The following is a 57,671-nucleotide window of genomic DNA, read 5'->3' as shown; positions in this document are numbered from 1 at the left end:
TTTCTCTAACATTTCTTTTCTCTTTTTTAGTTGTTGTCTATCTTTTGTTCCTCTTTCATTTTCAACTACTAAAAGTTCAATAACCTTTTTATTATCAGTTTGAATAAAAGCAATTGTAATATCTGTTTTAGTATTGATATTTTTTAAGCTTTTTGTAATCTGTTCTTTTGCTTTTGATAGATACTGATAATTACTTTGAAAAATAACATTTAACTTATCTAATGTTAAGGGTGGTATTTTCCCTCCTCTAAAACCTACATATTGCTTACAGTATTCATAAAGTTTGATTTGTTTAATACCTTGTAAAATAGCAGTATATTTTGAAGGAATTAAAGTGTAATTACCTCCTGAATTTTCATTTAAAAATTTAATCATTTTCTTACTAACTTCTATATTATAAATAACTTCCCCATTTGATAGTCGTTCTTTATCAAACCCTGATATTAAAGACATAACTACATAATCAAAACTTCTACCTTGTTTATCTGTATAATATTCTAATTCAATAGTTCCATCTTTTAATTCTTCCATTGATTTCTTAATGATTTTTTCATAACTATCAGTTGTTATCTTTAATTCTTTCTTCATTGATGATAATGGAATAGTTATCTCATTATCATCTAAAACATTATTGTTTTTCTTCATTCTTATATTCATCTCTCTATAAAGAAAATTACCTAAATTGTGAGTGTGTTTAGATATTTTAATATTAGTTTTCCCTTTAATAATTCTATTACTTTTATGAAAAGTTTTTTCTTCTATTGGAATATCATTATAAACAACTGGAACAGTATAGTTTTCATTTATTTTTGATAATGATTTAGTTTGTTTCTTATCTGTTTTAATAATATCTTTTATTATTGATTGTATTTTACTCATTGAATTTCCCTTCTTTTTTATAAAATATTTGATATAATTTATAAGTTATAATTATTATAGTATTTTATTTCTCCTTTTTATAAAAAAAAGAAGTTTTCTAAAAATTCTTTTAAGGATGTCTATTTATAGGAGTTTGTTAAAGATACTAAAAAAGAGAATTTTACATATAATCAATTATGTGAAAGAAAATTAGACGACTACAAAAAGAAGATAGACGACTACAAAAAAAAGATAGACGACTACAAAAAGAAGATAGACGACTACAAAAAGAAGATAGTTTATCTTTGAACCACCCATAAAACCTTATAAAAACAGAACCCCCCAATATATAGTAAGATATATAATATAGATTAAGATAGTAAAGTTTTTGATATTAGATTAGAAAAGAATGATAATTCTTTAAAATCATTTTCACTTTATAGGTGTTGTATAACATTTCAATTTTTTCAAAATTGAGGACAGAAAGAAGAAAAGAGAAAAGAATACAAGAATCTATTAAATAATTAATCAATTAGTGATAACTTCAACAGTTCCGCAAAATTTCAATAAATAATATAAATCATTGAACTGGTTAATAAAATCGTTTTTAAGTGTGTTTTTGATTGAATTAAGAATATATATAAAAGTGAAAAATTAAACGAAAGTAGTATATAAAGTAGTATATATGTAGTATATTTCTTAAATTGAAGTTTCTGAATGTCTTTAAATGTCGGTATTTAGGGGGTTTGTGAATGGTGGATCCTCAGAGATTCGAACTCTGGGAGGTATAACCCTCGCCGGTTTTCAAGACCGGTGCAATCGACCAACTCTGCCAAAGATCCACATTTATATTTGAAAAGATTTTTTAAGTCAATAACTGGAGGTGCCACCCAGATTTGAACTGGGGATAGCAGCTTTGCAGGCTGCGGCCTTACCACTTGGCGATGGCACCAGTCAAAACATCTAAAAATCAATGGTGCCCGAGGCCGGACTTGAACCGGCACAGTATTGCTACCGGGGGATTTTAAGTCCCCTGCGTCTACCGATTTCGCCACCCGGGCATTGTTGGGTGTCTTTTTTAACAGTTAATAATTTAAAAATGGAGCGGGAAACGAGGTTCGAACTCGCGACCCCAACCTTGGCAAGGTTGTGCTCTACCACTGAGCTATTCCCGCAGTTTTTACACTTATTTTTTTTAAGTGAGCGGAATTATAGCCATTTTATTTTTGTTTGTAAAGAGTTTTTGTAAAAAAATTTAAAAAAAATGGTATAATCATACTTATAATAAAAGATAACAATAATAGATTGAAGGATTTTTAATGAGAAGTGACACCATAAAAAAGGGGTTTGATAAGGCTCCTCACCGCTCACTGCTTCGAGCAACAGGATTAAAAGATGAAGATTTTGATAAGCCGTTTATTGGAATAGCAAACAGTTATATAGACATTATTCCTGGACATTTTTTCTTACACGAATACGGTGAAATTGTAAAAGAAGCTATTCGAGAAGCTGGCGGGGTGCCGTTTGTGTTTAATACTATAGGTGTTGACGACGGAATAGCAATGGGTCATGATGGAATGCTTTACTCTCTCCCTTCTCGTGAAATAATTGCAGACTCTATTGAAACTGTTATGAATGCTCATAAACTTGATGCAATGATATGTATACCAAACTGTGACAAAATTGTTCCTGGTATGATTATGGGAGCACTTAGAGTAAATGTTCCTACAGTTTTTGTTTCAGGCGGTCCGATGCCGGCGGGTCATAAGAAGGATGGAACTCCGATAGATCTCTCTACCGCATTTGAAGCTGTTGGACAATACAATGAAGGAAAAATGAGTGATGAAGAGCTTTATGATATAGAATGCAATGCATGTCCAAGTGGAGGAAGCTGTTCTGGAATGTTTACGGCAAACTCTATGAATACTTTGTGTGAAACAATGGGAATTGCGCTCCCGGGCAACGGCACTATTTTAGCAATGACACCTGCAAGAATTGAGCTGGTTAAAAAAGCGGCTAAGAGAATTGTAGAGATGGCAAAGGCTGATGATAGTAAATATAATTTAAAAAATGTGCTCAATGAAAAAGCTATTCATAATGCATTTGTTGTAGATATGGCTATGGGCGGAAGTTCAAATACTGTTTTGCACATGCTGGCAATCGCAAAAGAGGCTGGAGTAGATTTTGATATCACTCAAATCAATGAAATTGCTGATAAAGTAGCACACATAGCTAAAATATCTCCATCATTAACAACTGTTCATATGGATGATATTAACCGTGCAGGCGGAGTAAATGCTGTAATGAAAGAGGTAAGTCGTAGAGGAGGGCTACTCTATTTAGACAATCCTACTGTAACAGGAGAGACACTTGGAGAACGCATAAAAGATGCTAAGATTTTAGATGAAAATATTATTCATACAAATGAAAATGCATTTTCTCCAGTAGGAGGACTTTCAATTCTTTTTGGAAATCTTGCTGAAGAAGGAGCTGTTGTAAAAACTGCCGGAATTGAAGCAAATATGAGACAGTTCAAAGGTAAAGCAATCTGTTTTAACTCTCAAAATGAAGCAATTGCAGGAATAATGAGCCATAAAGTAAAGCCTGGCAGTGTTGTGGTTATTCGTTATGAGGGTCCAAAAGGAGGTCCTGGTATGCAGGAGATGCTTGCTCCAACGGCACTTATTCAAGGCATGGGTCTTGGAAGCAGTGTAGCACTTATTACTGATGGAAGATTTTCCGGAGCAACTAAAGGTGCTAGTATTGGTCATGTTTCACCTGAAGCCGCAGAAGGTGGTTTGATAGCACTTATAGAAGACGGTGATGAGATAGAGCTTGATGTTGATAAACATCTACTTGAACTTAATGTTAATTATGAAGTTCTTGAACAGCGCCGTCTTCACTGGAAGCCTATAAAAAAAGAGATTGCGTCAAAATGGCTTAAGCGATATTCACTTTTAGTTTCAAACGCTTCAAACGGCGCAGTTTTAAAAACTGAATTGTAAAAAAAGGAATATATTTTGAATGTAATCGCAATAAAACATAACGGTGAAATAATTGATTTGCAAACTGCTAAAGAGCTTGGTTTTGAGGGTGAGCAGATTCACTTGGACAACTCATCGGACTCTTTAGAAGTTCTTCGTCACTCAACGGCTCACCTTATGGCGCAAGCTATCAAATCACTCTATCCTGATGCAAAATTCTATGTCGGGCCTACTGTAAAAGAGGGGTTTTACTATGACTTCAAAACCAATGAAGAGATAGGCGAGGGTGATCTTAAAAAGATAGAAAAAGAGATGTTATCGCTTGCTAAAAAGAAGTACGAGATAGAGAAGTATGAGATCTCTATGAGCGAGGCAAAAGAGAAGTTTAAAGGTGACCATCTAAAGCTTGCAGTTATGGAGCGCATCCCTAGTGATACGGTCTTTATCTACAAGCAGGGTGACTTTGAAGATCTTTGCCGCGGGCCGCACCTTCCAAATATCGGACTTATCAGACACTTTAAACTTACAAAAATTGCCGGTGCATATCTTGGGGGAGATTCTAAAAATGAGATGCTGACTCGTATATACGGTATAGCATTTGCAGATAAAGAGGCATTAAAAGCGTATCTTGATATGATGGCAGAGGCTGAAAAAAGAGACCATCGTAAACTTGGTGCCGAGATGAAGATGTTTACATTTCGTGAAGAGGTAGGGGCTGGTTTTCCTATCTGGCTTCCTGCAGGCGGGAGGCTTCGTGCAAGATTAGAGTCTTTGCTTTTTAAAGCGCACCGCAAGCGTGGTTATGAGCCTGTTCGCGGACCTGAAATGCTTCGTTCAGATTTATGGAAAACATCAGGGCACTATCAAAATTACGGCGAAAACATGTACTTTACAAACATAGATGAGATAGAGTTTGGTGTAAAACCTATGAACTGTGTCGGTCATATTAAAGTATATGAAGAGGATCTGCACTCATATAGAGATCTGCCTCTAAAATATTTTGAGTATGGTGTAGTACATCGTCACGAGATGACTGGGGCGCTTCATGGGCTTTTTCGTGTTCGTGAGTTTACTCAGGATGATGCGCATATTTTTTGTAGAGCAGACCAGATCGAAGAGCAGATTATAGAAGTTGTTGATTTTGTAGATAAAATTATGTCCACATTTGAGTTTGACTATAAGATGATGATATCAACCAAGCCTGAAAAAGCAGTCGGAAGCGATGAAGTGTGGGAAGTTTCTACACAGGCTTTAAAAAATGCAATGGATAAAAATGGTCTTGTTTATGAGATTGATGAGGGTGGCGGAGCTTTTTACGGTCCAAAGATTGATATCAAAATAACAGATGCAATCGGCAGAGAGTGGCAGTGCGGAACGATTCAGCTGGATTTTAATCTGCCTGAGAGATTTGAGCTTGAATATAATGGAGAGAACAATGACAAAATTCAGCCTGTAATGATTCATAGAGCAATTTTAGGTTCGTTTGAGCGTTTTATTGGTATATTAACAGAGCATTATGCTGGAGAATTTCCAATGTTTATCGCTCCTACTCAAGTAGCAATTGTTCCAATTGCTTCTACGCACAACGAATACGCGAAGGAGCTGGCAGACAAATTGATAGATTTGGGAGCAGATAGTGAAATTTACTCTAAAAATGATTCTTTAAATAAAAGAATTAGAACGGCAGAAAAGACAAGAGTACCTATGTTGGCAATTATAGGTGACGAAGAGGTTGCATCTCGAACTGTTGCTATACGCGATAGAAGAACAAGAGAGCAGTATAATTTAAGTGAAAGCGAATTTCTTTCACTTATCCAAACTAAAATAAATGGGGTAAATTTTTGAGTAAAAAAACAGACCGTGTCATAATGAATGACGATATCCGTGTACCAGAGGTGCGTTGTAATGTAGATGGAGCAGAATCTTTAGGGATAGTCTCAATTGATGAAGCCATGGAAAAAGCAAATGAGTTGGGTTTAGATTTGGTTTTAATCGCTCCGGATGCAAAGCCTCCTGTCGCAAAGATTATGGATTACGGTAAGTATAAATATCAAGAAGAGAAAAAACAAAAAGAGCAGAGAAAAAATCAGGTCAAGATTGATGTTAAAGAGATAAAGCTCTCCGTGAAAATTGCAGAAAATGATATTGCATATAAAGTTAAACATGCAAGGGAGTTTCTTGAACAAGGCAAGCATGTAAAATTTCGTGTATTTTTAAAAGGGCGCGAAATGGCAAATCCGGAAGCTGCTAAAGATGTTCTTTTGAGAATTTGGCCTATGGTAGAAGATATTGCTGTTATGGAAAAACCGCCAAAATTTGAAGGTCGCTACTACAATATGTATGTAATTCCGCAAAAATAGAAATAATAGGTAAGATTTTCTCTTGCCTATTATGTTTTATTTAGATATTGCCGCTTTAAGAGTTTCTTCTTCTATTGCATCTTTTGTATATTTTACAATAACAAGTTTTTCCGTATCATTTATATACCACTCTGCAATATGCTTATGCTCAAAGTTTGTCAGTTTATCCATATCTACACTTGTTTGTGGAAGATAAATATGAGAGTATTTAGTAGGATTTTGAAGTTTCAATGTCCATAAAAGCCATAAAGCCGCAATAGCTGCAACTGATACACCAATAGTTTCTCTGTCACTAAATCCCAAAAAGAGTCCTGCCGATGTACCGCCTATAAATGTAGAAAAATAGGCAACAGAATTTGAAATACCAAGAGCGGCTCCTTTTTGATGCACCTTAGCAAACTTTGTTATCATAGACTGAACTAATGGCTCCATCATATTGAAAGCTATAAAAAACAGCACAACTCCAACTATAAAAAATATACTTGAAGTTGTTAATCCCATAATTAAAAATGAAACGATAAAAAGAACAATAGAGAATAAAAATATCTCTTTTGGTTTGTTATGTTTTTCACCAAATATTACGGCAGGACCCATCGCGGCTAAGCCAAAAACCATAGCAGGAAGATAAGCCATATAGAGATCTGATTTTTGCCAAGAAAATGTATCGCTTGTTAAAATAATAGGTATAAGAACAAAGGCGATAGTCATTAAGCCTTTTTGCATCGCATTGACAATAATCATATTTAAAAGATTTGGATCTTTTAGGATATCAGAAGTTTTTGCTGTTGCATGATATATATGTTTGATTTTTGGTGGTGTCGGTACTTTTGTAAAAAGAAGAATAATAGCCAAAACAGCAAAAACAGCAGTCAATATAAAGAGCGATGCAATACCAAATTTAGCACCGAGTACAGGACCAAGGCCCATAGCAAGAGCAAAGCTCAAAGCTATAGATGCTCCCATAATTGCCATTGCTTTTCCCCTTATCTCCTCTTCAACCAAATCAGAAATCATTGCTGTGATAACAGAGCCAATTGCTCCTGCACCTTGTAAGAAACGACCTAACATAAGCGTATATATATCACTGGAGTAAGCACAAATAATAGAACCGGCTAAGAAGATAAGCAAACCAACCAGCAAAGTCGGTTTTCTGCCTATTTTATCGCTCATTGTTCCAAAAGGAACTTGAAAAAGAGCTTGAGTCAATGCGTAACCGCCGACAACTATACCAACAAGAAGAGGAGTGGATCCTTCAAGTTCAAGCGCAAAAATTGAAATAACCGGCAATACTAAAAAGAGGCCTAAAAATCTGAGAGAAAGAATTGCTGAGAGAGGAAATACTTTTTTAAACATTATCTGCCTTAAATATTATATAATTTTGCAATTATATTAAAAAGATTGTTTACAGAAACTTTGTGGATGAAAAAAACATATATTTAAAGTAAATTATAAGGATAAGATGTGAAATTGATATTGGCTACATCAAATAAAGGGAAAGTGAGAGAGATAAAAGCTCTTTGCGAAGAGTTTGAGGTGATTCCATATAGTGAGCTTTTAGAAGAGTTTGAAATAATTGAAGACGGAGATGATTTTAAAGAGAATGCGCTTATAAAAGCAAGAGCTGTTTATAAAGCTTTAAATGAAAAATTGGGATATGAAGATATTATAGTATTAGCTGATGACAGCGGGATTAGTGTTGATCTTCTTAATGGCAAACCCGGGATATATAGTGCAAGATATGCAAGAAAAAGCGCAACTGATAAAGATAACTTATATAAACTTATTCAAGATATAAAAGATAAAAATGTAAAAAAATCACCTGCTCATTATACAGCAGCAATAGCAATAGTTACAAATAAGGGTGAATATTCAGTACATGGCTGGATGTATGGAGAGGTAGTTGCAGAAGCTGTTGGAGATGGCGGATTTGGATATGATCCTATGTTTATCCCCTTAGGCTACGACAAAACATTAGGTCAATTAGATGATGAAATAAAAAAACAGTTGTCACATCGTGCAAAAGCACTTGAATTGGCGAAGATTATTTTGCAAACTCTATAGAACTAATGAAAAATAGTCAATAAAATAACTCCAAAAAGTATGCGATAAATTCCAAAAGAGACAAAGGTAAATTTATCTAGAAATTTTAGAAATAGTTTTATTGTTAGATATGCAACGATAAAAGATGTGACAAAACCGACTGTTAGAACCATAATATTAGTATCGGTAAAGTCTTTATAATATTTTAGCAAATCGTAAGCGGCAACAGCGCTCATAACCGGAAATGCCAACAAAAAACTAAACTCTGCACTTGTTTTTCGATTGAGTCCTACAAGAAGAGCACCAATAATTGTGGAACCAGCCCTACTAGTTCCGGGAATGAGTGCGAATACTTGAGCGAAACCTATTATTAGAGATTGTTTCAGGGTGACATCCTCAACACTGTGGGTTGTATGAGCATCTTCATGTATAAAAAATTTCTCTACTATCAAAAAAAGTATTCCGCCGGCAATAAACATAACTGCCACAATAGTTACATTAAAGAGTTCTTTTATTTGTGAAGAGAAGATAAAGCCGATAATAGCCAAAGGAAGAAATGCAATAAAAACTTTCATCCACAAATCAATTTTTTTTATGCTAAATTTATCCTTATAGTTAAAGATAACAGCCAAAATCGCAGAGAATTGAATGATAACCTCATATGCCTTGTTTACACTATTTTGTTCTATATCTAAAAAATGGCTTGCAACTATAAGATGACCTGTAGAAGAGATAGGCAAAAACTCCGTAAAACCTTCAATTATGCCTAAAATCACTGAATCAAATAGTGTCATAAAAATCCTTGACCTGTAAAATTTTAAAATTTTCAATGCAATTCTAGCATAAAAATAAAGTGTCAATTTAAGTTATTTGGATATAATGCGTGGTTTTAATAATAATCTATTTTAGGAATTTTTAAATGCTACTTTTTACTCCTGGACCGACCCCGGTACCCCAAAATGTTCGTAATGCAATGAGTGATGAGACGATGCATCACCGCACACCCGAATTTGAAGCTATTTTTGAAAAAACTAGAAAATATCTTTTTGATTTGTTTAAAAGTGATGAGGTTGTTATGCTTGCATCCAGTGGAACGGGAGCGATGGAAGCTGCTGTTATAAACTTGTGTCATAATACTCTTTTAAATGTAAACTCCGGAAAATTTGGCGAGAGATTTGGAAAAATTGCTGTAGCTCATGGACTTGGAAATATTGAGATAAAAAATGAGTGGGATACTCCTGTAAGTGTTGAAGAAGTTGTTGCATTGATAAAAAGCGACTCTAATATCGATGCTATTGCGATTCAAGTTAGTGAATCAGCAGGTGGACTTCGTCATCCTGTTGAAGAGATTGCCAAAGCTGTAAAAGAGATAAATTCCAATATTATGATTATTGCTGATGGCATTACTGCTGTTGGTGTTGAAGAGATTGATGTAAGCAATATTGATTGTCTTATAGCGGGAAGCCAAAAAGCTCTTATGCTTCCTCCGGGACTTGCGATACTTGGCTTGAGCAATGCAGCGATAGAGAAGATCGGAAACGGAAGAGGTTACTACTTTAATCTTGCTACAGAGATAAAATCTCAAAGAAAAAATACTACTGCATGGACGGCTGCTACAACTTTGACTATCGGTCTTTTGGAGATTTTGGAAACTATCGAAAAAAACGGCGGACTGAATAAGCTTTATGAGGAGACCGCAGTTCGTGCCGATGCTGTTGTTTCAGCGTTAAAAGCGATAGGTTTGCATATATATCCAAAAACTCCTGCACTCTCTATGACGACAATTGATGATGTTGATGCTTCGCAAATTAGAAAAATTTTAAAAGATCAATTTGAAGTAAATGTAGCTGGCGGGCAGGATCATCTAAATGGTAAAATTTTTCGAATAAATCAAATGGGATTGATTCCTCCGTATGAGATGGCATGGGTTGTAAACTCTATTGAACTTGCTCTTGCAAAACTTGGTCGCAGATCTTATGATGGAACAGCAAATAGAATTTTTAATGAAAAATACTTTAAAGTTGGCAAATAAATGATACTAGAACATGAAATTCCCAGCGGTTCAAAACTCTACTTCGGCAATAGCGCTAAAATAAAAAGAGAGATAGAAAAAATCGCTAGCGATATTTTGTACTCTAAGGGGTTTGAGGAGATCGCCACTCCTATATTTTCATACCATCAGCATAAAAGTATTGCAGATGAGAGAGAACTTATAAAAGTAAATGATGAAAAAAACAACGCTATCTCATTAAGAGCGGATTCAACTATAGATGTTGTTAGAATTATTGAGAAAAGATTAGGAAGAAATACTGAACATAAAAAATGGTTTTATATCCAACCAGTTTTTCGATATCCTACAGATGAGCAGTATCAAATCGGTGCAGAATTTATGGGTGAGAGCAAAGTATCATCAATTTTAAATATAGCAACGGATATTTTTGATAAATTAGAAGTAGAACCCCTTGTTCAAATTTCAAATATGGTGATTCCCAAAATATTGGTTGAGATGTTTGATGAGTTGACTTTGGATGATTTTCGTTATGTAAATATAGAAAAATTATTAAATCTTAAAGTGAAATGGCTTGAAAAACTTGTATATCTCCAACATGTAGAACAAGTAGACGAGTTGCTTAAGATTGTTCCAGACGAAATAAAAGTTGAGCTGGAAAAGATGAAAAATTTATGCAATGCCATGGTTTGTAAAAAAAGTGTTCTAGCTCCGATATATTATGCAAAAATGCTCTATTATGATGAGCTGTTTTTTAGAGTCATAGATAAAAACGAAGTTTATGCAAGAGGCGGAAGATACAAAAATTCAGAGCTAACTTCTGTAGGTTTTGCAATTTACACAGATGTATTGATAGAAACAAAAGCGAATTAAAAGAGGATAATAATGAAAGCAGATTTAATAGTAGGTATACAGTGGGGCGATGAAGGAAAAGGCAAAATTGTAGATAGATTGGCCGGTAAATATGATATGGTTTGCAGAAGCCAGGGCGGACACAATGCAGGCCATACAATTTGGGTTGATGGCGTAAAATATGCACTTCACCTTATACCTTCTGGTGTATTAAATCCTAAAGCTGTTAATATTGTGGGCAATGGCGTTGTTCTCTCTCCAGAATCCATTATTAAGGAGATGACTCAGTTTGAAGGCTTAGAAGGAAGACTTTTTATCTCCGACAAAGCTCACTTAAACCTGCCTTACCACTCTCTAATCGATCAAGCCCGTGAAAAATTAAAAGGCGATAAAGCAATTGGTACAACAGGTAAAGGAATAGGACCTGCCTATTCTGATAAAATAAACAGAGTAGGCGTTAGAGTAGGGGAACTTTTAAATCCTGCGAGACTTTGCGATTCAATTATGGGCTATTTTGAACAAAATAGAGATATATTTGACATTTTGGATATAAAAACACCGAATAAAGCTGAACTTTTAGATGAGCTAGAGGGGTATAAAGCTAAACTTGCTCCATTTATTACTGATACGACTCAGATGCTTTGGAGAGCGTTAGATGAAGAGAATAAAAGAGTTCTTTTAGAGGGTGCTCAGGGAACAATGCTTGATATTGATCATGGAACATATCCTTATGTAACATCAAGCTCAACGGTTAGTGCAGGCGCCTGTACAGGTTTGGGAATAAATGCAAAAGATATCGGTAAAATTACCGGCATTGTTAAAGCATATTGTACGCGTGTTGGAAATGGACCTTTTCCAAGTGAAGATTTGGGTGAAGATGGAAAAAGACTCGGAAAACAGGGGCATGAGTTTGGCACAACAACAGGGCGCGCAAGAAGATGCGGATGGTTTGATGCGGTAGCGTGTAGATACGCAAGCCGTTTAAACGGCTGTGACGAGCTTGCACTTATGAAGCTCGATGTTCTCGATGGATTTAAAGAAGTTAAAATATGTGTTGCTTATGAGTTAAACGGTGAAAAGATAGACTATCTTCCGCAAAATTTAGATGATGTAAAACCGATTTATAAATCTTTTAAAGGTTGGGATAAATCTGTTGGAGCAAGAAAATTAGAAGATTTGCCAAAAGAGGCGCAAGAGTATATTAAAGTGATTGAAGAGATTACAAAAACGAAAGTGGGTATTATCTCAACATCTCCGGAGAGAGACGACACAATTATTTTATAAACAGCTTTTAAGTTATCAGCAATATTAAGTAAAGTAGTTTATTTTCTAATCATAAACTAACCTTACTTATTGTAAAATATCCAAATTTATTTTAAAACAAGTAGGGTCTATCGATGAAAATATCACTTAAAACTATACCTCATATAGCGAATAAGATTGCAGTTGATTTAAAGAAGAGTGGTGTTGTTACGATGACAAAGGGTCTTGAGCCAATTGCACAGGAATCTCAAAAAATATTAGCACATGATGTTAAGCAAGAGATTGCTTTGGAAGAGAAGGCGAGAGAGATTTGTGAAGCAAATGAAGAGCAGATAGAGTTTAATCTTGTTGATGAGAGACAGCTCTTTTTTATGATAAAGAAAAAGCTAGCTCCTGAATTTGGTGTTATCTTAAATTATGAAGAGCGTTATTCAGATATTTCGCATAAAATTTTAGATGAGCTTTATGAAGAGGATCTGATTCATTTTGATGTAACAGAAAATCGTATTAAAAATATTATTTTTAATGCGATTACATCTTTTATAACAGAAGCTTCTGAGCTGGATAATATAATAATGGACAAAATTAGAACATACAAAAAGAAGTATATTCCGGGAACTGACGAGTTTGATATTTTATATGAAAAGCTCTATAGAGAAGAGCTTACAAAAAGAGGCATGGAGTAGTGAATATGAAAGTTTTAACAAAAAAAGTTTGGCTATATTTTGAAAATGGAACTTTTTTAGAGGCTCATAGTTTTGGTGCAGAAGATACTGTAGTTGGCGAGATTGTGTTTAACACTTCTATGAGTGGGTATCAGGAAGTAATGTCAGATCCGTCTTATGCCGGTCAGTTTGTAACTTTTACAATGCCAGAAATTGGTAATGTCGGGGTTAATTCTCAAGATATGGAGAGTAAATCTGCACATGCAAAAGGAATGATAGTTAGAAAGTATCAGGATAGATACTCCAATTTTAGAGCAGAAGCATCACTGGCTAGTTTTTTAAAAGAACAAAATGTTATGGGTATTTGTGATATTGATACAAGATATATAACAAAAATGCTAAGAAAAGAGGGTGCTATGATGATGATAGCATCTACTGAAATAAGTGATAAAGAAGAGTTAAAAAATATTTTGGCTCAATCACCTAGAATAGAAGATATTAACTATATAGAGCAAGTAAGTACAAAAACAGCATATAAACATACTCAGTCAACTTATGATTATAGAGAGTTTGATTATAACTCTGCACCGACACCGGAGGCAAATATAGCAGTTTTAGATTTTGGTGTAAAAAGAAATATTTTAAATGAACTTGTAAACGCTAAAATGAGTGTTGAAGTAATACCAAATAATTTTAGTGCAGAAAATTTAATAGATAGATATAATAAAAAAGAGATAGACGGTGTTTTTCTCTCAAATGGTCCAGGTGATCCGCTGGTTTTAAAAAAAGAGCAAGAAGAGATAAAAAAATTAATAGCTGCAAAAGTTCCTATGTTTGGAATATGTCTTGGGCATCAGCTTCTTTCAATATCACACGGATATGATACATATAAATTGAAATTTGGTCATCATGGCGGTAATCATCCTGTAAAAAACATTAAAACAGGATTGGTTGAAATCACTGCACAAAATCACAATTATAATGTTCCTCAAAATATTGTTGAAGTAGCAGAGGTTACACATCTTAATCTATTTGACAATACAATAGAGGGATTAAAATACAATAATGCTCCAATATTTTCTGTTCAGCATCACCCAGAAGCCAGCCCTGGCCCAAAAGAGAGCAGATATATCTTCAATGAGTTTTTATCTTTAATAAAAAGATAAAAACTTCTTCCTCTTCCCTTTAAAAAATAATTTTTTACAAATTTATTACTTAAAAACAGGATAAAAACCATCAGTATGAAAAATATGTCAAAAAAATGTCATTGTTTAAGAAATCTTAAATATTTATACTGTTATCATGTGTATGTTAATTAGTTTAATAAATTCAATTAAACTTAATTGTTTTAAATCTTAAGGAGTCTATATATGGAAAATCGTCCATTAGAGTATGACTATACAATTGCCAAAATGTTTATGATGACAACAGTGGTTTTTGGTATCATTGGAATGCTGATTGGTGTAATTTTAGCTTTTCAGCTTGCTTTTCCAGAAGCTAATTTATTCTTAGGGGAGAGTTTGGCAGAATATACAAATTTCAGTCGTCTCCGTCCTTTGCATACAGATGCGGTAATATTTGGGTTTACAATAAGTGGTGTTTTTGCTACTTGGTATTATGTAGGTCAGCGTGTACTAAAAGTGTCAATGGGTGAATCAGCCTTTTTGATGTTTTTAGGCAAGTTACATTTTTGGTTATATGTATTGGGAGTTCTTGCAGTAGTTGTTTCGCTGTTTGCCGGAATAACAACTTCCAAAGAGTATGCCGAATTTGAGTGGCCTATTGATATCGTCATAGTAATAATTTGGGTTATATGGGGCATAGGCATGTTTGGTTTAATCGGTATTCGCCGTGAAAAATCTCTCTATATTTCAATATGGTACTATATAGCTACTTTCTTAGGTGTAGCGATGCTATATCTATTTAACAATATGGAAATACCGACAATATTAGCAACATCTGCTGCCGGTGAAAGCGGTATAGGCGCATGGTATCATTCGGTTTCTATGTATGCCGGTACAAATGATGCTCTTGTTCAGTGGTGGTATGGACATAATGCAGTTGCTTTTGTTTTTACTGTACCCATTATTGCAATGATTTACTACTTTTTACCCAAAGAGTCGGGTCAAGCCATATATTCGTATAAGCTCTCTTTACTCTCTTTTTGGGGATTAATGTTTGTTTATCTATGGGCAGGCGGGCACCATCTTTTATACTCAACTGTTCCGGACTGGATGCAGACAATGGGTTCGATTTTTTCAATAATATTGATTCTTCCGTCTTGGGGATCTGCTATCAATATGCTTCTTACAATGAAGGGAGAGTGGCAGCAAGTTGCAGCTTCTCCGTTGATTAAATTTATGGTTTTAGCTTCAACTTTTTATATGTTTTCAACATTAGAAGGTCCGATTCAAGCTATTAAGTCTGTTAATGCAATTGCTCACTTTACAGACTGGATTGTTGGACATGTTCATGATGGTGTTCTTGGATGGGTTGGTTTTATGATTATGGCTGCACTTTTTCATATGGCACCTCGCGTATTTAAAAGAGAGCTATACTCTAAGTCATTGATGGCAGCGCAGTTTTGGATTCAAACATTAGGTGTTGTTTTGTACTTTACTTCTATGTGGATTTCAGGTATTACGCAAGGTATGATGTGGCGTGCACATGATGAGTTTGGTAATTTAGCTTACTCATTTATCGATACGGTAACAGTTCTTCATCCGTATTATGTAATTCGTGGTGTTGGTGGTTTATTATATCTAATCGGTTTTTTAATGTTTGCATATAACATTTACAAAACTATGACTGCTCGTCGTGTTGAAGAGATAGAGCTACAAAATGCATCGCCTATGGGCGCTTAATAGAAAGGATAAAATATGTTTCATTGGTTAGAAAAGCATCCGTTCTTTTTTGCGGTAGGTGTTTTTATAGTTATTTCTTTTGCAGGTTTAGTAGAGATTCTTCCGAGTTTTGCGCAAGCATCTCGCCCTGTTATTGGTACTGCTCCATACTCGACACTGGAGCTAGCGGGTCGTCAAGTTTATATAAAAAATAGTTGTAATGCATGTCATTCACAACTGATTCGTCCATTTAAATCAGAAACTGATCGTTATGGACATTATTCACTAAGTGGTGAGTATGCGTATGACCGTCCATTCTTATGGGGTTCTAAAAGAACAGGTCCGGATTTAATGCGTGTTGGTAACTATAGAACAACTGACTGGCATGAAAATCATATGAAAGATCCGCAAAGCGTAGTGCCTGGTTCTATTATGCCGGCATATAGATGGATGTTTACAAATAAAGCTGATATCGAGACTGCTTTTGCGGAGCAGCTTACTGTTGCTGAGTATTTTTCAGTTCCTTATAATCAAGAGGTACCTATGAAAGATGGTTCAACAAAAGTTGTTAAAATGGGTAAAAGCGTTGCCGAAGCAAAAGAGTTGGCTCTCGAAGAGGCAAAGGCTGTAGTGGCAGATATGAAAGATCAAGATGTTAAAGATGCAGTGGCTAGAGGTGAAATTCCTGAAATAGTTGCATTAATTGCATATATGAACAGTCTTAAATAAAAAGGGTTTAAAGTGGATATTGCACAGTTACAGGCTTACGGATACTTTGCACTGACATTCTTTCTTGTTGTTGCTTTGTATGCATATATATATCATCTCTATAGTAAAAAAAAAGATGCTGATGGGATTGATTATGAGCAGTATAGCAATATGGCATTAAAAGATGATATAGATGATACTCCGGTATCTCCTAAATCAGATAGTGAGGCACCTTCTGAAGGTGAAAAGAAAAGAGGAGAGATATATGAATAAGCTTTATCTTTGGGGAATTATTATAACTGTTGCAATGATTGGTGCTACATATTTGTCAGTAGCAACATCCAAAGGCGGTTTAAATAATGATATTGTAAATATACTTGCGGTAACGGGAGCGGTTGCATTAGTAATCATTACTGTTTTTGTCGTAATCAAGTATGTTCGTCAGATGCAAGTTGACACTGCATCCGGTGAGCTTGCAGATGAAAATTGGGATGGTATAGGTGAGTATAAAAATGAACTGCCTACTGGCTGGGCAGTTATGTTCTTACTTACTATGATATGGGGTATGTGGTATTTTACAATCGGATATCCTTTAAATGCCTATTCGCAAATAGGTGAATATAATGAAGATGTTGCAGTTCATAATGCAAAATTTGAAGAAAAATATAAAGATATTACAGGCGAAAGATTAGTTGAGATGGGAGAGTCTGTTTATTTGGCAGAGTGTAAAGTTTGTCATGGATTAAGTGCTGACGGTATTGATGGAAAAGCGGCAAATTTAAATATAAGAATTGATGAACAATCAGTTAAGTATATAATAGAAAATGGATCAAATAACAAGCTTTTGGGCATGGAGATGCCGATGCCTGATCGAAACGGTCTTTTTAATGTAAATACTGGAGCTCTTATTACAGATGCAGAGATTGATATAGTTTCAAAGTATGTCGCAAATGGTATGAGTGGCGAAGGTGCTGATGTATTTGCAGGTGCATGTATGTCTTGTCATGGAGAAGATGGAAAAGGCATGGAGTTTGTGGCTCCAAGTATAGTAACATATACACCGGTTTTAGTTAGCAATGTTCTTGCACATGGTAAAAAAGGTATTATCGGCACTATGCCTAAGTTTGACAGACTTAATGATAAGCAAAAAGAAGCAGTTGGTGCTTATATTACCAGCTTAAGCAAATAAGGAGTTGGTTATGAATGAAAATAGAAGTATATTCTCTCTTGATGGCATAACAGGGATGTTAATAGCAACGATTTTGCTGCTTGCAATTTTAGTTTTTTTATCAATTTGGGCTGTAAATGTGCAACAAAAAAGTTCTTCAAATTTTTACGATTTAAAAGATGAAACATCAATTAAAATGATTGGTTCAAAAGAATCTGATCATATTATTGATGTAAAGTAAAGGAGTATAGTAATGGATAAAATAATTTCATGGGGGCTTGTGCTTATGGCTCTATATACACTTTATGTGGTTTTAACACCAAATCATCTTTTTATCGGCTAGGAAGTTTCATTGTATTTTAGAAGAGGATTTTTTATAATTGTTCTTTTAACTGTTTTTAAATCTTCTTTAATAGCCGGGTATCTTTATAAAGATGAGATTATTTTTAACTCTTTATTTAAGAGTGATATTGAAAAATTAGGCTCAGAGCTATATCAAAAAACAGGTGTTTCGTTAAGACTTATTATGCTTAAAAAATTGCCTGATAACACAAATATAGTTGCCTATGAAAAAGAGTTGATAAAAGATTTTAATGAGCCGACTATCTTACTGACATTTTCAGAGATAGATTTGAAAGTAGATATTCTGGCAAATGACACTTCTTTATACACACTTTTTGATAAAAAACAGGTTTTAAGCCCCGTTGCTTCGCCTATTCAGGCTTTTATTATGGCTCTTTTTTATAGCGAAGGCTGGTCTTCATTTAAAGAGATTGCAACAAACTCTAATGGGACAATTATTCCTCTTTTGGCTCAAAAAGCTAAAGATGATGAGCTGCTTGGCAAATATTCCGGCGCAATGTTTAACGGGTACGCAGATATTGCAGAACAAATTGCCAAAAGTAAAAATGTAGTTCTAGAAAATGCAGTCGGCAATGCTAATCAAAACAGTATATTTTTTGTAAAAATACTTTTTTACGGTTTTATACTTTATGGCATATTCTTATACATTAGAAGAAAACTATATATAAAAAGGCAAAATCTTGAGTAAAAAAAGCGCTAAAATATGGCCATATTCAATCGTAATATCCATAACACTTGTATTTATCGCATGTGTGGCTACTATTGTTATTGCCAATAAACTTCCTGTTGAAAAGAGTGATACCTATATGATGGGTTATCATGAGGCAGATGCAAAAGCAAATGAGATACTAAAATCTGCAATAGAGTTTAATAAAAGGTATAAAATAGAGTATATCTCTGATGAGTTAAGCTCGAAAAATTGTATTGTAAAATACAGAGTTATGGATAGTGCTTCCAGTCCTGTCAATAATGCAGATATTAAAATCGTTATCACAAGACCAAATAACCACAAGTATGACCAAGAGTTAAGTAATCCTGTTATAGAAAATGGAATCTATACCTTTCGTGCAACAAAACTTCCTCAAGAGGGAAGATGGGATATTATGGCAAAAGTAAAAGTGGAAGATATCCAAAGATTTTATAATATTAAAGCAGATACAAGATCAAAAGAGGTTATAGAGTATTAAGCGCTTTTAGAGGTAGCCATTGGTTATAATAAAATTATGAATAAATCTATTATAGTCTTACCATCTGCTCGCGCAATTAGACAGAAGCAGTTAGCTGTGGAGGGTTCAACTCTTTTTTTGCCAAATTACATCACTATGAGTGATTTTATAGCAAATCTATGTATAGTAAAAGATTTTAAAACTCTTGATGCGGACAGCAGAGTTTTGCTTCTTTTAGAAGCAGCTGATTTTAAAAGTTTTTCAAATCTACAAATTAAAAGAAATTTTTTTACCTTCACAAAAAATGCATCCTATATATTTAAATTTTTTCAAGAGTTAAGTGCCGAGAAGTATGATATAGCTAATCTTGGTATCTCTGATATCTATGGCGAGTATGAGGAGCATATTGCCATACTTCAGGAACTTTATAGAAGATATGAGACTTTATGTAGTCAAAGAAAAGTTCTCGATAAGATATTTCTTCCAAAACTTTATATTTTTAATGAGAGTTATATAAAAAATTATAAAAGTGTAGAGCTGTATGTAGATGGGCATCTGACAAACTTTGAGCTCGAACTTTTAGAGAAGTGCTGTGTGTTTAGCAGTGTTAGTATTATCTTTAGCGCTACAAGATTCAATACAAAAATGCAGAGTAAATTTTTAGATATGGGTATAGAGCTGGAGCAAGGGTATAGATATACACTATCTCTTAATAAAAAAAAGATATGCTCAAAAGAGAAAATAGAGTTTAATAAAAAGATAACATCTCAATCTTTCAGTGAGCCGGTTTTGCAAGTTGCTTATGTGAAAACAAAGATATATGAGTTTGTAAAAAAAGGGTATAAACCTGAAAATATCGCAGTTATTTTACCTGATGAGAATTTTGCGCAGACACTTAAGGTTTTTGATAAAAGTGCTAATTTTAATTTTGCTATGGGTGAGCCTTTTGCCAAAACAAAGATCTATGAGAAACTAAATGCTACATGCAAGTATATAGAACAGGATTCTAAAGAGAATGAAGCAAGGCTTGAGCGCGTAGGTGATGAGTTTTATTTAAATTTATACTCGATTTATAATAAAAAGAGCTCAGATGTGGATATTTTAGCTTTTTTAAAGAGCTACAAAGAGAGTTTTACAAACAAAAAAGAGATTAAAATTTTTGAAGAGGAGCTTTATAGCTTTAAAAATATTTTACCTTTTATGAAAGAGATGCATATTAAATCCGTAATCAATCTATTTTTGCAAAGATTGGCAAATAGAACGATTGATGATGTGCGAGGCGGAAAAATAACGGTTATGGGAGTTTTAGAGACTCGCTCTGTGGAGTTTGATGCGGTTGTTATAGTTGATTTTAGCGACAAACATGTTCCAAAAAAAAGTGATAAGGATATGTTTTTAAATACAAATATCAGAGAGATGGCAAACCTTCCGACTATGAGAGACAGAGAAAATCTGCAAAAACATTATTATGAGATGTTGATAAACAGAAGTAAAGAGGCAGCAATCTCTTTTGTAAAATCAGATGAGAGTAGCGGTTCTAGATTTTTAAAACAGCTCGGTATTGAAGAGAAAAACAGCTATTTAGAGCTTGATTATGCAGGCGTGCTTTTTCAAAGAGCAGCTTTTGACATAAAAAAAGATGAAGATATTGTTTTGGAGTACAGTTTTAAAGATAAAAAACTCTCTGCTACAAAGCTGAAAACTTTTCTTACTTGCAGAAGAAAGTATTACTATAAATATATAAAACAGATAGCAAATCATGAGATTCCAAAAGATATGCCACAGGAGTATGAGATTGGTCAGGATGTCCATGAAGCACTTAAAAATCTTTACGAAAAAAAGAGTTTTTATACAGATAAGCATGCGCTTCAAAAAGACCTTTATAAAGAGCTTGACAATGCATGCGGAGATAGTGAGTTTGAGAAGTATCTTATTGCACTGCAAAAAAGAAGAATGGAGAGCTTTTGCGAGAATGAGGTAGTAAGATTTAAGCAGGGTTGGAGAGTCGAAGCGTGTGAAGAGAGCCTTCAGTGTGAGTTTGCAGGTATAACACTTGTCGGACAAATAGATAGAGTTGATAAAAAAAAGAGCGATATCTATGTTATTGACTATAAAACAGGTTCTTATCCTCTTTATACAGAAAAAAATCTGCATGAAGCAACCGATTTTCAGCTGGAATTTTACTATCTGCTCGCGCAAAAATTTGGTAATGTTACTGGGTGCGGATACTATGATCTCAAAGAGTCAAAAATTGTAAATGAGCCATTTTTAAAAGAGAAACTTGCAGTTTTGGAATCAAATATAAAAGATCTTTTAAATATTCAAGAGCTTAATTTCAGCAGGTGCGAAGATCTTAAAAGTTGTCTCTACTGCGAATATAAAGTCATGTGCGGTAGAGAATAATGTTTATAAATAATCTAGCCTATGAAGCAAGTGCCGGAAGCGGAAAGACTTTTATGCTTGTCGTGCGTTATTTGAGTTTGCTTTTTAAGGGCGCCGAACCATCAAAGATACTTGCTCTTACCTTTACAAATAAAGCTGCAAATGAGATGCAGGAGAGGATAGTTCAAACTTTAGAGGAGCTTGAACACAGAGGCGAGCTTGATGAGATTGTAAAAGTTACCGAACTCTCTCGTGATTATTTGCTTCAAAACCGCCAAAGAGTTTTGAATGAGTTTTTAAACTCGCATACAAAAATTATGACTATAGATAGTTTTTTTACACAGATTTTGCGTAAATTTTCTCTTTATGCCTCATTAATGCCTGATTTTTCAACCTCTTCCTCGCAGCATGAGCTTAAGCTTCTCTCTCGCTTTTTAAAAGAGGTAAGCGTAGCTGGAAAAAAAGAGACACTTATTTTGCTCTCGCTTGCTTTTAACAAAAGATTTACAGATATATTTTCTCTCTTAGATGAGTTTTACATAAAATTTAAAGAGATAAAGCATATAAAGTTTAAAAAACAAAACTACAGAGTATTTGAAGAAGAAGCTCTCTCTTCTATGGCAGAACTAAAAAAAATCATCTCTTCATGCAAAGCTGCATCTAAAACAGCGCTTAAATCAGTTGAAGTCCAAAATTATGAAGAGCTTTGTGCAAAAGCATGGATAGGAAGAGAAACACTTAATTATAATACATTTTCGAAATGTTTTACTTCTGAAATAGATCATCTGCTTACTAAAATACAAGAGGCGATAAGAGAGCATAATCGTGCAAAAGAGCAGAACTTTTTTTATGCCATCAAAGAACTTGTGGACATCTATACAAAATCAAAAAAAGCACTTTATATGGATGACAGCGAACTTAGTTTTAGCGATGTAACTTATCTTGTTTATGAGATTTTAAATCTTATTGAGGATAGTCACTTTTTATATTTCAGACTTGATGCGCAGATAGAGCATATGCTCCTTGATGAGTTTCAAGATACCAGTATATTGCAGTATGAGATACTAAAACCGCTTATAGATGAGATAACTTCGGGCAAAGGTATTTTTGATAACGGAAGTTTCTTTTTTGTTGGAGATGTAAAGCAGTCCATTTATAGATTTCGCGGTGGAGTGAGTGCACTTTTTGATGCTGTTAGAAGAGAAAACGATACGCATGTGGAGAAACTTTTAATAAATTACCGTTCACAAAAAGAGGTGGTTGCATTTGTAAATGAGTTGTTTGAAAAAAGGATAAAAAACTATACTCCCCAATTGGTAAGAGAGGGTGCAAAAGGAGGATATGTTGAGGTTGTGCAAAATGATGACCCGCTTGAAGAGGTTGTCATCAGAGTGCAAAAACTTTTATCTATTGGAGCCAATAGCAGCGAGATAGCCGTTCTTTGTGCTACAAATAGCGATGGACAGGCTCTAAAAGAGGCTTTGCTTGCTAAAAACATAGAGGTTATTACAGAGACCACAACAAAACTGATAAATCAAAAGAGCATAAAAGCCGTTTTAGAGTATTTGAAGTATCTATATTTTGACGAAGATATCTATTTACAGAACTTTTTTGCTCTTGTTTCACAAAAAGTCCGCCCTCTCAAAAAGGTTGATTTTAACGAAGCGAAACTCTTAGATGTTGTTAAAAATATTATAGATGAGTTTAGACTATTTAGTGATGATTTTAATTATGTTAGATTTTTGAATGCGCTCTCAAAATACAGCGATATTGAATCACTTCTTTTTGAGTATGAGAGACTTGATTTAAGTGCGGCGGCAAGTCAGTTAAGCGGTGTAAGAGTTCTTACGGTTCATAAATCGAAGGGACTCGAATTTACACATGTTATAGTGATGGACAGGCTTAAAAAAGCACCGCCTGCAAGAGATGCTATCATTTATGAGTATGAGGGCATCTCTTTAAAAAATATCTATCTTCGCATAAAAGGACGGGAGAGTATTGATAAAAACTATGAAAATGCTTTAAAAAAAGAGAAGCTTTTGGTACATGAAGATAGCCTCAATGCGCTTTATGTCGCTTTTACAAGAGCAAGAGAAAATCTTTTTATAGTTACTAAATCAAAAGATTCAATGTTTGCCATACTGGACTTGAAAATTGGATGCAGCGGCAGTTTGGATATACAAAAAAGCCATATAAGAGAGCATGATTTTGCAAAGTTGCAAGCAGAAACAGGGGCTCTTGAGTATAAAGAGCTGTACTATGGAACGCAAAATGATATTTTAGCACTCGAGAAGGCTCAAGATGAGGATATAAAATCTATAAATTTTGGAATCGCAATGCATTACATGTTGGAGATGCTTGGTTCTTTTGATGCACAGAGTATCTCTCTTGCAAAAGAGATGATGCTTAATAAATATGGCGCTTTTTTAGAAGATGAAGAGATAGAGGATATAGAAAATAGAGTAAGCATGCTTTTAAAAAATAAGACATTTCTCTCTTTGGTAAAAGGAGAATGTTATAAAGAAAAAGCCATTAGATATAAAAACAATCTTCGATATATAGATCTTTTGGTAAAAAGCAATTCTGTAAAAGAGTCTCTTTTTGAGAGATGGAATATCATTGATTATAAAAGTGCACTCTCTTATGTAGATGAGCATAAAAAACAGGTAAATTATTATGTTAATGCAATAAAAGAGATAACCGGCGATGAGGTGGATGGATATATTTGTTATCTGCTTCAAGGCAGTATAAAAATAGTAAAAATATAAAACTTAAAAAAACCATAAATTCAGGTATTTGTAAGTTTAAAAAGATATACTTTCGCCAATTAAACGGGCATTTTATTATGTTGATGTTAAGAAAATTACTTGAAAGGTTCAAGAATGAAATTTACGAAAATTGCAACTCCTGAACAAATCGATCAAAAATGGGTTTTGATTGATGCTGAAGGTAAAACTTTTGGTCGTATTATCACTGAAGTTGCAACAATACTTCGTGGTAAGAACAAGCCATGTTTTACTCCAAATATCGACTGTGGAGACTATGTTGTAGTAGTTAACGCTTCAAAAGCAAAATTCAACGGTCTTGGCAAAATCGCTAACAAAGAGTACTTCTCTCATTCAGGGTACTTTGGTAGCACAAAGAGCGTAAAGATGACTGAGCTTTTAGAGAAAAATCCTGAGAAGCTTTACAAATTAGCTACTCGCGGTATGCTTCCTAAAACTAAGCTTGGCGCTAAAATGCTTAAAAAATTAAAAATATATGCAGGTGCTGAGCATCCTCACACTGCACAATTAGCTAAGTAAGGATAACTATATGGCAAAAATATATGCAACAGGCCGTCGTAAGGCGTCAATAGCAAAAGTATGGTTAACTCCAGGTAGTGGAAATATGACTATAAACGGTCTTTCGTTAGATGCATGGTTAGGTGGACTAGAAGCGAAAAAACTTCGTGTTAAGCAGCCTCTTGCTCTAACAAAACAAGATACTTCGGTTGATATCGTAGCTACTACTTTAGGCGGTGGTTTCGGTGGTCAAGCAGATGCACTTCGTCACGGTATCTCTCGCGCGTTAGTGAAATTTAACCCAGAGTTAAAAGCTATACTAAAACCTGAAGGTATGATGACTCGTGATTCGCGTGTTGTTGAGCGTAAGAAGCCAGGTAAGCGTAAAGCTCGTCGTTCTCGTCAGTTTTCTAAGCGTTAATCGCTGCGAAAACTTTTTTTCAGTGCATTTTGCACTGTTAAAAAAAACTACTTTCAATATCTTCATTAACAATCTACTTTATTTAAATTTGGTATAATCGCTAAAAAAAAGAGTCTTTTTGCGCTGTTTACTGTTTCTGTTTTTATCATTAAATCTTTTCGCATCAACGCTTCATTTAGCTACATCTGCCAATCCATCACGACTAAACCCCATACTAGCAACCGATTCAAGCTCTTCTGAAATTACCGGGTTTTTGTTTAATGGGCTTGTAAAGTATGATAAAGATTTATCAACAATCATAGGAGACTTGGCTGAGGAGTTCTATTTTGAAGATGAAAAAACGCTCTTTTTTAAACTCCGTAAAGGTGTAAAGTGGCATGATGGGGAGAGTTTTAGCGCAAAAGATGTTCTTTTTACATATAAAGTGCTTATCTCGCCAAAAATAAGCTCTCCCTACAGTTCAAACTTTAGGTTTGTAGAGAGTGTTGAAGCGGTAGATGAATTTACCATAAAGGTAAAATATAAAGAGCCCTACTTTAAAGCTTTAGAGACTTGGATGATGGGAATACTGCCCGAGCATAGTTTAAAAAACGAAGAGAATCTTATGAGCTCCTCTTTTAACACAAATCCCATAGGCACGGGGGCATATAAGCTTTATCAGTTAGAGCACTCTAAAAATATTATTCTTAGCGCATTTGATGATTATTTTGAGGGCAGGGCAAAGATTGATACAATCTCTTTTCATGTTATAGCCGACCCCATGACGCGTTTTTTGATGCTCAAATCATCAGCTCTTGATGTAGGAAGTATTGAACCTATGCAGTATGAAAGACAGCTGAATGATGATTTTTTTCAAAAGTTTAATATTTATGAAAACATCTCTCAATCTTACACTTATCTTGGTTTTAATCTTCGTTTAGAGAAGTTTCAAAACCCAAAAGTTAGAGAGGCGCTCTCTTTAGCCATAAACAGAGAGGAACTTGTCGATATTCTCTTTTTTGGTCATGCAAAGGTTTGCACAGGACCATTTTTGCCCGGCACTAAAGCGTTTAATAAGAGCGTTAAAGCACCAAAGCAAGATATACAGAGAGCAAAAGAGCTTTTAAAAGAGGCAGGATATGATGAAAAAAATCCATTTACTTTTGAGATAGCAACCTCAAACTCTAGTGAAATAAGACCTTACGCTGCGCAGATACTGCAACATCAGCTTAAAAAAGCGGGTGTCATTGTAACACTTCGAGTCATGGAGTGGCAGGCTTTTTTAAACATGGTGGTTTTTCCTCATAAATTTGACAGCGTGTTGCTTGGATGGGGACTCTCCCCAACACCTGACCCTTACATGTTTTGGCACAGCGATAACGACAAGCAGGGGGGATTTAATTTAGTGGGCTACCATAATTCCAAAATGGACAAGATGATAGAGGAGTCTCAAAGCATGATTGAGAGTGAGCGTCTTTCGCAAACATGGCAGGAGATGTTTAAAATAATAACTGATGAAAATCCATACCTCTTTTTATACATTCCAAACTCAATCACGACGGTTAGCAAAGAGATTAAAAATATAGAGCCGGCTCCTAGCGGAATATGGCATAATTATATAAAATGGGAGAAATAGTTTGATAATATTATTTGATTTAGACGGCACTTTGATTGATTCAACGGATGCAATTTTAGAGTCGTTTCACCACTCTTTTGACTTTCATAAACTCTCAAGAAAAGAGGATGAAGAGATAAAAGCTCTTATAGGCTATCCGCTTGACATCATGTATGAGAATCTAGGAGTTCAAAAGAGTGTGATTGCTGAAATTATAACAACATACAAAGAGCGCTACAGAGATATTTCAACACAAAAAACAACTCTGCTGCAAAATGCCAAAGAGGCTGTAGAGTTGGCGAGCCAATTTGCTACACTGGGTATTGTAACAACAAAAACAGGACGCTATTCTCAAGTATTGATGGAACATTTTGAAATTATGCATCATTTTGATGTTCTTATCGGCAGAGAACATGTTCAAAATCCAAAACCTAATGCAGAGCCGATTATAAAAGCTTTGGAGAAATTAGATACAAAAAATAGAGAGGTATGGATGATTGGCGATACTAAACTGGATCTTTTAGCTGCAAAGAGTGCAAATGTAAATTCTATTGGTGTTTTAAGTGGTTACGATAGTAATGAAACATTAAAAAAGTTTACAAATGTTATATTTAATGATGCCTTAGAAGCTGCGCTCTATCTTCAAAAGAGGAAAAAATAACACATTTCAACCATTTCTTAAAAAAGAATAAAACATCAAGCTTTCTTTAAGAGCAACTTGTCTAAAATTAAGGAGTAAAATAGAATTATTGGTTCTTATATAAATAGAAGGAGAGTTTATGCTAGAGATTAGATGGCATAGTCGTGCTGGACAGGGTGCTGTTACAGGTGCTAAAGGTTTGGCAGATGTTATTTCTACAACGGGTAAACAAGTGCAAGCATTTGCATTTTACGGATCTGCAAAACGCGGAGCTGCAATGACAGCTTATAACCGTGTAGATGATAAGGTGATTATGAATCATGAAAAATATATGAGACCTGATTATGTTTTTGTAATTGATCCTGCATTGGCAATAACAACAGATGTTACTATTAACCACAAAGAGGGTACAAAGTACATCATTACAACACATATGAGCACGGATGAATTAAAACAAGCTCAGCCTAAGCTTCAAGATAAAGAAGTTTATACAGTTGATTGTATTACGATTGCAAACGAAACTATTGGCCGTCCAATTCCAAATACTCCAATGCTTGGAGCATTTATGAAAATCTCTGGAATGTATGATATAGAGTTCTTTAAAGAGAGTATGCAAAGAGTTCTTGGAAAACTACCGCAAAAAATAATTGATGCAAATATGCTCGCAATTCAGCGTGCGTTTGATGAAGTAAAGTAAGGGACTGGTTATGGCACAAAAAGGATGGGATGAATTTGAAATCGGGGCTATGCTCCGTACTTTTGATGGAAAAATAGATGATATTGCAGGAACGCGACAAGAAGATCGTGAATATTCACAAAGTAGTTCTTATACTGCAAGTGTTGCTGACTGGAGATTGATTAAACCGGTATTCAATAAAGATTATTGTATTGATTGTCAATTTTGTTGGATTTATTGTCCGGATGTTTCAATAATTTCTAGAGATAAAAAATTGGTTGGTGTAGATATGGATCACTGTAAAGGGTGTGGTATCTGTGTTGAGGTTTGTCCTACAAATCCAAAATCACTGTTAATGTTCCCAGAGCAGGCAGATGAAGAGTCAGAGATTGCAAACTGGCCAAAAAAAGATGAGAAGGAAGCATAATGGCATTTGATAAAATGGAATTAAGAGAAGTAGAAGTATGGGATGGTAATCATGCTGCTGCTCAAGCAATGAGACAAGCTCAAATTGATGTTGTTGCAGCTTATCCAATTACACCATCAACTCCAATTGTTGAGGGGTATGCAAAGTTTTTAGCTGATGGCTATATCGAAGGTGAATTTGTAATGGTAGAATCTGAGCATGCAGCAATGTCTGGATGTATCGGAGCTGCTGCTGCAGGCGGGCGTGTTGCTACTGCAACATCATCTCAAGGTTTTGCCTTAATGGTAGAAACTCTTTATCAGGCATCAGGGATGAGACTACCAATCGTCTTAAATGTTGTTAACCGTGCACTTGCATCTCCTCTTAATGTTAATGGTGATCACTCAGATATGTACCTTGGTCGTGACAGCGGTTGGATTCAATTTGATGCATACTCTCCTCAAGAAGCGTATGATTTAAATCTTATTGCTTTTAAAGTAGCAGAAGATCACGATATTAGACTTCCTGCAATGGTAAATCAAGATGGATTTTTAACATCGCATACTGCGCAAGGCTTAAAGCCATTGTCAGATGATGATGCTTATGCCTTTGTAGGTGAGTTTAAACCTATGAACGATATGCTTGATTTTGAACATCCTGTTACTCACGGTGTACAAACAGAAGAAGATTGGCATTTTGAGCATAAAGCGCGTCAACATAATGATTTAATGACAAAAGTTTTGCCAAAAATAAAAGAAGTTTTTGTAGATTTTGAAAAGTTAAGCGGACGCAAATATAATCTTGTTGAAAAATACAATATGGATGATGCTGATGTCTGTGTTGTTTGTATGGGTAGTTCAGTTGAAACAGCTCGTGAAGTTGCATCTGAAATGAGAGAAAATGGTATTAAAGCCGGTGTAGTAGGAATTAGAGTATTAAGACCATTCCCGTTTTTTGAAATTATTGAAGCATTAAAAGATGTAAAAGCAGTAGCTGCACTTGATCGTTCATCACCAAATGGTGCGGCGGGAACGCTTTTCAATGAAATAGCAGGAGCACTCTTTAATACAGATTCAAAAACACTTCTTTCAGGCTATATTTATGGTTTAGGTGGTCGTGACTTAACTAAAAAACATTTAGTAGATCTTTTCAATGAGCTTCAAGCTAATGTTGATGCTGGTAAAGTAACTACAAAATTACAACAATTTATCGGTGTTCGCGGACCGAAATTAGCGTACTTATAAGGAGAAAACTGTGAGTGAAATAAAAAAAATAAAAAACTTAAAAGAGTTTTCAACATCGGCTGACCGCTTTGAAGGTGCAAATCTTTTGTGTCCTGGTTGCGCACACTCGATTATTGTTCGTGAAGTATTAAATGCAACAAATGACGATTTAGTTCTCTCAGCATCTACAGGGTGCTTAGAAGTTTGTACGGCAGTTTATCCATATACTTCGTGGGATGCATCTTGGATTCATATAGGATTTGAAAACAGCTCTACTGCAGTAGCGGGTGCTGAAACTATGTATAAGGTACTTAAGAAAAAAGGTCGTTTAAAACAGCCGGAACGCAATCCTAAATTTGTCTCTTTCGCAGGGGATGGTGCATCTTATGATATTGGTTTTCAGTGGATATCAGGATGTATGGAGCGTGGTCATAATATGATGCATATCGTTTTAGATAATGAAGTATATGCAAATACAGGTGGTCAAAGATCATCATCTACTCCAATAGGCTCTTCCGCTACAACATCACCAGCTGGTCGTATTAGTTATGGAGAAAAAAGAAATAAAAAAGATATTGTTTCAATTATGGCTGCACACGGTATTCCATATGCAGCTCAAGTTGCTCCAAATAAATGGAAAGATATGGTGAAAAAAATTCAACATGGTTTTGCTGTAGATGGACCTGTATTTATTAATGCAGTTTCACCATGTACAACAGAGTGGAAGTTTGATCCAAAAGACACTATGCATTTAGCTGATTTAGCAACTGACTCTTTAGTATTTCCACTATATGAAATAATTGACGGACATGAGTTAAATATTACTTATAGACCAAAAAATATTATTCCTGTCGAGGAGTATTTGGCTGCTCAGGGTCGTTTTAAACATCTTTTTAAAGATGAGTATAAATATTTGATCAAAGAGTGGCAAGATAGAGTAGATGAAAAATGGGCATACCTACAACGCCGCGAAGAAGCTCGCGTTTAAAAAAACATTCTAGTTTCAGTGCGCTTTGCACTAAACTCAGACATGGCATACCTGAGGGTACAGCTTTTGTCTGGGTTAATCACAAAATCTCCAAAAAAATTCTTTAAACTTCTTGCATAAAATGATAAAATATTAGCAACTAAAAAAAATAGGAATTTTATATGCCGTTATTAGACAGTTTTACAGTTGATCACACAATAATGCCTGCACCGGCAGTTCGTCGTGCCAAAAGTATGAAAACTCCAAAAGGTGATGCTATAACAGTGTTTGATTTAAGGTTCGTTAAACCAAATAAAGAGATTTTGTCATCTGAAGGGATTCATACGCTAGAGCATCTTTTTGCCGGATTTATGAGAGAGCATCTGAACTCTGAAAAGATAGAGATAATTGATATCTCTCCTATGGGCTGCAGAACAGGCTTTTATATGAGTGTTATAGGTACACCGAAAGAAACAGAGGTAGCAGAGGCATGGAAAGCTTCTATGGAGGATATATTAGAGGTGAAAGAACAAAAAGATATTCCGGAGTTAAATAAATATCAGTGCGGGACATATAAAATGCATTCGCTAGAAGATGCTAAAAATATAGCTTCAACAGTTTTAAAGCGTGGAATAGGCGTAATGAACAATGATGAGCTAGCACTTGATTTGTCGAAAGTTAATTAAAAAATGTATATTTTAATCCCAGTGGAGAGCGAAAATATACAAGAAGCATCCTTAACTAAGATAAATGAGGTAAAAGTTTGGGTACAGGTTCTTTTGGATGAGGGAAAAATTCAAGAGATAAATTTTAATGAAAACAGAGATGAATTTGAAAAATTTAGCGAAGTTTTAATTATAATGGATGAAAATGAGTATGTTTGGCCATTTATAGAGCTTGGTATGATGGTTTTGGTTGCTCATACGCAAAGAAGCATTGATGATATTGTAGAAGCTTTTTTATTCAGAGAGCTTAACGAGCTTGCCTATTAGAGAACTTTTTGATTATTAGATATAAAAGGGATTGAAATATTTGTTTTTTTGTACTCATAAACAAGATCTATGCGACCTTGTTATGTTGTACATGCAAATAAAGTTTATTGATAAGCTTTATCCATATCAAAATCTATAGGTTCAGGAACAGTTATATTTTCAAGCGAAGAGGAGTCAACTTTGTGACTATCTAAGTCATACTCATCACCTTGATAAAACTTTTGCTCTTTTGCGAACTTTTTTTCTTGTTCTAAAGCTTCTTCTAAAGCTTTATCCATTTTTTGTTCACTTTGTGTATCAATCTTTTCTTCTGCTATAAGTGAAACTGATAAAATCATAAATAAAATCAAAATATATTTCATATTAGTGTTCCTTTTCAATCTTTGTGTTTGGGTATAATAACGCAAAGAAACTTTTTTAAAAATAAACTGATATAATAATATTTATAAGTTTATATAAAATAAAGGGATTTATGAACACTTTTAATGATGAACTCCATATCATGACTAAAAGCGCCGATGGAAGCTATACAGCTTATTCTAAAGAGTATAATGAACATTATCACTCTACAAAAGACGGTGCGCTTCAAGAGTCGCTGTTAAAACATGTAAAACCCGCTTTTAAAATAAAAGAAAATTCAGCAGAGATCTCTATTTTGGATATCTGTTTTGGCTTGGGTTTTAATACATTAGCAACTATCTATTATCATAAAAAAAACTCTCTGACTTCAAAGCTAAACATCTTCTCTCCAGAGTTAGACGCATCATTAGTAAAATCTTTGAGCAGATTTAACTATCCAAAAGAGTTTGATGAGTTTAAAGATATAATTGCAAAACTTGCAGATGATGGATTTTATAGCGATGAAAATCTACATATAGAGCTTTTTTTAGGCGATGCAAGAGAGTATATACGAAAATTTAAACCTGAGTTTTTTGATATTGTTTATCAAGATGCATTTTCTCCAAGTTCAAATCCGCTTTTATGGACAAAAGAGTATTTTTCTGATATTACAAATATTATAAAAAAAGATGCTGTTTTAACAACTTACTCAACAGCGCTTGCAACAAGAATAGCGCTTTATGAAAATGGTTTTAATCTTTATATAAATAAAGGTGAAAATTTTAGAGATGCAACGGTTGCATCTTTAAGGGAACTCCACGATTTTATAGCTGTTGATATGAAACATAAAATTTCATGCAATCCGCATGTAAAACCTTTAAGAGATTAAGAGTTAATAATCTCTAAAAAGGTTTCTCCAAACTGCTCAAATTTTTTTTCACCGATACCGTTTACATCTAACATGCTTGATTTATTATAAGGTTTGTCAGCTGCTAAATGTTTAAGAACCTTATCTGAAAAGATGATGTAGGCGGGAACTTTGTGTTCGCTTGCCAATTCACTTCTCTTCTCTTTTAATTTTTCGAAAAGTTTTTCATCAAAATCTATTGTATCTTCTCTTTTAATCTTTTTTTCTTTAGTGCTTATAACAAGCCTTGAAGATCGTATAAATAGCTCTTTTTTACCTTTTAAAATGTCTACTGCTTCACTGGTTAGTTTTAGAGTACTAAATTCGCCTACTGTTAAAATCTTTAATTCTAAAAGCCTCTCCAATATAATATACCACTCTTTTTTGCTTAAATTTGTTCCAATACCGTAAACCGAGAGCTTATCTGCTTTGTTTGCCAAAAGTTTTTGCTCTTTTGAACCTCTTAGTATGTCGATGATATAGTTTTTCCCAAAATTTTGCTCTGATTTGTAAATGGCACTAAGAATCATTTGTGCCTCTTTAGTGATATTTTTTCTCTTTTGAGTACTGTTTAGACAGTTGTCGCATCTGTTAATGCACTCATCAAGAGTGTCATCAAAATACTCAGCCAGCTGCTTATGAAAACAGATTTCGCTTGTGGCATATTTATAGATAGTATCTATCTTCTGGTTTAGATGTTCTTTGTACTCACTATTTTGTATATCGCCTAAAAACCTTTTGTGCTGGGCAATATCTCCCGCGTTAAATAGCAGAAAAACTTCACAATCTTCTCCGTCTCTCCCCGCTCTGCCAATTTCCTGGTAGTAGTTTTCAAGTGATTTTGGAAGTGACATATGAACTACAAAACCAATATCGCTTTTATCTATTCCCATTCCAAAAGCTATGGTAGCAACCATAATCTCTACTTTATCATTTACAAATATTTTAAAATTTTGTTCTCTTGTATTTGCAGAGAGTCCCGCATGGTAAGGAAGAGATTTATAGCCGTTTTTGTTTAGATGTATACTTAGCTCTTCGGCTTTTTTTCTTGAACTCACATATATAATTCCGCTCTCATCTTTGTGACGGTGTAAAAAAGCTTTGAGCTGCTCATAGCCGTTTTCTATTCTTCTCTGGGCTGAGATAAAGATATTTTTGCGAAAGATCTTACCCTTTAGATAGAGTGGATTTTCAAGTCTTAGCTCTCTTAGTATATCTTCTGTTACATGGCTTGTCGAAGTTGCCGTAAATGCACATATTGATGTGTTTGGAAAATTAGATTTTAGATTTCCCAGCGCTCTGTAGTCATCACGAAATTCATGCCCCCACTGGGAGATACAGTGCGCTTCATCAACTACGAAGAAGTTTATATTTAAGCCTTTGAGCATGGTAATGGTTGAGGGATTGTTTAATCTCTCAGGAGAAAGATATAAAAACTTTAACTCGCCTCTGTATGCTTTTTGGATAATTTCATCTACCTCGTTTCGGCTTTGTGCCGAGCTTATCATTTCAGCACTTATATATTGGGCTTTTAAAGCAGCTATTTGATCCTGCATTAATGCGATAAGAGGAGAGATAACGATGCTGATCCCATCTTTTAAGATTGTCGGAAGCTGGTAAACCAAAGATTTTCCGCCGCCTGTGGGAAGAATCATCAACAGATCTTGAGAGTTTAAAATAGCATCGACTCCCTCTTCTTGAAGCTCTCTAAAGCTGTTGTGCCCAAAATGGTTTTTAAGCGCCCTGTATTTCATCTAGTATAAGGCCGCTATGGAGTCAACTTCATCCCATGTAAGATTGTTTTTTTTATGAGAGACGATATGCGCAACATATCTGGCAAACATATCCGTCTCTATATTTACATGCGAGCCTTTTTTGTAATTTTTAAAGAGAGTCTCTTTCATGGTGTGCGGAATAATCGTAAGTCTAAAGCTCTCATCAAAAACATCATTTACAGTCAAGCTGACACCGTCGATAGTTATAGAGCCTTTTGGAATAATATAGGGTATAAATTTTTTATCAATCTTTATAAAAACATCAAAGGAATTACCGCTGTTTTTTATCTCTTTTATCTCGCCTATTGCGTCTACATGTCCCTGAACAATATGCCCCTCAAATCTATCACCCATCATCATGGCAGGCTCTATATGAACCTCGTTTTTGTAGTTTTCCATCGCCAAAAGTTTTTGGCTCTCAGGTGAGAGTTCAACACTAAAACCATCATGCTCTACCTTTACAACAGTAAGACATGCACCATTTATGGCTATAGAGTCGCCGATCTTTGCTTTATGCTTTGCGCGAACGCTAAGCGTACTGCCGACTAGACTCTTTACATGTGCTATTTCTCGTATCAATCCTGTGAACAATATATTTTCCTTTTTATATTAAAAATACTCAAAAAACAATTTTCTCTTTTTCTTGAAGAGTTGTTATAATCTCTTTTGCTTTAATATGCCCTTTATAGGCAGCTTGACGGCAGTAATCAAGTGCTATTTCATGATTTTGTTCGCATCCAAATCCTTGATCATAAAGCATACCAAGATTGTATAGCCCCTCAGCCAAACCGCCCTCAGCCGCTTTTTTAAAGCAGATAAAGCTTCTCGTCTCATTCATCTCAACGCCATGCCCGTCTTTGTATAAAACGCCGAGATTGTTAAAGGATTCGATATGTCCGCGCTTTGCACCCTCTTCATACCAAAAAGCTGCTTCTGAGTAGTTTTGTAAACATCCAAGCCCGCGCTCAAGCATAAGTGCAACTTCATACATTGCTTGAGGAACTTCTCTAACGGCTGCCTCCATATAGAGTTCATGCGCTTTAAATTGGTCATGCGCAACGCCGCCAAGACCGTTCATATATAAAAGTGCCAAATTAAAAAGTGCATAAGGCTGTTTGTTCTCAGCTGCTTTTTTATAGAGCTGCAGTGCTTTTGCATCATCTTTTTCACACCCCTGTGCATTTTGATACATGTAACCCAAAGAGGTCATTGCATCAACATCACCCTCATTTGCCAATTCCGTATAGAGTTTAAATGCGGTTTTAAAATCTTGTTCATTATACAATCTATGTGCTTTTTTTATCATCTGTTTAAACTATCTCTTATTTTTTGCTCAAATGATACTCAAAAATGATAAAATTCGCTTTAATAAATTAATTAAGTAAGAAGTGGAATTTTGTATATGAATTATGATGTAATAGTAGTCGGTGGAGGACATGCCGGAATTGAAGCTGCACTCGCATGTGCAAGAATGGGCAGTAAAACTCTGCTTATCTCCATGCTTGCCGAGAATGTTGGTGCAACAAGTTGTAATCCGGCAATAGGAGGTTTGGCAAAAGGGCACTTGGTTCGTGAAATAGATGCTCTCGGCGGTGAAATGGCTCTTATTACAGATGAAGCAGGGATACAGTTTCGCATACTAAACCAGACAAAGGGTCCTGCTGTTCGCGGAAGTCGTGCGCAGATTGATATGGACAGATACCGCGTTATTGCCAGAAATAAAATTTTAACTACTTCAAATCTTGACTTAGTTCAAGAGATGGCAGAAGAGCTTATCGTTGAAAACGAAACTGTATGCGGTGTTAAAACAAACCTGTTAAATGAGTATACTGCCAAAAAAGTTATAGTTACTAGCGGAACTTTTTTGCGAGGCATTATACATGTAGGAGAGATAAAGCAAGAGGGAGGACGATTTGGCGAGCAGAGCAGCGTCTCTCTTAGCCATTCTTTAAAAGCGTGTGGACTTGAGATGGGGAGGCTTAAAACGGGTACATGCGCAAGAGTTGACGCTTCTTCTATAGATTTTTCTGTAATGGAAAAACAAGACGGCGATGAAAATCCAAGTCCATTTAGTTTTAGAACAAATCGAGATGAGTTTAGAAAAACTAAAAAACAGATTCCATGCTATATCGCTTATACCAATGAAGATACACACAATATTATAGAGAGCAATTTTTACCGTGCACCTCTTTTTACAGGACAAATTGAGGGAACTGGACCGCGTTACTGCCCGAGTATTGAAGATAAAATCAACCGTTTTCGAGACAAAGAGAGGCATCATCTTTTTATTGAGCCACAAACCATGGAAAATACTGAATGTTATATAAACGGTATGAGTACATCTCTTCCGCCGGAAGTGCAACAGCAGATGATTCACTCTGTTCATGGAATGGAGAATGCAAAGATTGTTCGTTATGGATATGCAATTGAGTATGATTTTGTAGATCCTAGAGAACTTAAACATTCGCTAGAGACTAAAAAAATCAAAGGATTATATCTTGCAGGACAGATAAACGGAACTACAGGGTATGAAGAAGCAGCAGCTCAGGGGCTTATGGCAGGAATAAATGCAACGCTTAGCCTGCAAGACAAAGAGCCTTTGATTTTGCGCCGCGATGAAGCTTATATAGGTGTTTTAATAGATGATTTGGTTACAAAAGGAACAAAAGAGCCATATAGAATGTTTACTTCACGCGCAGAGTACAGACTGCTTCTGCGTGAAGAGTCCGCCGATACCAGACTTAGCCGTTATGGGCATGCTCTTGGACTCATTGATGATAAAATTTATGCTAGAGTAAAAGTAAAAGAAGAGCAGATACAAGAGGGCTTAAGGCTTTTGAATGAGACCGTTTTTACTCCAAACAAAGAGTTTATAAAATTTTTGGAATCAATGGGTGAAGAGAAGATAAAAGACAGCATAACAGCGCAGCAACTGGTTGCAAGAAAAAGCTTTGATGTTGCAAAGATGGTAAAAATAGTTCCTGAACTCGATAAGTATGACCCTTATATAAAAGAGGAGATTTTTGTTGAGGGAAAATATTCCAGATATGTAGAAAAGCAGAGCCAAGAGATAGAAAAGATGAAAAAATATCTAAAAGTTGAAATTCCGCAAGATTTTGATTTTAAATCAATCAGCGGTTTAAGCAGAGAGATAGTTGAAAAGTTAGAATCTTTTAATCCACCTACTCTTCAGGCAGCGTCACAAATCAGCGGTATAACCCCCGCTGCAATAGAGATTTTGCATATATTTATAAAAATTGAGCAAAAAAAGATAAATTATAAAGAGATATTATGAAAATATACTATTATGTACATACAGGACATCGAACAGGTTTAGATAGATTTAGGAGAGCATGTACGATAATTCGTTCGCTAAAAGATGTTGATATTATACTTCTTTGCTCTGATTTTCGTATTGCAAATGAGGCAAAACATTTCGGAATCGACAACAGTGTGGGGATCGATGTTATTAGAAATATTCCGCAAATTGCCAAACATGGTGATAAAATGATTTTTGATTCTGATGAAGCAAATCCGATTATGTTGGATGATATGAGAAAATTCTTTTCAACTTTTATCCGCATTAGTGATGATATAAATGATCAAAAAGAGGAGGGAGAATTTTTAATCTCTCCCTATTTAAATGGAAGCGGTATCTGTAATGCGGTTGCAGTAGATGATAAATATTTTCAACAAGTGAAAAAAAGTATTAAATTGTCCTATTTTTTTGGTGATGATGATTATGAGAAGGATTTGGAAAAAAATTTATCATTTGTCAAAGATTTAAATCCGAATTTATTGCTAGGTTTTTACTATTTCTTAGATTATGAAGATTTTTTAAAGGATACATTTAAAAATCATTATGAGTTTGAAGAGTATGACGATGTTATTCAAAAATCAGAAATTCTTATCACCGCATCTCCTCAGGCTGCTTTAGAGAGCCTTGCATCCGGCTCAAAGCCCATATATGTGCAAAGAGAGGACTATAATAGCAATTTTTTAGAACTCTTTAAAAGACTGAATATACCAATTATAAAAAATTATGATAAAACTAAACTTATAAAAATAATCAATTCGATAGAAGAGAACAACTATTTCAAAATGGAACAAAATTGCGAAAAAATAGCAATTTTTATAAAAGAAAACTTAAATTTATGATTAATTAAAACTAATTTAGTATATAATCAGCATTTTAAATTACTACAGGAAAGAGAGCAAACATGCATAACAGTAGCCGTAGAGGTTTTATGGGTAAAGCATTTGGCGCCGTTGCAGGCGTTGGTGCCGTGGGTTCGTTAGTTGCGATGAAAAAATCTTGGGATCCGCTTCCAAGTGTCAAAGCTGCTGGATTCACTACTCTTGATATGTCAATATATAAAGAGGGTGAACTAGTAACAGAAAAATGGAGAGGAAAACCAATTTTTGTTTTGAAAAAAACAGCAGAAATGGTTGCTAAACAAACAGAAAATCAAAAAGCTAGAGATATCGTTGTAAACGGTGAACATTATATGGTAGCTATTGGTTTATGTACTCACTTAGGTTGTATACCGGGCTATAATCCGGATGAGCAATCATTTTTATGTGCATGCCATGGTGGTATGTTTGATTTTGCTGGTGATGTTACTAAAGCACCGCCACCGCGTGGTTTTGACATTCCTCCATTTAAAATTGAAGGAAGCAAGATGATTCTTGGTGAAGTTGGTCCTGAGTACGAAGCTATGAAAAATAGCGGCGTAACTTTATAAGGAAAGGGGAGAAAATATGGCACATTTTACAAAAGCGACAAGTGTTAAGGATTGGTTGAACCAACGCCTAGCAATTGAAAAAGTCGAAAAAGTTATGGCATCCGAGTATTGGATTCCAAAAAATATTAACTTTTTATGGGCAATGGGTATGGTTCTTGCAATAACTTTTGCACTACTACTAGTTTCAGGAATTTTCCTTTTAATGTACTATCAACCACATGTTGATTTAGCGTTTGACAGCGTTAACTACACTATCATGAGAGAAGTTGATTTTGGATGGTTATGGAGACATATTCACGGTGTTGCTGCATCGGTTGTTTTCTTGATTATCTACATCCACATGTTTACGGGTATCTACTACGGCTCGTATAAAAAAGGTCGTGAGATGATCTGGATCTCTGGTATGCTTCTATTTGTCACATTTTCTGCTGAAGCGTTTAGCGGATATATGCTTCCATGGGGACAAATGAGTTACTGGGCTGGTATGGTTATTACAAATATTTTTAGTCTTGGTGATTTACATTTAGATGGTTTAGTTGAGTGGATTCGTGGGGATTATGTTCCTGCTCAAGCATTCTTGACTCGTTTCTTTATGCTTCATGTACTACTTCTTCCATTGGCAATTATAGGACTTATCGGTCTTCACTTTGCTGCTCTTCGTATTCCGCATGTTAATAATCAAGACGGTGAAGAGATTGATTTTGATGCAGAATCTAAAAAATATTTAGATGGTGACAAAGCTGGTTCAAAAGTTATTCGTTTTGCTAATGACTTTATGAGTAAAGATTTAATGGTTGTAGGTATATTTTTAATATTCTTCTTCTATCTTGTATTTTACAACTACAGTTTCGCACTTGATCCTGTAAACTTTGACCCTGCAGATATGTTAAAAACTCCTGCGCACATTTATCCAGAGTGGTATTTCTTATGGTCTTATGAGATTTTACGCCCATTCTCTGTAAATATCGGTCTAGTAGCTTTTGGTTTTGCACAGGTTATTTTTGTACTATTGCCATTCTTAGATAGAAGTCCAAATGCTGTTCCAGCAAGTCGTCGTGGAGCATTTAATATTTGGTTCTGGGTACTATTAATTGATATGATTGTATTGACAGCTATGGGTAAATTGCCTCCTGAAGGTATATTTAGCACAATTGGTTTAGTTGCTGCACTACTGTTTATTGCATTGTGGTTAGTATTACCAGTTATAACTAAATTTGAAAAAAAAGTATAAGGAGAATAGGATGAAAAATAAAGAACCTTTAATATTGGTTGTTGTTGTTGCTTTTACTCTCCTAACTTACTGGTTAGTTGAGCCATATGCACACTCTCAAATGCATAAACATGTAGAGAGTGAAAATTTTGCGTATGCAGATTTACCGGCTCTTTCAAAGAGTGGTGATGTTGCAAACGGTAAAGATTTAGTTACTGGAGCTGGTGGTTGTACTGGTTGTCACTCTATAGAAAAAGAGGGTCTGCCTGCTGCTATGGATGCACTTACTGCTGCACAAAGTTATGGTGTTAATCCACCGGATTTAGGCGAAGCAGGTGTTGTTTATAATGAAAAATTCTTAGCAGATTTAATCAAAAATCCTGCTCATGCTTTAAAAGTTGAGCATAAATTTGATGCTTCTAAAGGTCAAATGCATCCAATGGTTCCTTTTTATGGTGCTGGTGGAGATATTGATCAAGAAGTTGCAGATATGGTTGCATATTTAAAATCTATTGCTGTAAGCCAAGATGAGTTAACTCCTAAAATGGCATATGACAATGCTTGTGGTAGATGTCATGCTATGAGATATGAGAATTGGACACAACTTGGAAACAAGCCTGAATTTAAATTTGAGAAAGAGTCTTTAGCGTACGATATTCAAGTATTAGAGTACCAAGAAGCATTGACAAAATATATGGGTAAACTGCCTCCTGATTTATCAATGTACTTTCGTTCTCGTAGTGAGCACTTCTTGAGTACTTTTATCGAAAATCCTCAAGCGCACCTAAAAGGTACTGCAATGCCTAGAGTTGGTGTAACTGAAGAAGCAGCTCATAAAGTTCTTGAGCATCTTGCAGATTCTGCTGATACAAAAAGACATGAAAGAGAATCAGTTGGAGCAAATGTAATGATTTATATCGTTATTTTCGCTATCTTCGCTCTTTTATGGAAAAAACAAGTTTGGAAAGATTTACACTAAATCTTCCATCCCCTCTTAGCCTTTTTGGCTAAGAGTACATTTCAAAAACAACTTCACATAATTTTCATTTTATATATTTTTTACGAAAATATAAATTTTCTTATAATTAATTACTACTATATGTTTTAAATGCAAAGTAGATTTTACAATATTTCAAGCTGTTTATAAAAACTATGTTTACATATATCTATGTTAGTATAATAGATAAAAAAAGGATTGTTTTAAGATTTTATAGGTAAGTTAGCAGGAGAATTTATATTTAGTATTGAAAAAAATATTGTGGTTTATCTATCATAGAGTTACTGCTAAGCAATACAGATAAATTTTTTTATGGAACTTTAAGATTTTACAGCGACAACGATAGTTCCGCAAATCAAATCATGCAGCGCTTTTTTGTCTTTTCTGTAAAACGGTAAAAAAAGTCCTAAAACTGTCGTTGCTGTGAATAAAAAAGCGACAAATCTAAATAGTGCTTTTATAAAAGTTATATTTTCTCCGTTTGTACTGTTTAGAACTTTTATCTCATAAGCTTTTTTTCCGGGTGTTTGAGCAAATTTACTTAGTAAAAATGCGTAGATAACTCCATAAAGAGCTACACCGATAAAAGGTGCCATTTGAGAAGACTGAAAATTATCTTTGCCATCCATAAAAACATAAGTAATTATATAGAGTATAGGGGCATATATCATAAACATATCTGTAATAAATGCTTTTACTCTATAGTTATAAGGCGCATAAACAAACTTTTTCGACTCTTTGATTTGTGCAGGTTTTTTGTTTTTTTTAAGTTCTCTAAATCTCATAATGAAATTATAACAGATTAAAAGAGTAATTTAAATTTTAATTGTTATAAAAAAGTTCTTAAATTGTATAATTAAATGCAATAAGTAAACAAATTGATAATAAAGTCACTAATTTAAACTTAATTTAAAAATCACCGCTGTAGAATATGCAATGTTCTATAATATATCACATTATAAGAAGTGATAATAAAGTACCTTTAGCATTGGTGTTTTGTTATCACTTCTATATGGGTGGTAGATAGAAAAAAACAGGAGAAAAAATGAAAAAAATGGTAAAAATGTCATTAGTGGCAGCGTCACTAGTAGCAACAGCAGCAATGGCTGCAGATAGTGGGATAGATATTCAAACATCAGGTCAAGCGGTAGTTTATTATAATACTGCAGCGACTAATGGTACTGCTGATCAGGATCTTTTTGGTGCAAATGCAGGAGACAATACAAGAGCGAACTTTGGTATTCAGTTAAACTTAAATGCTGATCTTAAAAATGATTTTACATTTGGTTCAACTATTAACTACTTAGGAACTTTGGGACTAGAAAAAAATCTTGTAACAAATACAATGCAAGATACTGGAACTGAATTAGATGATGATAATATAGCTGATGATATCTACTTAAGCCAGTTATATATCGCTAAAAAAGTTGGTAACACAACTGTAAAACTTGGTCGTCAAGAGCTTCCTCAGTCACTCTCTCCATTGGCATATTCAGAGGGTTGGAATGTATTTAAAAACACATTTGATGCTGCTTTAGTGGTAAACACTGATATTCCGGATACTACTTTGGTAGGTGCTTATGTTTCAGCAACAAACGGCAATGGTTTTGGAAATGATATGGCATCTTTTGATGACTTAAGAGTAAATAGAAGTTCAGTTTATACTGGCACTGAAACTGGTGTTGCTGTAGCAGGCGAAGCTTATATGCTTACTGCACAAAACAAATCGATTCCTATGGCTACAGTTACAGCTACATACTATACTCTGAATGATATAATGGTAGCTACAAACGAGGGTGCTGACGCTCTTTGGGGTGATATAGCTATAGCTGATAAGGAGTTGCCAGTAACAATCGGCTTGCAAGGTGGATCTATTATGCCAGAAGCTAGTGCTTTAGAAGATACAACTGCATTTGGTGCAAAAGTTGGTATGAAGCCTGTTGATGCGCTTTCTGTTTGTTTGGCATTTTCAACAGTTGATGATGGAACAGCACAAATTAGAAATCTTGGCGGTGTAAAATCTCCACTTTATACACAAATGATCGGAAACCAAGATGCGATTGTATGGGACAACAGCACATATATGTTAAAAGCTGCATACAATACTGGCGCATATGGTACAGTAATAGCGCAAGGTACATTCTCTGATGACGGTAGTGCCGCTAAAAGAGATTTAACAGATATGGAACTTGTATATAAAGCTAAAGTTAGCGGATTTGATCTAATGGCTGCATATATCTATCAGTCATGGAGCGAAAAAGATGCAAATGAAGTTGATCAACAAGATGTAGTTCGTGTAGTTGCTCGCTACAACTTCTAAAAGATATTTGTAAATATCTTCTTCCTTCCCAAGCATCTGCTTGGGAATTTATAAATCTTCAAAATTATAAAAAATCCGCTAAAATAAAAACACTTTATGCTATAATCAATCCTTAAATTTTATAAAAAAGAGTATTGATGAAAAAGATTAAAACACTGTTTATCGTAACGCTGTTGCTCTTTATCTCCGGGTGTGCAGATAAAGTTCCTTTTAAAGCACAAGAACCGCTTGAAAATGCGTCACTGGTTTATATCTATATGCCAAACCAAAGTGAAGCCGTTGAGAGCTACTCATATCAGGACTACGATATAAGAATAAATGACAAAAGAGTTGAACAAAAGATTAAAAGCGGTGAGTATGTTGCATTTCACTTAAAACCAAATCCTATTACTCTCTCTGTTGTAAGAGCCCAAATAGAGGAGCAGATAATAGAACTTAACCTAAAAGCCGGAGAAGTTCACTACCTTAGAGTAAGAGACAATCTAGAAAACGGGAGATTTGCATTTGAGAAGGTAGCAAATGAGATCGGCATAAAAGAGATAGCAAAAACAGGTCTTGCTGGCTCTGTAATGGAAGATGTTGACAGTGCTATAAACGATCTTATAGAAGTTGTCGGATCTGAAAAAGAAGAAGCACAAACACTCCAGGCTCCATCTCAAGTATCTGTTTCCAAAACAGATGAGCTGGAAAAAGCATATAAGCTAAAAGAGCAGGGAATTATTACAGAAGAAGAGTTTAAAACACTAAAAACTCAAATTATTACAAAGTAGTTTTAAGGCGTATATGAGAATATTTATCAGTTAAGTAAAATTTTTTTAACTTTTCTGATGAGTGTCAAACCTTCTTTTAGCTCGAAAAGATATAATACAGCTATATTTTAAATTCCCAGTTTGCCTGAGAAAAATGAGGATAAATAATGCTAATAGATAGCTATGATAGAGTAGTTGACTATCTTCGCATCTCTGTAACAGAGAGATGTAACTTTAGATGTCAGTACTGTATGCCCGAAAAGCCTTTTTCATGGGTTCCAAAAGAGAATCTTCTCTCATTTGAAGAGCTCTTTTTATTTGTAAAAGTTGCAATTGACGAAGGTATTAAAAAGATTCGCATTACTGGCGGAGAGCCGCTTTTACGAGAAGATTTGGATAAATTTATAAAGATGATTTATGATTATGATCCTACTATAGATTTGGCAATGACATCAAATGCTTATTTGCTTAAATCAACGGCCCAGAGATTAAGAGATGCCGGTTTAAAACGAATTAATGTCAGTATAGACAGCTTAAAACCTGAAGTTGCGCAAAAAATTGCGCAAAAAGATGTTTTAGCGGATGTTTTGGCAGGAGTGGAAGAGGCCAGAGCGGTTGGACTTAAAGTAAAAGTAAATATGGTTCCTATGAAAAATATGAATGCAGATGAGATTGTAGATGTGCTAGAGTACTGTAAAGAGCGCGATATGACGATAAGGTTTATAGAGTATATGGAGAACCAATATGCTTCTAAAGAGATAAGCGGACTTAAATCAGATGAACTTTTAGCAATTTTAAGAGAGCACTATGAGTTCGAAGATGAAGGTTTTGATGGTGCATCTCCTTCACGCTATTACCGCATGAAAGATGGATATCGATTTGGAATCATTGAGCCTTATGGGGATGATTTTTGTAAGCAGTGCAATCGTATTCGCCTAACCGCAGAGGGCAATCTTATACCATGTCTCTATTTCGATGAAGCCATGAGTATATCAAAGTCCATAAAAGAGGGTGATATTGCAGCAGCAGCAGAAGTTTTAAGAGATGTTGTGAAAAACAAACCGGAGAAAAATCGTTGGGGCGGTGAAGATAGCGAATCTTCATCCCGTGCTTTTTATGAAACGGGTGGTTGATGATATATCTAGTCGAACATTTTTACAGTATCCAGGGCGAGGGTAGATACAGCGGTTCTCCGTCAATCTTTTTTCGCTTTGGCGGATGTAATATGAAATGCGAAGGTTTTAACTGTCAAGAGATAGCTCCTGATGGTACAAAGGTTTTAGGATGTGATACGGTTTATGCCGTAAATAAAGAGCATTTTTCTCAAAATTGGGTAGAAATAAAAAGTTCAAAAGAGCTTCTTAATATTTTAAATATTTATGATTTGCCTAGAAGTGTAGATATTGTTTTAACAGGCGGAGAACCGCTTATATATGCAAATGAAAAGGTTTTTGTAGAGTTTTTGGAAGCTTTGCATAAAAAAGGTCATAGAATCACTTTTGAGACAAATGCTTCTTTGCGCGTAGATTTTGAAAAATTTCCCATATATAAAAAGTGTATATTCGCTTTATCTGTAAAGTTGTCAAATTCAAATGAATCTTTTAGCAAAAGAGTTCGAGGAGATATTATAAACTCTATTGCCTCAAATGCCAAAGAGGCTTTTTTTAAGTTTTCCATAGATGCGGAATCTATAACTCTAGGCTTGGAAGAGGAGATATCAGAGATAATTCTGCACTCTCCGGCGACTCAGGTTTATTGTATGCCTCTTGGAGGGAACAAAGAGGAAGTGGAGACCAATACAGAGCCTCTTATAGAGTTTTGCAAATCAAAAGGGTACAATTTTAGCGACAGACTTCATATAAGAATATGGGATCAGAACAAAGGGGTTTAGGAGTGCTAAAAAATGATAATTAGAAAGCTTTTTAAATTTGAGAATGCTCATATTGTTAGAGGCTGTTCCAGTTCGAAGTGTAGAAGCTCTCTGCATGGCCACTCTTATAAAGTTGAGCTTTTGTTTGCATCCAATTTTTTAGATAATGGTCAAATGGTTTATGATTTTGGTTTGATGAAGCAAAACATGAAAGATCTTATTGAGAGTTTTGACCATAGTATAGCAATCTGGAGAGATGACAACAAAGAGTACATAGATGCTATGAAAAAAAACTCTGCAAGATGGGTTCTTCTTCCTGTTTCTCCATCTGCTGAGCAGTTCAGCCGTGTTATTTTTGTAATGATAGATAAGCTCTTAGAGTTAACTACAACCATAAACGGGGAGAGAGAAGTAAAGCTTCACAGTGTTATTGTTCATGAAACAGATACGGGATATGCACAAGCTTTTAGAGAGGATGCTTACTCTCTAAATATGGGTTTAATAAATCTCGAAGAGTTTGCTTTTAGTGAAGAAGTCCAAAAAAATTGGAGAGATTCAAACCTTTTAGATAAGATAAAAAAGAGAGAAAGGTTTATAAATCCCAAGAGTGTTTAAAATACCAAAAAAGTACCTTAAACAGGGATGGTTTTCAAAAGATTTACTCTTTTGTAGTATTTATTAAATCGTTTATTTCTTTAGAGTTAAAACTAAATCTTGTAGGAATTATTTTAACTTTAGCATCTTTTTTTAAAATTTCACAATCATTCTCTATAATTATATATGCGTTTGAAGCTGCCAGCGGGGATATCATACCGGGAGCAAATTTTTTATGCGGTATAAATTTTATGCCATCAAAATATCCGGGAATAAGAGATCTTCTTCCTGGTTTTAAAGTGTAGTCATCTGCCATTTTTGTTTCTATTGTATTTATATACTTTGCTTTATCGCCGCTTAATGCCAAAATAATGCTTTGCCCAAAAAGTTCAAAATTGAGTGCGGCTGCCAGAGGATTTCCCGGAAGATTTAAAATTAAAGTATCTTTTATGCGTCCAAAAGTTGTTGGTTTGCCTGGTTTAATGTCAATTTTATCAAAAAATATTTCATAACCGAATGCACCAAAAGCCTCTTTTGTAAAGTCTGCATCACCTACGCTAACCCCTCCTGAAGTGATGATAAGGTCGCTCTCAAGAGCACTTTTTATATGTTCTTGTATATCTTTTAAAGAGTCTTGAGATGTTCCGATAAAGTCAACTTCACATCCGAGTTCTTTGACTCTTGAAAAAAATGTTGGAGTATTTGTGTTGTAGAGCTGATAGGATGTAACATTCTCAAAATGCATTTTAAGCTCGTTCCCCGAAGCAAATATAGCTACTTTTGGTTTTTTGTAAACTTTAGTGTGACTTATGCCCTGTGAAGCTAAGAGTGTAATATGATGCGCTTGAAGTCTTTGTCCTCTCTTTAACAGAGTAGTTGCGCTTTTGATATCTTCACCACATAAACGGATATGTCTAAATGGTTTTAATTTTTTGGGAAGTTTTATTTTATCCTGTGAAATTACTGCATCTTCAATTGGAACAATTGTTTCACACCCTTTTGGAACCCTTGCCCCCGTCATTATTTTGATAGCAAATCCGCTTTTTAACTCCTCTTTTGAATCATCACCCGCAAAAATTGTATGATTTACTTTTACCTCTTTGCCTGCATCTTCAACTTTAACAGCATAACCGTCCATAGCTGAATTGTCATAAGGCGGAAGATTGTGCGATGCAATAATATCTTCTGCCAAAACATATCCTAAAACTTGCTCAATCGGTAATATCTTGATTGATTTTGCCGTAGTATTTTTATAAATATATTCAAATGCTTCTTCTATTGTAACTGCCATGTCTCTTCTTTTATTAAATTTATTGTAAAATTTCATCATGAATGAAATGTATGATATGAGTATTGTAACACATAACTATAGTGTTATTACAGTTTTGGGCGTGATTTTTATAAATGTTTTGATACTTTTAAGTATGAAAAATTTAACAAAATACACAAGGACAATGTCGCTTTTTACACCAATTGTTGGAACAGTTATAGTTGCAATTATTTTTACGGGTGTAGTTATGATGGCGGCTAAACATTTAGATTTTACGGCAGAAAATATTATTATGATTCTTCTTGCCGTAATTTTAATTTATCTTGAATTTAAACGCTCTATAAAGTTGAAATATCTCAAGAAAAAAGAGAACAATGCGTTTGAAAACTATAAATCATATGCACTGAAAATTTTCTCTCTTGAAATATTTTTAGTATTAAGTATCTCTGTTTGGATGTGGAATTGATATATATATTTGATGATGAAGCAGGTCGTGATACTCTTTGTATAAGAGGTGACTTATACAAATATTTAATCAAAGTTCGTCGTCACAAAAAGGGTGATGAATTATATTTTAGAGCAAAACAGAATTTAGAGATTTTACATAGATACAAAATAGAGAGCGTTGAGCCAAGAAGTGCAGAGTTATCGCTGCTTTTTTCAAAAAAAGAGGAAATTAAAAGCACAAAGTCTCTTCATCTTGGTTGGTGCGTAATAGACTCAAATTCTATAGAAAAAGTGCTTCCTTCTCTTTGTGAGACAGGAGTTGAGAGAATATCATTTATATTTTGTGATAGAAGTCAGAAAAATTTTAAACTTGATTTTAAAAGATTTGAGAGAATTTTAGAAGCTTCTATGCAGCAGTGCGGCAGAAGTACATATATAGAGTTTGACACCTATAAAAACATAGAAGAGTTTGTAACGAAGTTTCCTGATGTAAATGTATTTGATTTTTGTCAAAATGCATTGCAGGACTACAGTGGTATAAAAAGAGTTTTAATAGGGTGTGAAGGTGGATTTTCTGATAAAGAGAGAGAGCTTCTTTCATCTTTAAAAACATTTAGATTAGATACGCCGATGGTATTAAGATCAGAGAGCGCTGTAGCGGCAATAGCAGCTAAAATACTTCTTTAAGATAAATTCAGCTATAATTGCAATCTTAAAAATCCGCACCCATACGGATTTAAAAAATATATAGATATTCGCACGCAAACGAGTATCAAAAGGTAAAAAAATGAAAAAAGATATCCACCCGAAATTAGTAACATGTACTGTAACTTGTGCATGTGGAAACACTTTTGAGACATTAAGTCAAAAAGATGAGATGAGAATTGACATCTGTAATGAGTGTCACCCTTTCTTTACAGGTTCTGAGAGAATGGTAGATACTGCAGGAAGAATTGAGAAATTCAACCAGCGTTACGCAAAAAAATAATCAAGATTTTTCTTGCTTACACTTGTTCCAACTCCGATTGGAAATATAGGCGATATATCGCTTAGAGCCATAGAGGCTCTAAGTAGTGCCGACACCCTTTTATGCGAAGATACTCGCGTTACAAAAAAACTTATCCATATTTTAAAAGAGCGGTATAGCACTGACTTTAAATCTGATCAAAATTTTATTTCACTCCACTCTCATAATGAAAAAGAGTTTATAGCAAAACTAGAGCCCTCTTTTTTTGATCAAAATGTTATTTATGTAAGTGATGCCGGCATGCCCGGTATAAGTGACCCCGGACAAGCTTTAGTAAAATATTGTCAAGAGATGGGTGTTGCTTATGATGTTCTGCCCGGTGCAAATGCACTTTTAACTGCTTTTGTGGCAAGCGGATTTGTAGATACAAAGATGCTTTTTTGGGGATTTTTGCCTCACAAAGGTAAAGAGAGAGCAGCCTCGCTTCAAGGTGCTCTTGGAAGCGGATTTACCACAGTTCTCTATGAATCTCCACATAGGCTTGCCAAACTTTTGGACGAACTCTCTTACGAAGAACCTAAAAGAGAGATATTTTTAGCAAAAGAGCTTACAAAAAAGTATCAAAATTATTATTTTGGAACGGCAGATGAGATAAAACACAAACTTGATGCAAATCTTCGAGGGGAGTGGGTTGTCGTTATTAGTGCATCAAAGGCACAAAACAGCAGCGCAATAACTCAAAATGATATTTTAGAGCTTGATTTGCCGAAAAAAGTTCAAGCAAAACTTATTGGCAAAATAACTGGTGAAAATACAAAAGCATGTTATGAAAGATTATTAAAACTTTAAATAGAGGGAGTTTTTATATACGCACTCTATATTTAACTTTTTTGGATAAAATGTCTTTATGTTAATTTATGCAAAACAACCAATCAATTATATCATTGCCAATCATCCACAAAAGATAAAAACACTTTATTTAGCAAAAGAGATAGATAAAAAAGAGTATTCGCGTCTTATGAAGATGGATTTTGAAATCAAAAGAATCCCATCTGATGCAGCGGGAAAAATGTGTAAAAATGCATCTCATCAAGGGATACTCGCAGAAATTGATCCTTATAAACTCTATGACTATAAAACATTTTTAAATTATGAATTTGTACTTGTTTTATCAGGTTTGACTGATGTTGGAAATATCGGCGCAATAATCAGGAGTGCTTATGCTTTGGGTGTTGAAGCAGTTATAGCATGCGGGGTAAAAACACTGCCTCTTGAAGCTATTGTCAGAACTAGTACAGGAGCACTTTTGGATATGCCTTTTGCAATAGAAACAAATGTTCATAATGTAATGAATGATCTTAAAATGTCGGGTTTCTACACTTATGGGGCAGATATGAATGGCAAAGATATTCGTGATGTTAAAGTGAAACAAAAAAGAGCTTTGTTTTTAGGCAGTGAAGGTGAAGGGTTGAGTGCCAGAGTAACTTCAAAACTAGATGAGATAGTAAGTATAAAAATGTCACATAAGTTTGATTCTTTAAATGTAGGTGCAGCTGGAGCTATATTGATGGATAGGATGAGAATATGAGTGAAGATGTTGAAAAATTAAAAAAATTTAGCGCTCAAAAAATTCATGAAGAAACACATATTTCTTTAATCCATGCTCAGGCACTTTTAGATGAAAATTTTGAAGGTATGAACAGTGTTCAGCTTAAGGGTTTTTTATCTATACTCGAGAGAGAATATTCTCTTGATTTAAGTGAATTAAGAGATAAAGCCAACGAATATTTTCAAAGCAATGCACCTGTTGAAGAGAGTGTTAATTTATCTCGTTATCTTATTAAAGAAAAAAGAAATTTCACACTTTTGTATATAATTTTTGGAATAGTTGTTATTGCTGCATTGACATATTTTATTATAAAGTCTTCGGAAGATGTACTTTATACAATTGACAATAGTGTAATAGAGAGTGCCAAAAGCAATATTTTAGAGATTCAAAATGATAAAAACAGTTCTCTGCCTGATGAAAACAGAAGTTTAAACACGCAAGAGGTACAAGAACTTCCAGAAGCAGCAGAAGCTGTAGAGTCAGCCGAGTTATTGGAATCAACCAAAGAGTCTGAATTAGCAGAAGAACTTAAATCAGTATATGAAGCAGAATCAGTAGAATCTCAAAATGGGGATGTAGAAGTTCAGCAAGTTTCATTTAAAATTATTCCAAAAAGTAAAGTATGGCTTGGTTATATTGACTTAAAAAATTATAAAAGATATCAAGAAACGCTTTCTGGGGAGTTTTCTTTGGACCCAAAAAAAGAGTGGTTGCTGTTGTTTGGGCATGGATATATAGATATAGAGATAAACGGAGAGATTATAAAATTTTCAAATCCTAAAAATATAATATTTTCATATATAAATTCAGAATTAAAAGAGATAGATATGGAAGAGTTTAAGAGATTAAACAAAGGCAAAGGATGGTAAAAGTATTTTTTATTTTTACTTTGCTTTTCTCATTCTCCTATGCAGATATATTAGAAACAGAAAAATTTGAAAGTGAAAAAAGTGAAGATTTTTTGATTAAAAAGATTAGAAATTTAATTAATCCAGTTACATTTGAGAAAGATAGAGCTTATATAGATATTATTTTCACTCCAAAAGAGGAGTATTATAACAGTGATGGAAGAGTAAACTCTATTAAAGTTATTCAAACACTTAAAGAGAATGGTATTTTAAATCTGTTTTTTAAAAAGCCTCAAGAGACAAATATAAGCTTTAAAACTAAAGGCGCTCCTCTGTTTTTTGTAAAAATAATGAGTGACTCACTAAGAAATATAGGGTATTATAGATATGTCACAAAAGAATCAAGTTTTAATGACTCAGAATTTATTTGGAAAATAAGTTTGATTTCCGAATATGCTGCTGATCCTTTAGTTATTAGTCAAGAACTGAAAAAAAATGGTTGTGAAATTGTTGATGTTATAAAAGAGTCACAAACAGATTGGTCTTATGTGATAGATATGAAAAATGCCAAACTTGATGTTACTACTCTTGAAGATTCTGAAGAGATAAGATTAAAAAGATCTCTTTACTCCTACTGGTTAAATGTTTCAAAAATAGATAAGATAGATATAATAAGTTCTTCTAGAAATAACTGGTATCCGCATATTGCATTTTATGATAAATTTTTAAATTTGCTAAGAGTTATTAAGATAGATACAAAAAAAACATATCTAACTTTAAATATGCATGAAAACACCCATTATGTAAAAATTTCCGATATATACACGCTTAAAAATATCAAAGATGATTTAGTTTTAAAACCGGTAATTAAAAAATAAACTAATTATCAAATTTTTTTGATAGAATGTCATTAATTATTTAAGCAGGAATGTTCATGTTTGACGAGATACAATTTGAGAGAATAAAAAGGTTACCGAAGTATGTGTTTGCTGAGGTAAATGACCTTAAAATGGCAGAACGCAGGGCAGGTGCTGATGTTATAGATTTTTCTATGGGAAATCCTGATGGAGATACTCCTAAGCATATAAGAGAGAAGCTTATTGAGTCTGCGCAAAAAACAAAAACACACGGTTATTCAACTTCAAAAGGTATTCCTAAACTTTTAGCCGCTATCGCTGATTGGTACAAAAAAAGATATGACTGTGATTTAGATCCTGAAACAGAGTGTGTAGCTACAATGGGTTCCAAAGAGGGGTATGCACACTTAGCGTATGCTATCACCAATCCTGGAGATGTTGCAGTTGTTCCTGATCCTACTTATCCAATTCATGAGTACTCTTTTATATTGGCAGGCGGGAATGTTGTTAAATTTGGAATAGAGTTTGATGATGATTACAGACTTGATGAGGATAAATTTTTTGAAGATCTTGATAGAGTCTTAAAAGAGAGTTCGCCAAAACCTAAATATGTTTTGGTTAACTTTCCTCACAATCCTACAACAGCAACTGTTACTCAGGAATTTTATGTTCGTCTTGTTGCCATGGCAAAAGAGAGAAGATTTTATATTATCAGTGATATAGCATATGGTGATATAACTTTTGACGGTTATGTAACGCCTTCTATAATGAGCGTACCTGGAGCAAAAGATGTGGCAGTTGAGAGTTTTACTCTTTCAAAAAGCTACAATATGGCAGGGTGGCGCGTTGGCTTCTTTGTCGGAAACAAAAAGCTTATAGGCGCTCTTCAAAAGATCAAATCTTGGTTGGATTATGGAATGTTTACGCCGATTCAAGTGGCAGCTACTGTTGCATTAAACGGAGATCAGCACTGCGTTAAAGATATAACGGATAAATATAATCACCGTCAAGAAGTTTTGTTAAAAGCATTTGACAGGGCAGGCTGGCATATAAGAAAAAATCATGCCAGTATGTTTGTTTGGGCAAAACTGCCTGAATGTGCTCAGCATTTAGGATCTTTAGAGTTTTCAAAAAGACTTTTAAAAGAGGCAGGTGTTGCCGTGGCTCCTGGCATCGGATTTGGCTCATATGGTGAAGGGTATGTTCGTATAGCTTTGATAGAAAATGACAACCGTATTCGCCAAGCAGCTAGAAATATAAAAGAGTTTTTAAAACAATTTCAAGAAGAAAAAAAGTAATATGGTAAAAATTGGAATAATCGGTGTAGGAACAGTAGGGGCAAGCGTTGTCAATATTTTAAAAGATAATGCAGATGTTATATCTGCCCGTGCAGGTGTTGATATAGTCGTAAAGAGCGGTGTAGTAAAAAATCTAAACAAGGATAGAGGTTTAGATATAAAACTGACAGATAATGTGGATGATATTTTAAACGACGACGAAATTGATATCGTAGTTGAGCTTATGGGCGGTGTTGAAGAGCCGTTTGAAATAGTTAAAAAGGCTCTTAGAAACGGTAAAGCGGTAGTAACTGCAAATAAAGCTCTTTTGGCGTATCACCGTTATGAACTTCAAGAGATAGCACAAGACATTGCTTTTGAATATGAAGCGAGTGTTGCAGGTGGTATCCCTATTATCAATGCTCTTCGTGACGGACTCTCTGCAAACCATATAGAGTCTATTATGGGGATTATGAACGGCACAAGTAACTATATGCTCACTGAGATGATTCAAAACGGTGTAAACTATGATGATATTCTTAAAAAAGCGCAAGATTTAGGATATGCTGAAGCAGATCCTACTTTTGATGTCGGTGGATATGACGCAGCACATAAACTTCTTATACTCGCCTCTATAGCATACGGTATCGATGCAAAACCTGAAGATATTTTAATAGAGGGCATTGAAAATATCTCTAAAGAGGATGTTGATTTTGCAAGTGAGTTTGGATATGCTATAAAACTTTTGGGAATTGCCAAAAAAGATAAAAATATGGTCGAACTTCGCGTACATGCAAGTATGATAAGCAAAAATGAGATGATATCAAAAATAGATGGTGTTATGAATGGCATCAGCGTGGTTGGCGATAAAGTGGGAGAAACACTATACTATGGACCCGGTGCAGGCGGAGATGCAACTGCAAGTGCGGTTATAGCAAATATTATAGATATAGCAAGAAGCGGAAAAAGCAGACCGATGCTTGGTTTTGACAGACCTATGGAAGCAGGGCTTAAACTTAAGCCTATAGAAGATATAAAATCAAAATATTATCTTCGCATAAATGTATCGGATAAAAAAGGCGTTTTGGCAAAAGTAACTAAAATTTTTGAAGAGAATGATATATCAGTTGAAACAATGCTTCAAAGACCAACTTCAAAAGAAAGCGCAAATCTTCTGATTTCAACTCATACTGCTTATGAAAGAGATATTCAAAAACTTATAAATTCACTCGAGGCTTTGGAGTTTGTAAACTTTAAGCCTGTAATGATTAGGATAGTGTAAGAAAGATTAAAAATCTTAATAACAGCTGCAAACAGCAAAAAATGGGATATTTATGGAAAACTTTGAAACAATAGATAGTGTTTGTACCTACTGTGGTGTCGGTTGTGATATAGCTGTGCATGTAAAAGAGAATAAGATTCAAAAAATCTTTGCACATAAAGACGGTGTAGTCTCACAAGGAAAGCTCTGCATAAAAGGCAAATACGGTTTTGATTTTGTTGACTCAAAAGAGCGCCTTAGAACACCAAGAATCAAGAAGAGTTTTTTAGATAAAAATCCAGCTATAAAAGATGCAGTAGCATCTTCATTAAAAGATTTTGATGATATTTGGTATGAGAGTGATTTAGATTCTGCCACAACTGCCGCAGCTATGAAGCTAAAAGAGATTCAAGAGAAGTATGGGCAAAAAAGCGTAGCTTCCATTGGCGGCGCAAGAACCTCATGCGAGAGTGTTTATCTTTTTCAAAAATTTACTCGTCACACTCTAAACTCCCCTCATGTTGACAACTGTGCGAGAGTTTGTCACTCACCAAGCTTAAGGGGTATGAAAGCTACCATCGGAGAGGGTGCAGCTACAAATCCGTATAATGATGTTTACAACTGTGAATTTATGATTGTGATTGGTTCAAATACAACAGAAGCACACCCCATAATAGCGAATCGTATTGTCGAAATGGCGCAAAAAAATGATAATTTGGCTGTATTTGATGTTAGAGAGATAAAGCTTCACCGCTTTGCAAAATATAAGGCGATTATGCCGCATGAAGCAAACCTGCTTGTTTTAAATATGATTGCATATGTAATTATAAATGAAGAGCTTTATGATGAGAATTTTATAGAAGAGAGAACAAAAGGTTTTGCAGAGTTTAAGGATAAAATTTTAAATGACCCTTATGCAAATCCAAAATATTTTGAGAATATTGAGGGGTATGAATATCTTAGCAAAATGATTCCAAAGATAGCAAGAGAGTATGCTCTCAAAAAATCTATGATTTTTTGGGGACTTGGTATTACTGAACATATTGATGGCTCTTATGCCGTAATGGCAATTACTCATCTCTCCCTAATGACTGGAAATATCGGAAAAGCCGGTACCGGGCTTATGCCTCTTCGAGGTCAAAACAATGTTCAAGGTGCTTGTGATATGGGGATGCTTCCCTATTATGACCCAGATTATCAAACGCCAAAAGAGGTTGGCTTAATGACGCCTCAGCTTGTTGATGAGATGCTTGAGGGGCGCATAAAAGCAGTTTTAAATATAGGAGAGGATTTAACTCATATTCATCCAAATATAAATAAAGTAGACAGAGCAATAAGCAATCTTGAACTTATAATGGTGCAAGAGCTGTTTATGACAGATATAACCTCTAAAGCGGATATAGTTATAGGGGTAAAATCAGCGTATGAAAAAACGGGTGTTTATGTTAATGCCATGAGAAGATTGCATCTATCTCAGCCGCTTGTAGAATCAGATCTTCCTGATGATTGGGAGGTTATCAAACTTCTTGATAATAAGATGGGCGGTAACTATGCCTATAAAAATTCAAATGAAATTTGGGATGAAGTAAGAGAAGTTGCATATCGCCGCTTTAGCGGAGCATCTTATGTAAGATTGCAAAGACATAGAAAAAGAGGGCTTCAGTGGCCGGTTCATACGGAAGATACTCCGATTTTACATCAATTGGATTTTAGAACGGATGATGGGCTCGGCGAGTTTCATTATCATCAATACAAGCTTCGCGGCA

Annotated in this window: 58 protein-coding genes and 4 tRNA genes (2 of these 62 only partly in view); 49 read left to right on the top strand and 13 right to left on the bottom strand. The window is 34.7% G+C overall.

Features of this window, described 5'->3' with window-relative positions; all coding sequences use genetic code 11:
• From FJR47_RS09050 to FJR47_RS09030, 5 genes are all read right to left on the bottom strand, one after another.
• On the bottom strand, window positions 1-879 hold the 5' portion of the coding sequence (locus FJR47_RS09050) for a replication initiation protein (RefSeq protein ID WP_152300115.1). The gene continues 123 nt to the left of window position 1, outside the view; 879 of the gene's 1,002 nt are visible here — the first part of the coding sequence; its start codon is at window positions 877-879; its stop codon lies off the left edge, out of view.
• A gap of 732 nt (window positions 880-1,611) precedes the next feature.
• Window positions 1,612-1,700 (bottom strand) — tRNA-Ser (locus FJR47_RS09045).
• A 36-nt stretch (window positions 1,701-1,736) separates the two neighbouring features.
• Window positions 1,737-1,810 (bottom strand) — tRNA-Cys (locus FJR47_RS09040).
• Between the two features lie 22 nt (window positions 1,811-1,832).
• Window positions 1,833-1,919, bottom strand: a tRNA-Leu gene (locus FJR47_RS09035).
• A 39-nt stretch (window positions 1,920-1,958) separates the two neighbouring features.
• Window positions 1,959-2,033: transfer RNA gene (locus FJR47_RS09030), tRNA-Gly, on the bottom strand.
• A 144-nt stretch (window positions 2,034-2,177) separates the two neighbouring features.
• Between FJR47_RS09030 and ilvD the strand changes: the two genes are divergently transcribed.
• From ilvD to infC, 3 genes are read left to right on the top strand one after another with little or no spacing between them, the layout of a single operon-like run.
• Window positions 2,178-3,863 carry a dihydroxy-acid dehydratase gene (gene ilvD, locus FJR47_RS09025; protein WP_152300114.1) on the top strand — a complete coding sequence of 562 codons (1,686 nt, stop codon included), beginning with the start codon at window positions 2,178-2,180 and terminating at the stop codon, window positions 3,861-3,863.
• A gap of 15 nt (window positions 3,864-3,878) precedes the next feature.
• Entirely contained in the window at window positions 3,879-5,687 is a 1,809-nt protein-coding gene (thrS, locus tag FJR47_RS09020) for a threonine--tRNA ligase (protein WP_152300113.1), read from the top strand.
• A gap of 23 nt (window positions 5,688-5,710) precedes the next feature.
• The gene (infC, locus tag FJR47_RS09015; protein ID WP_152300313.1) at window positions 5,711-6,202 is read left to right on the top strand and encodes a translation initiation factor IF-3; all 492 of its coding nucleotides are present in this window, start codon (window positions 5,711-5,713) and stop codon (window positions 6,200-6,202) included.
• Between the two features lie 36 nt (window positions 6,203-6,238).
• Here the strand turns inward: infC and FJR47_RS09010 are convergent, their stop codons facing one another.
• Window positions 6,239-7,555: an MFS transporter gene (locus FJR47_RS09010; protein WP_152300112.1), complete on the bottom strand. Its 1,317-nt coding sequence runs from the start codon at window positions 7,553-7,555 to the stop codon at window positions 6,239-6,241.
• A 108-nt stretch (window positions 7,556-7,663) separates the two neighbouring features.
• Between FJR47_RS09010 and rdgB the strand changes: the two genes are divergently transcribed.
• Window positions 7,664-8,263, top strand: coding sequence for an RdgB/HAM1 family non-canonical purine NTP pyrophosphatase (gene rdgB / locus FJR47_RS09005; RefSeq protein ID WP_152300111.1), 600 nt, complete (start codon window positions 7,664-7,666; stop codon window positions 8,261-8,263).
• Between the two features lie 2 nt (window positions 8,264-8,265).
• Here the strand turns inward: rdgB and FJR47_RS09000 are convergent, their stop codons facing one another.
• On the bottom strand, window positions 8,266-9,036 hold the full coding sequence (locus tag FJR47_RS09000; protein WP_152300110.1) for an undecaprenyl-diphosphate phosphatase: 771 nt from the start codon (window positions 9,034-9,036) through the stop codon (window positions 8,266-8,268).
• 125 nt (window positions 9,037-9,161) lie between these two features.
• Here FJR47_RS09000 and FJR47_RS08995 point away from each other — a divergent pair, with 125 nt between their 5' ends.
• The 24 genes from FJR47_RS08995 (at window position 9,162) to FJR47_RS08880 (ending at window position 31,863) form a co-directional block, all read left to right on the top strand.
• The gene (locus FJR47_RS08995) at window positions 9,162-10,274 is read left to right on the top strand and encodes a pyridoxal-phosphate-dependent aminotransferase family protein (protein ID WP_152300109.1); all 1,113 of its coding nucleotides are present in this window, start codon (window positions 9,162-9,164) and stop codon (window positions 10,272-10,274) included.
• Window positions 10,275-11,123 (top strand): ATP phosphoribosyltransferase regulatory subunit, encoded by an 849-nt coding sequence (locus FJR47_RS08990; protein WP_152300108.1) that lies wholly within the window; start codon window positions 10,275-10,277, stop codon window positions 11,121-11,123. It abuts the gene before it with no gap.
• Window positions 11,124-11,135: 12 nt separating this feature from the next.
• Window positions 11,136-12,386 (top strand): adenylosuccinate synthase, encoded by a 1,251-nt coding sequence (locus tag FJR47_RS08985; RefSeq protein ID WP_152300107.1) that lies wholly within the window; start codon window positions 11,136-11,138, stop codon window positions 12,384-12,386.
• 113 nt (window positions 12,387-12,499) lie between these two features.
• The gene (locus FJR47_RS08980) at window positions 12,500-13,051 is read left to right on the top strand and encodes a DUF507 family protein (protein WP_152300106.1); all 552 of its coding nucleotides are present in this window, start codon (window positions 12,500-12,502) and stop codon (window positions 13,049-13,051) included.
• Window positions 13,052-13,056: 5 nt separating this feature from the next.
• On the top strand, window positions 13,057-14,196 hold the full coding sequence (gene carA / locus FJR47_RS08975; protein ID WP_152300105.1) for a glutamine-hydrolyzing carbamoyl-phosphate synthase small subunit: 1,140 nt from the start codon (window positions 13,057-13,059) through the stop codon (window positions 14,194-14,196).
• Between the two features lie 204 nt (window positions 14,197-14,400).
• Window positions 14,401-15,894 (top strand): cytochrome-c oxidase, cbb3-type subunit I, encoded by a 1,494-nt coding sequence (gene ccoN / locus FJR47_RS08970; protein WP_152300104.1) that lies wholly within the window; start codon window positions 14,401-14,403, stop codon window positions 15,892-15,894.
• Between the two features lie 15 nt (window positions 15,895-15,909).
• Window positions 15,910-16,602 carry a cytochrome-c oxidase, cbb3-type subunit II gene (gene ccoO / locus FJR47_RS08965; RefSeq protein WP_152300103.1) on the top strand — a complete coding sequence of 231 codons (693 nt, stop codon included), beginning with the start codon at window positions 15,910-15,912 and terminating at the stop codon, window positions 16,600-16,602.
• 12 nt (window positions 16,603-16,614) lie between these two features.
• Window positions 16,615-16,854 carry a cytochrome c oxidase, cbb3-type, CcoQ subunit gene (locus tag FJR47_RS08960; protein ID WP_152300102.1) on the top strand — a complete coding sequence of 80 codons (240 nt, stop codon included), beginning with the start codon at window positions 16,615-16,617 and terminating at the stop codon, window positions 16,852-16,854.
• Window positions 16,847-17,770 carry a cbb3-type cytochrome c oxidase N-terminal domain-containing protein gene (locus tag FJR47_RS08955; protein ID WP_152300101.1) on the top strand — a complete coding sequence of 308 codons (924 nt, stop codon included), beginning with the start codon at window positions 16,847-16,849 and terminating at the stop codon, window positions 17,768-17,770. Before FJR47_RS08960 ends, FJR47_RS08955 begins: the two co-directional genes overlap by 8 nt.
• Window positions 17,771-17,780: 10 nt before the next feature.
• Window positions 17,781-17,990, top strand: coding sequence for a DUF4006 family protein (locus FJR47_RS08950; RefSeq protein ID WP_152300100.1), 210 nt, complete (start codon window positions 17,781-17,783; stop codon window positions 17,988-17,990).
• Between the two features lie 111 nt (window positions 17,991-18,101).
• Window positions 18,102-18,800, top strand: a complete 699-nt coding sequence (locus FJR47_RS08945) for a 3-dehydroquinate dehydratase (RefSeq protein ID WP_152300099.1) — start codon at window positions 18,102-18,104, stop codon at window positions 18,798-18,800.
• Window positions 18,793-19,299, top strand: a complete 507-nt coding sequence (locus FJR47_RS08940) for a FixH family protein (RefSeq protein WP_152300098.1) — start codon at window positions 18,793-18,795, stop codon at window positions 19,297-19,299. Before FJR47_RS08945 ends, FJR47_RS08940 begins: the two co-directional genes overlap by 8 nt.
• A gap of 36 nt (window positions 19,300-19,335) precedes the next feature.
• Window positions 19,336-21,681: a PD-(D/E)XK nuclease family protein gene (locus FJR47_RS08935; protein WP_152300097.1), complete on the top strand. Its 2,346-nt coding sequence runs from the start codon at window positions 19,336-19,338 to the stop codon at window positions 21,679-21,681.
• Window positions 21,681-24,428 carry a RecB-like helicase gene (locus FJR47_RS08930; RefSeq protein ID WP_152300096.1) on the top strand — a complete coding sequence of 916 codons (2,748 nt, stop codon included), beginning with the start codon at window positions 21,681-21,683 and terminating at the stop codon, window positions 24,426-24,428. The genes FJR47_RS08935 and FJR47_RS08930 overlap by 1 nt, the downstream gene beginning before the upstream one ends.
• A 114-nt stretch (window positions 24,429-24,542) precedes the next feature.
• Window positions 24,543-24,965, top strand: a complete 423-nt coding sequence (gene rplM, locus FJR47_RS08925) for a 50S ribosomal protein L13 (RefSeq protein ID WP_152300095.1) — start codon at window positions 24,543-24,545, stop codon at window positions 24,963-24,965.
• A 10-nt stretch (window positions 24,966-24,975) separates the two neighbouring features.
• Window positions 24,976-25,365, top strand: coding sequence for a 30S ribosomal protein S9 (rpsI, locus tag FJR47_RS08920; protein ID WP_152300094.1), 390 nt, complete (start codon window positions 24,976-24,978; stop codon window positions 25,363-25,365).
• Between the two features lie 118 nt (window positions 25,366-25,483).
• Entirely contained in the window at window positions 25,484-26,980 is a 1,497-nt protein-coding gene (locus FJR47_RS08915) for a peptide-binding protein (RefSeq protein ID WP_152300093.1), read from the top strand.
• Window position 26,981: 1 nt separating this feature from the next.
• Window positions 26,982-27,620, top strand: a complete 639-nt coding sequence (locus FJR47_RS08910) for an HAD family hydrolase (protein ID WP_152300092.1) — start codon at window positions 26,982-26,984, stop codon at window positions 27,618-27,620.
• A gap of 118 nt (window positions 27,621-27,738) precedes the next feature.
• On the top strand, window positions 27,739-28,296 hold the full coding sequence (locus FJR47_RS08905) for a pyruvate flavodoxin oxidoreductase subunit gamma (RefSeq protein ID WP_152300091.1): 558 nt from the start codon (window positions 27,739-27,741) through the stop codon (window positions 28,294-28,296).
• A 10-nt stretch (window positions 28,297-28,306) separates the two neighbouring features.
• Window positions 28,307-28,702, top strand: coding sequence for a 4Fe-4S dicluster-binding protein (locus FJR47_RS08900; protein WP_152300090.1), 396 nt, complete (start codon window positions 28,307-28,309; stop codon window positions 28,700-28,702).
• Window positions 28,702-29,925, top strand: coding sequence for a 2-oxoacid:ferredoxin oxidoreductase subunit alpha (locus tag FJR47_RS08895; RefSeq protein ID WP_152300089.1), 1,224 nt, complete (start codon window positions 28,702-28,704; stop codon window positions 29,923-29,925). The genes FJR47_RS08900 and FJR47_RS08895 overlap by 1 nt, the downstream gene beginning before the upstream one ends.
• Window positions 29,926-29,935: 10 nt before the next feature.
• Window positions 29,936-30,892, top strand: coding sequence for a thiamine pyrophosphate-dependent enzyme (locus tag FJR47_RS08890; protein ID WP_152300088.1), 957 nt, complete (start codon window positions 29,936-29,938; stop codon window positions 30,890-30,892).
• 161 nt (window positions 30,893-31,053) lie between these two features.
• Complete coding sequence (gene luxS, locus FJR47_RS08885) at window positions 31,054-31,557, top strand: S-ribosylhomocysteine lyase (protein WP_152300087.1); 504 nt, start codon at window positions 31,054-31,056, stop codon at window positions 31,555-31,557.
• A gap of 3 nt (window positions 31,558-31,560) precedes the next feature.
• Window positions 31,561-31,863: a hypothetical protein gene (locus FJR47_RS08880; protein WP_152300086.1), complete on the top strand. Its 303-nt coding sequence runs from the start codon at window positions 31,561-31,563 to the stop codon at window positions 31,861-31,863.
• A 104-nt stretch (window positions 31,864-31,967) separates the two neighbouring features.
• Here FJR47_RS08880 and FJR47_RS08875 read toward each other — a convergent pair whose 3' ends face one another.
• Entirely contained in the window at window positions 31,968-32,225 is a 258-nt protein-coding gene (locus tag FJR47_RS08875) for a hypothetical protein (protein ID WP_152300085.1), read from the bottom strand.
• Window positions 32,226-32,335: 110 nt separating this feature from the next.
• Here FJR47_RS08875 and FJR47_RS08870 point away from each other — a divergent pair, with 110 nt between their 5' ends.
• Window positions 32,336-33,091: a tRNA (5-methylaminomethyl-2-thiouridine)(34)-methyltransferase MnmD gene (locus tag FJR47_RS08870; RefSeq protein WP_152300084.1), complete on the top strand. Its 756-nt coding sequence runs from the start codon at window positions 32,336-32,338 to the stop codon at window positions 33,089-33,091.
• Here FJR47_RS08870 and recQ read toward each other — a convergent pair.
• The 3 genes from recQ to FJR47_RS08855 are packed head-to-tail and all read right to left on the bottom strand — an operon-like array spanning window position 33,088 to window position 36,190.
• Window positions 33,088-34,863: a DNA helicase RecQ gene (gene recQ / locus FJR47_RS08865; protein ID WP_152300083.1), complete on the bottom strand. Its 1,776-nt coding sequence runs from the start codon at window positions 34,861-34,863 to the stop codon at window positions 33,088-33,090. The two genes, FJR47_RS08870 and recQ, sit on opposite strands and share 4 nt — an antisense overlap.
• Complete coding sequence (gene ribE / locus FJR47_RS08860) at window positions 34,864-35,475, bottom strand: riboflavin synthase (protein ID WP_152300082.1); 612 nt, start codon at window positions 35,473-35,475, stop codon at window positions 34,864-34,866. It lies immediately after the preceding gene.
• Window positions 35,476-35,503: 28 nt separating this feature from the next.
• On the bottom strand, window positions 35,504-36,190 hold the full coding sequence (locus tag FJR47_RS08855; protein WP_152300081.1) for a tetratricopeptide repeat protein: 687 nt from the start codon (window positions 36,188-36,190) through the stop codon (window positions 35,504-35,506).
• 96 nt (window positions 36,191-36,286) lie between these two features.
• Between FJR47_RS08855 and mnmG the strand changes: the two genes are divergently transcribed.
• From mnmG to FJR47_RS08830, 5 genes are all read left to right on the top strand, one after another.
• Window positions 36,287-38,179 carry a tRNA uridine-5-carboxymethylaminomethyl(34) synthesis enzyme MnmG gene (mnmG, locus tag FJR47_RS08850; RefSeq protein WP_152300080.1) on the top strand — a complete coding sequence of 631 codons (1,893 nt, stop codon included), beginning with the start codon at window positions 36,287-36,289 and terminating at the stop codon, window positions 38,177-38,179.
• On the top strand, window positions 38,176-39,042 hold the full coding sequence (locus FJR47_RS08845; RefSeq protein WP_152300079.1) for a hypothetical protein: 867 nt from the start codon (window positions 38,176-38,178) through the stop codon (window positions 39,040-39,042). Before mnmG ends, FJR47_RS08845 begins: the two co-directional genes overlap by 4 nt.
• A 62-nt stretch (window positions 39,043-39,104) precedes the next feature.
• Window positions 39,105-39,629, top strand: coding sequence for a ubiquinol-cytochrome c reductase iron-sulfur subunit (petA, locus tag FJR47_RS08840; RefSeq protein WP_241690978.1), 525 nt, complete (start codon window positions 39,105-39,107; stop codon window positions 39,627-39,629).
• 16 nt (window positions 39,630-39,645) lie between these two features.
• A complete protein-coding gene (locus FJR47_RS08835) occupies window positions 39,646-40,860 on the top strand; it encodes a cytochrome b (protein WP_152300078.1) in 1,215 nt (404 codons plus the stop codon).
• 10 nt (window positions 40,861-40,870) lie between these two features.
• Window positions 40,871-41,818 carry a c-type cytochrome gene (locus FJR47_RS08830; RefSeq protein ID WP_152300077.1) on the top strand — a complete coding sequence of 316 codons (948 nt, stop codon included), beginning with the start codon at window positions 40,871-40,873 and terminating at the stop codon, window positions 41,816-41,818.
• Between the two features lie 338 nt (window positions 41,819-42,156).
• Here the strand turns inward: FJR47_RS08830 and FJR47_RS08825 are convergent, their stop codons facing one another.
• The gene (locus tag FJR47_RS08825) at window positions 42,157-42,621 is read right to left on the bottom strand and encodes an RDD family protein (protein ID WP_152300076.1); all 465 of its coding nucleotides are present in this window, start codon (window positions 42,619-42,621) and stop codon (window positions 42,157-42,159) included.
• A gap of 260 nt (window positions 42,622-42,881) precedes the next feature.
• Here FJR47_RS08825 and FJR47_RS08820 point away from each other — a divergent pair, with 260 nt between their 5' ends.
• The 5 genes from FJR47_RS08820 (at window position 42,882) to FJR47_RS08800 (ending at window position 47,390) form a co-directional block, all read left to right on the top strand.
• Window positions 42,882-44,156 carry a hypothetical protein gene (locus tag FJR47_RS08820; RefSeq protein WP_152300075.1) on the top strand — a complete coding sequence of 425 codons (1,275 nt, stop codon included), beginning with the start codon at window positions 42,882-42,884 and terminating at the stop codon, window positions 44,154-44,156.
• Window positions 44,157-44,293: 137 nt separating this feature from the next.
• A complete protein-coding gene (locus FJR47_RS08815; protein WP_152300074.1) occupies window positions 44,294-44,926 on the top strand; it encodes a hypothetical protein in 633 nt (210 codons plus the stop codon).
• Between the two features lie 146 nt (window positions 44,927-45,072).
• A complete protein-coding gene (moaA, locus tag FJR47_RS08810; RefSeq protein ID WP_152300073.1) occupies window positions 45,073-46,038 on the top strand; it encodes a GTP 3',8-cyclase MoaA in 966 nt (321 codons plus the stop codon).
• Window positions 46,038-46,796 (top strand): 7-carboxy-7-deazaguanine synthase QueE, encoded by a 759-nt coding sequence (locus tag FJR47_RS08805; protein WP_152300072.1) that lies wholly within the window; start codon window positions 46,038-46,040, stop codon window positions 46,794-46,796. Before moaA ends, FJR47_RS08805 begins: the two co-directional genes overlap by 1 nt.
• Window positions 46,797-46,808: 12 nt before the next feature.
• A complete protein-coding gene (locus tag FJR47_RS08800; RefSeq protein WP_152300071.1) occupies window positions 46,809-47,390 on the top strand; it encodes a 6-pyruvoyl trahydropterin synthase family protein in 582 nt (193 codons plus the stop codon).
• A gap of 43 nt (window positions 47,391-47,433) precedes the next feature.
• Here the strand turns inward: FJR47_RS08800 and FJR47_RS08795 are convergent, their stop codons facing one another.
• Window positions 47,434-48,660, bottom strand: a complete 1,227-nt coding sequence (locus FJR47_RS08795) for a molybdopterin molybdotransferase MoeA (RefSeq protein ID WP_152300070.1) — start codon at window positions 48,658-48,660, stop codon at window positions 47,434-47,436.
• 55 nt (window positions 48,661-48,715) lie between these two features.
• Between FJR47_RS08795 and FJR47_RS08790 the strand changes: the two genes are divergently transcribed.
• The 10 genes from FJR47_RS08790 to FJR47_RS08745 form a co-directional block, all read left to right on the top strand.
• Window positions 48,716-49,105, top strand: a complete 390-nt coding sequence (locus tag FJR47_RS08790; protein WP_241855397.1) for a hypothetical protein — start codon at window positions 48,716-48,718, stop codon at window positions 49,103-49,105.
• Window positions 49,096-49,773, top strand: coding sequence for a 16S rRNA (uracil(1498)-N(3))-methyltransferase (locus FJR47_RS08785; protein ID WP_241855438.1), 678 nt, complete (start codon window positions 49,096-49,098; stop codon window positions 49,771-49,773). Before FJR47_RS08790 ends, FJR47_RS08785 begins: the two co-directional genes overlap by 10 nt.
• 100 nt (window positions 49,774-49,873) lie before the next feature.
• A complete protein-coding gene (gene rpmE / locus FJR47_RS08780) occupies window positions 49,874-50,074 on the top strand; it encodes a 50S ribosomal protein L31 (RefSeq protein WP_152300067.1) in 201 nt (66 codons plus the stop codon).
• Between the two features lie 12 nt (window positions 50,075-50,086).
• Window positions 50,087-50,902 (top strand): 16S rRNA (cytidine(1402)-2'-O)-methyltransferase, encoded by an 816-nt coding sequence (gene rsmI, locus FJR47_RS08775; RefSeq protein WP_152300066.1) that lies wholly within the window; start codon window positions 50,087-50,089, stop codon window positions 50,900-50,902.
• A gap of 58 nt (window positions 50,903-50,960) precedes the next feature.
• Window positions 50,961-51,641 (top strand): 23S rRNA (guanosine(2251)-2'-O)-methyltransferase RlmB, encoded by a 681-nt coding sequence (gene rlmB / locus FJR47_RS08770; RefSeq protein ID WP_152300065.1) that lies wholly within the window; start codon window positions 50,961-50,963, stop codon window positions 51,639-51,641.
• Window positions 51,638-52,531, top strand: a complete 894-nt coding sequence (locus tag FJR47_RS08765; RefSeq protein WP_152300064.1) for a hypothetical protein — start codon at window positions 51,638-51,640, stop codon at window positions 52,529-52,531. The genes rlmB and FJR47_RS08765 overlap by 4 nt, the downstream gene beginning before the upstream one ends.
• Window positions 52,525-53,388: a hypothetical protein gene (locus FJR47_RS08760; protein WP_152300063.1), complete on the top strand. Its 864-nt coding sequence runs from the start codon at window positions 52,525-52,527 to the stop codon at window positions 53,386-53,388. Before FJR47_RS08765 ends, FJR47_RS08760 begins: the two co-directional genes overlap by 7 nt.
• A 56-nt stretch (window positions 53,389-53,444) precedes the next feature.
• Entirely contained in the window at window positions 53,445-54,665 is a 1,221-nt protein-coding gene (locus FJR47_RS08755; protein ID WP_152300062.1) for an LL-diaminopimelate aminotransferase, read from the top strand.
• Between the two features lies 1 nt (window position 54,666).
• On the top strand, window positions 54,667-55,926 hold the full coding sequence (locus FJR47_RS08750; protein WP_152300061.1) for a homoserine dehydrogenase: 1,260 nt from the start codon (window positions 54,667-54,669) through the stop codon (window positions 55,924-55,926).
• A 52-nt stretch (window positions 55,927-55,978) separates the two neighbouring features.
• On the top strand, window positions 55,979-57,671 hold the 5' portion of the coding sequence (locus tag FJR47_RS08745; RefSeq protein ID WP_152300060.1) for a molybdopterin oxidoreductase family protein. It continues 371 nt past the right edge of the window; the window shows 1,693 of its 2,064 coding nt (coding positions 1-1,693); it begins with the start codon at window positions 55,979-55,981; its stop codon lies off the right edge, out of view.

The organism is Sulfurimonas xiamenensis (assembly GCF_009258045.1).
Taxonomy (GTDB): Bacteria; Campylobacterota; Campylobacteria; order Campylobacterales; family Sulfurimonadaceae; genus Sulfurimonas; species Sulfurimonas xiamenensis.
This window is presented reverse-complemented; position numbering and strand designations above follow the sequence as displayed.

Coding starts and splice junctions, on each gene's coding strand:
- ilvD (WP_152300114.1), top strand. CDS start 2,178: ATGAGAAGTGACACCATAAAAAAGGGGTTTGATAAGGCTCCTCACCGC.
- infC (WP_152300313.1), top strand. CDS start 5,711: ATGAATGACGATATCCGTGTACCAGAGGTGCGTTGTAATGTAGATGGA.
- FJR47_RS09010 (WP_152300112.1), bottom strand. CDS start 7,555: ATGTTTAAAAAAGTATTTCCTCTCTCAGCAATTCTTTCTCTCAGATTT.
- FJR47_RS09000 (WP_152300110.1), bottom strand. CDS start 9,036: ATGACACTATTTGATTCAGTGATTTTAGGCATAATTGAAGGTTTTACG.
- FJR47_RS08995 (WP_152300109.1), top strand. CDS start 9,162: ATGCTACTTTTTACTCCTGGACCGACCCCGGTACCCCAAAATGTTCGT.
- FJR47_RS08990 (WP_152300108.1), top strand. CDS start 10,275: ATGATACTAGAACATGAAATTCCCAGCGGTTCAAAACTCTACTTCGGC.
- FJR47_RS08985 (WP_152300107.1), top strand. CDS start 11,136: ATGAAAGCAGATTTAATAGTAGGTATACAGTGGGGCGATGAAGGAAAA.
- FJR47_RS08980 (WP_152300106.1), top strand. CDS start 12,500: ATGAAAATATCACTTAAAACTATACCTCATATAGCGAATAAGATTGCA.
- carA (WP_152300105.1), top strand. CDS start 13,057: ATGAAAGTTTTAACAAAAAAAGTTTGGCTATATTTTGAAAATGGAACT.
- ccoN (WP_152300104.1), top strand. CDS start 14,401: ATGGAAAATCGTCCATTAGAGTATGACTATACAATTGCCAAAATGTTT.
- ccoO (WP_152300103.1), top strand. CDS start 15,910: ATGTTTCATTGGTTAGAAAAGCATCCGTTCTTTTTTGCGGTAGGTGTT.
- FJR47_RS08955 (WP_152300101.1), top strand. CDS start 16,847: ATGAATAAGCTTTATCTTTGGGGAATTATTATAACTGTTGCAATGATT.
- FJR47_RS08950 (WP_152300100.1), top strand. CDS start 17,781: ATGAATGAAAATAGAAGTATATTCTCTCTTGATGGCATAACAGGGATG.
- FJR47_RS08935 (WP_152300097.1), top strand. CDS start 19,336: ATGAATAAATCTATTATAGTCTTACCATCTGCTCGCGCAATTAGACAG.
- FJR47_RS08930 (WP_152300096.1), top strand. CDS start 21,681: ATGTTTATAAATAATCTAGCCTATGAAGCAAGTGCCGGAAGCGGAAAG.
- rplM (WP_152300095.1), top strand. CDS start 24,543: ATGAAATTTACGAAAATTGCAACTCCTGAACAAATCGATCAAAAATGG.
- rpsI (WP_152300094.1), top strand. CDS start 24,976: ATGGCAAAAATATATGCAACAGGCCGTCGTAAGGCGTCAATAGCAAAA.
- FJR47_RS08905 (WP_152300091.1), top strand. CDS start 27,739: ATGCTAGAGATTAGATGGCATAGTCGTGCTGGACAGGGTGCTGTTACA.
- FJR47_RS08900 (WP_152300090.1), top strand. CDS start 28,307: ATGGCACAAAAAGGATGGGATGAATTTGAAATCGGGGCTATGCTCCGT.
- FJR47_RS08895 (WP_152300089.1), top strand. CDS start 28,702: ATGGCATTTGATAAAATGGAATTAAGAGAAGTAGAAGTATGGGATGGT.
- luxS (WP_152300087.1), top strand. CDS start 31,054: ATGCCGTTATTAGACAGTTTTACAGTTGATCACACAATAATGCCTGCA.
- FJR47_RS08880 (WP_152300086.1), top strand. CDS start 31,561: ATGTATATTTTAATCCCAGTGGAGAGCGAAAATATACAAGAAGCATCC.
- FJR47_RS08875 (WP_152300085.1), bottom strand. CDS start 32,225: ATGAAATATATTTTGATTTTATTTATGATTTTATCAGTTTCACTTATA.
- FJR47_RS08870 (WP_152300084.1), top strand. CDS start 32,336: ATGAACACTTTTAATGATGAACTCCATATCATGACTAAAAGCGCCGAT.
- recQ (WP_152300083.1), bottom strand. CDS start 34,863: ATGAAATACAGGGCGCTTAAAAACCATTTTGGGCACAACAGCTTTAGA.
- FJR47_RS08855 (WP_152300081.1), bottom strand. CDS start 36,190: ATGATAAAAAAAGCACATAGATTGTATAATGAACAAGATTTTAAAACC.
- mnmG (WP_152300080.1), top strand. CDS start 36,287: ATGAATTATGATGTAATAGTAGTCGGTGGAGGACATGCCGGAATTGAA.
- FJR47_RS08845 (WP_152300079.1), top strand. CDS start 38,176: ATGAAAATATACTATTATGTACATACAGGACATCGAACAGGTTTAGAT.
- petA (WP_241690978.1), top strand. CDS start 39,105: ATGCATAACAGTAGCCGTAGAGGTTTTATGGGTAAAGCATTTGGCGCC.
- FJR47_RS08835 (WP_152300078.1), top strand. CDS start 39,646: ATGGCACATTTTACAAAAGCGACAAGTGTTAAGGATTGGTTGAACCAA.
- FJR47_RS08830 (WP_152300077.1), top strand. CDS start 40,871: ATGAAAAATAAAGAACCTTTAATATTGGTTGTTGTTGTTGCTTTTACT.
- FJR47_RS08825 (WP_152300076.1), bottom strand. CDS start 42,621: ATGAGATTTAGAGAACTTAAAAAAAACAAAAAACCTGCACAAATCAAA.
- FJR47_RS08820 (WP_152300075.1), top strand. CDS start 42,882: ATGAAAAAAATGGTAAAAATGTCATTAGTGGCAGCGTCACTAGTAGCA.
- FJR47_RS08815 (WP_152300074.1), top strand. CDS start 44,294: ATGAAAAAGATTAAAACACTGTTTATCGTAACGCTGTTGCTCTTTATC.
- moaA (WP_152300073.1), top strand. CDS start 45,073: ATGCTAATAGATAGCTATGATAGAGTAGTTGACTATCTTCGCATCTCT.
- FJR47_RS08805 (WP_152300072.1), top strand. CDS start 46,038: ATGATATATCTAGTCGAACATTTTTACAGTATCCAGGGCGAGGGTAGA.
- FJR47_RS08800 (WP_152300071.1), top strand. CDS start 46,809: ATGATAATTAGAAAGCTTTTTAAATTTGAGAATGCTCATATTGTTAGA.
- FJR47_RS08795 (WP_152300070.1), bottom strand. CDS start 48,660: ATGGCAGTTACAATAGAAGAAGCATTTGAATATATTTATAAAAATACT.
- FJR47_RS08790 (WP_241855397.1), top strand. CDS start 48,716: ATGAGTATTGTAACACATAACTATAGTGTTATTACAGTTTTGGGCGTG.
- rpmE (WP_152300067.1), top strand. CDS start 49,874: ATGAAAAAAGATATCCACCCGAAATTAGTAACATGTACTGTAACTTGT.
- rlmB (WP_152300065.1), top strand. CDS start 50,961: ATGTTAATTTATGCAAAACAACCAATCAATTATATCATTGCCAATCAT.
- FJR47_RS08765 (WP_152300064.1), top strand. CDS start 51,638: ATGAGTGAAGATGTTGAAAAATTAAAAAAATTTAGCGCTCAAAAAATT.
- FJR47_RS08760 (WP_152300063.1), top strand. CDS start 52,525: ATGGTAAAAGTATTTTTTATTTTTACTTTGCTTTTCTCATTCTCCTAT.
- FJR47_RS08755 (WP_152300062.1), top strand. CDS start 53,445: ATGTTTGACGAGATACAATTTGAGAGAATAAAAAGGTTACCGAAGTAT.
- FJR47_RS08750 (WP_152300061.1), top strand. CDS start 54,667: ATGGTAAAAATTGGAATAATCGGTGTAGGAACAGTAGGGGCAAGCGTT.